The 55,861-nt window shown below is 55.0% G+C and carries 62 protein-coding genes and 1 tRNA gene (1 of these 63 only partly in view); 37 read left to right on the top strand and 26 right to left on the bottom strand.

The genetic code is table 11. The features are described 5' to 3' along the window. Positions 1–9: 9 nt before the first annotated feature. Entirely contained in the window at positions 10–783 is a 774-nt protein-coding gene (locus Q371_RS25045) for a GNAT family N-acetyltransferase (RefSeq protein WP_051963061.1), read from the bottom strand. A 70-nt stretch (positions 784–853) separates the two neighbouring features. Here Q371_RS25045 and Q371_RS01330 point away from each other — a divergent pair, with 70 nt between their 5' ends. Together Q371_RS01330 and Q371_RS26730 are read left to right on the top strand one after the other, a co-directional pair. Further along, a complete protein-coding gene (locus Q371_RS01330) occupies positions 854–1,750 on the top strand; it encodes a transglutaminase-like domain-containing protein (RefSeq protein WP_051963060.1) in 897 nt (298 codons plus the stop codon). Then, positions 1,739–1,845, top strand: a tRNA-OTHER gene (locus tag Q371_RS26730). The genes Q371_RS01330 and Q371_RS26730 overlap by 12 nt, the downstream gene beginning before the upstream one ends. Before the next feature lie 80 nt (positions 1,846–1,925). Here the strand turns inward: Q371_RS26730 and Q371_RS01325 are convergent. The 11 genes from Q371_RS01325 to Q371_RS01275 form a co-directional block, all read right to left on the bottom strand. Next, on the bottom strand, positions 1,926–2,120 hold the full coding sequence (locus Q371_RS01325; RefSeq protein WP_034335026.1) for a hypothetical protein: 195 nt from the start codon (positions 2,118–2,120) through the stop codon (positions 1,926–1,928). Positions 2,121–2,492: 372 nt separating this feature from the next. Then, entirely contained in the window at positions 2,493–2,690 is a 198-nt protein-coding gene (locus Q371_RS01320) for a hypothetical protein (protein WP_157442433.1), read from the bottom strand. A gap of 170 nt (positions 2,691–2,860) precedes the next feature. After that, on the bottom strand, positions 2,861–3,943 hold the full coding sequence (locus tag Q371_RS25040; RefSeq protein ID WP_084571153.1) for a tetratricopeptide repeat protein: 1,083 nt from the start codon (positions 3,941–3,943) through the stop codon (positions 2,861–2,863). A gap of 99 nt (positions 3,944–4,042) precedes the next feature. Next, a complete protein-coding gene (purF, locus tag Q371_RS01310) occupies positions 4,043–5,458 on the bottom strand; it encodes an amidophosphoribosyltransferase (RefSeq protein ID WP_034335022.1) in 1,416 nt (471 codons plus the stop codon). A 200-nt stretch (positions 5,459–5,658) separates the two neighbouring features. Then, the gene (gene purL, locus Q371_RS01305; RefSeq protein ID WP_034335019.1) at positions 5,659–7,887 is read right to left on the bottom strand and encodes a phosphoribosylformylglycinamidine synthase subunit PurL; all 2,229 of its coding nucleotides are present in this window, start codon (positions 7,885–7,887) and stop codon (positions 5,659–5,661) included. Then, the gene (gene purQ / locus Q371_RS01300; protein ID WP_034335015.1) at positions 7,884–8,585 is read right to left on the bottom strand and encodes a phosphoribosylformylglycinamidine synthase subunit PurQ; all 702 of its coding nucleotides are present in this window, start codon (positions 8,583–8,585) and stop codon (positions 7,884–7,886) included. The genes purL and purQ overlap by 4 nt, the downstream gene beginning before the upstream one ends. Before the next feature lies 1 nt (position 8,586). Next, positions 8,587–8,838: a phosphoribosylformylglycinamidine synthase subunit PurS gene (purS, locus tag Q371_RS01295; protein ID WP_034335013.1), complete on the bottom strand. Its 252-nt coding sequence runs from the start codon at positions 8,836–8,838 to the stop codon at positions 8,587–8,589. Continuing rightward, positions 8,835–9,545, bottom strand: a complete 711-nt coding sequence (gene purC, locus Q371_RS01290; RefSeq protein WP_034335011.1) for a phosphoribosylaminoimidazolesuccinocarboxamide synthase — start codon at positions 9,543–9,545, stop codon at positions 8,835–8,837. Before purC ends, purS begins: the two co-directional genes overlap by 4 nt. A 225-nt stretch (positions 9,546–9,770) precedes the next feature. After that, a complete protein-coding gene (locus Q371_RS01285) occupies positions 9,771–10,433 on the bottom strand; it encodes a site-2 protease family protein (RefSeq protein WP_051963058.1) in 663 nt (220 codons plus the stop codon). Positions 10,434–10,511: 78 nt separating this feature from the next. Further along, positions 10,512–11,144 carry a zinc metalloprotease gene (locus Q371_RS01280; RefSeq protein ID WP_034335010.1) on the bottom strand — a complete coding sequence of 211 codons (633 nt, stop codon included), beginning with the start codon at positions 11,142–11,144 and terminating at the stop codon, positions 10,512–10,514. A 120-nt stretch (positions 11,145–11,264) separates the two neighbouring features. Further along, on the bottom strand, positions 11,265–12,515 hold the full coding sequence (locus tag Q371_RS01275; protein ID WP_034335358.1) for a S1C family serine protease: 1,251 nt from the start codon (positions 12,513–12,515) through the stop codon (positions 11,265–11,267). A 355-nt stretch (positions 12,516–12,870) separates the two neighbouring features. Here Q371_RS01275 and Q371_RS01270 point away from each other — a divergent pair, with 355 nt between their 5' ends. Beyond that, positions 12,871–14,037 (top strand): MFS transporter, encoded by a 1,167-nt coding sequence (locus Q371_RS01270; RefSeq protein ID WP_034335355.1) that lies wholly within the window; start codon positions 12,871–12,873, stop codon positions 14,035–14,037. A 74-nt stretch (positions 14,038–14,111) separates the two neighbouring features. Here the strand turns inward: Q371_RS01270 and Q371_RS26725 are convergent, their stop codons facing one another. Then, on the bottom strand, positions 14,112–14,357 hold the full coding sequence (locus Q371_RS26725; RefSeq protein WP_157442432.1) for a hypothetical protein: 246 nt from the start codon (positions 14,355–14,357) through the stop codon (positions 14,112–14,114). On the opposite strand from Q371_RS26725, the gene Q371_RS26720 reads away from it, so the two are divergent. The 9 genes from Q371_RS26720 to Q371_RS01225 all read left to right on the top strand — a co-directional run bounded on the left by Q371_RS26720 (position 14,358) and on the right by Q371_RS01225 (position 22,835). Beyond that, entirely contained in the window at positions 14,358–14,666 is a 309-nt protein-coding gene (locus tag Q371_RS26720; RefSeq protein WP_157442431.1) for a hypothetical protein, read from the top strand. Between the two features lie 266 nt (positions 14,667–14,932). Beyond that, positions 14,933–15,973: a rod shape-determining protein gene (gene mreB / locus Q371_RS01260; RefSeq protein WP_034335005.1), complete on the top strand. Its 1,041-nt coding sequence runs from the start codon at positions 14,933–14,935 to the stop codon at positions 15,971–15,973. Positions 15,974–16,061: 88 nt separating this feature from the next. Continuing rightward, positions 16,062–16,481, top strand: a complete 420-nt coding sequence (gene fabZ, locus Q371_RS01255; RefSeq protein WP_034335002.1) for a 3-hydroxyacyl-ACP dehydratase FabZ — start codon at positions 16,062–16,064, stop codon at positions 16,479–16,481. Positions 16,482–16,490: 9 nt separating this feature from the next. Beyond that, positions 16,491–17,747, top strand: a complete 1,257-nt coding sequence (locus Q371_RS01250) for an MFS transporter (protein WP_034335001.1) — start codon at positions 16,491–16,493, stop codon at positions 17,745–17,747. After that, a complete protein-coding gene (locus Q371_RS01245) occupies positions 17,737–18,921 on the top strand; it encodes an O-antigen ligase family protein (RefSeq protein ID WP_034334999.1) in 1,185 nt (394 codons plus the stop codon). Before Q371_RS01250 ends, Q371_RS01245 begins: the two co-directional genes overlap by 11 nt. 89 nt (positions 18,922–19,010) lie before the next feature. Beyond that, positions 19,011–19,673, top strand: a complete 663-nt coding sequence (locus Q371_RS01240) for a glycosyltransferase family 2 protein (protein ID WP_034334996.1) — start codon at positions 19,011–19,013, stop codon at positions 19,671–19,673. Positions 19,674–19,684: 11 nt separating this feature from the next. After that, a complete protein-coding gene (locus tag Q371_RS01235) occupies positions 19,685–20,839 on the top strand; it encodes an LptF/LptG family permease (protein WP_034334993.1) in 1,155 nt (384 codons plus the stop codon). Beyond that, positions 20,836–22,086: a polysaccharide deacetylase family protein gene (locus Q371_RS01230; RefSeq protein ID WP_051963056.1), complete on the top strand. Its 1,251-nt coding sequence runs from the start codon at positions 20,836–20,838 to the stop codon at positions 22,084–22,086. Before Q371_RS01235 ends, Q371_RS01230 begins: the two co-directional genes overlap by 4 nt. Positions 22,087–22,100: 14 nt before the next feature. Further along, on the top strand, positions 22,101–22,835 hold the full coding sequence (locus tag Q371_RS01225; RefSeq protein WP_034334991.1) for a class I SAM-dependent methyltransferase: 735 nt from the start codon (positions 22,101–22,103) through the stop codon (positions 22,833–22,835). Here Q371_RS01225 and Q371_RS01220 read toward each other — a convergent pair. From Q371_RS01220 to Q371_RS01205, 4 genes are read right to left on the bottom strand one after another with little or no spacing between them, the layout of a single operon-like run. Beyond that, positions 22,789–23,208, bottom strand: coding sequence for a hypothetical protein (locus tag Q371_RS01220; protein WP_051963055.1), 420 nt, complete (start codon positions 23,206–23,208; stop codon positions 22,789–22,791). The two genes, Q371_RS01225 and Q371_RS01220, sit on opposite strands and share 47 nt — an antisense overlap. Beyond that, entirely contained in the window at positions 23,192–23,638 is a 447-nt protein-coding gene (locus Q371_RS01215) for a hypothetical protein (RefSeq protein WP_034334989.1), read from the bottom strand. Before Q371_RS01215 ends, Q371_RS01220 begins: the two co-directional genes overlap by 17 nt. Position 23,639: 1 nt before the next feature. Beyond that, entirely contained in the window at positions 23,640–24,338 is a 699-nt protein-coding gene (locus Q371_RS01210) for a 16S rRNA (uracil(1498)-N(3))-methyltransferase (RefSeq protein ID WP_034334987.1), read from the bottom strand. Next, positions 24,335–25,111: a 50S ribosomal protein L11 methyltransferase gene (locus tag Q371_RS01205; protein WP_034335346.1), complete on the bottom strand. Its 777-nt coding sequence runs from the start codon at positions 25,109–25,111 to the stop codon at positions 24,335–24,337. The genes Q371_RS01210 and Q371_RS01205 overlap by 4 nt, the downstream gene beginning before the upstream one ends. A 476-nt stretch (positions 25,112–25,587) precedes the next feature. Between Q371_RS01205 and urtA the strand changes: the two genes are divergently transcribed. The 13 genes from urtA (at position 25,588) to Q371_RS01135 (ending at position 36,444) form a co-directional block, all read left to right on the top strand. After that, complete coding sequence (urtA, locus tag Q371_RS01200; protein ID WP_245618177.1) at positions 25,588–26,730, top strand: urea ABC transporter substrate-binding protein; 1,143 nt, start codon at positions 25,588–25,590, stop codon at positions 26,728–26,730. A gap of 106 nt (positions 26,731–26,836) precedes the next feature. After that, on the top strand, positions 26,837–27,745 hold the full coding sequence (gene urtB / locus Q371_RS01195) for an urea ABC transporter permease subunit UrtB (RefSeq protein WP_034334985.1): 909 nt from the start codon (positions 26,837–26,839) through the stop codon (positions 27,743–27,745). Position 27,746: 1 nt separating this feature from the next. Continuing rightward, on the top strand, positions 27,747–28,793 hold the full coding sequence (urtC, locus tag Q371_RS01190) for an urea ABC transporter permease subunit UrtC (RefSeq protein ID WP_157442430.1): 1,047 nt from the start codon (positions 27,747–27,749) through the stop codon (positions 28,791–28,793). Further along, positions 28,786–29,550, top strand: coding sequence for an urea ABC transporter ATP-binding protein UrtD (gene urtD, locus Q371_RS01185; protein ID WP_034334982.1), 765 nt, complete (start codon positions 28,786–28,788; stop codon positions 29,548–29,550). The genes urtC and urtD overlap by 8 nt, the downstream gene beginning before the upstream one ends. After that, positions 29,543–30,232 carry an urea ABC transporter ATP-binding subunit UrtE gene (urtE, locus tag Q371_RS01180; RefSeq protein ID WP_034334979.1) on the top strand — a complete coding sequence of 230 codons (690 nt, stop codon included), beginning with the start codon at positions 29,543–29,545 and terminating at the stop codon, positions 30,230–30,232. The genes urtD and urtE overlap by 8 nt, the downstream gene beginning before the upstream one ends. A 155-nt stretch (positions 30,233–30,387) precedes the next feature. Continuing rightward, positions 30,388–30,690, top strand: a complete 303-nt coding sequence (locus Q371_RS01175; RefSeq protein ID WP_034334976.1) for an urease subunit gamma — start codon at positions 30,388–30,390, stop codon at positions 30,688–30,690. Positions 30,691–30,950: 260 nt separating this feature from the next. After that, on the top strand, positions 30,951–31,301 hold the full coding sequence (locus Q371_RS01165) for an urease subunit beta (protein ID WP_034334970.1): 351 nt from the start codon (positions 30,951–30,953) through the stop codon (positions 31,299–31,301). Then, positions 31,292–32,998: an urease subunit alpha gene (locus tag Q371_RS01160; RefSeq protein WP_034334967.1), complete on the top strand. Its 1,707-nt coding sequence runs from the start codon at positions 31,292–31,294 to the stop codon at positions 32,996–32,998. The genes Q371_RS01165 and Q371_RS01160 overlap by 10 nt, the downstream gene beginning before the upstream one ends. 148 nt (positions 32,999–33,146) lie before the next feature. Beyond that, a complete protein-coding gene (locus Q371_RS01155) occupies positions 33,147–33,602 on the top strand; it encodes an urease accessory protein UreE (RefSeq protein ID WP_051963053.1) in 456 nt (151 codons plus the stop codon). Further along, entirely contained in the window at positions 33,595–34,233 is a 639-nt protein-coding gene (locus tag Q371_RS01150; RefSeq protein WP_169743762.1) for an urease accessory protein UreF, read from the top strand. The genes Q371_RS01155 and Q371_RS01150 overlap by 8 nt, the downstream gene beginning before the upstream one ends. A 165-nt stretch (positions 34,234–34,398) precedes the next feature. Next, on the top strand, positions 34,399–35,019 hold the full coding sequence (ureG, locus tag Q371_RS01145) for an urease accessory protein UreG (RefSeq protein WP_034334964.1): 621 nt from the start codon (positions 34,399–34,401) through the stop codon (positions 35,017–35,019). After that, positions 35,013–35,666, top strand: coding sequence for a hypothetical protein (locus tag Q371_RS01140; protein WP_034334962.1), 654 nt, complete (start codon positions 35,013–35,015; stop codon positions 35,664–35,666). Before ureG ends, Q371_RS01140 begins: the two co-directional genes overlap by 7 nt. Continuing rightward, positions 35,659–36,444: an urease accessory protein UreD gene (locus Q371_RS01135; protein WP_034334955.1), complete on the top strand. Its 786-nt coding sequence runs from the start codon at positions 35,659–35,661 to the stop codon at positions 36,442–36,444. The genes Q371_RS01140 and Q371_RS01135 overlap by 8 nt, the downstream gene beginning before the upstream one ends. Positions 36,445–36,589: 145 nt before the next feature. Here Q371_RS01135 and Q371_RS01130 read toward each other — a convergent pair whose 3' ends face one another. After that, entirely contained in the window at positions 36,590–37,090 is a 501-nt protein-coding gene (locus Q371_RS01130; RefSeq protein ID WP_034334954.1) for a hypothetical protein, read from the bottom strand. Between the two features lie 469 nt (positions 37,091–37,559). On the opposite strand from Q371_RS01130, the gene Q371_RS01125 reads away from it, so the two are divergent. The 6 genes from Q371_RS01125 (at position 37,560) to Q371_RS01100 (ending at position 40,886) form a co-directional block, all read left to right on the top strand. Further along, positions 37,560–37,943, top strand: a complete 384-nt coding sequence (locus tag Q371_RS01125) for a hypothetical protein (RefSeq protein ID WP_034334953.1) — start codon at positions 37,560–37,562, stop codon at positions 37,941–37,943. A 9-nt stretch (positions 37,944–37,952) separates the two neighbouring features. Then, positions 37,953–38,351, top strand: coding sequence for a hypothetical protein (locus Q371_RS01120; RefSeq protein WP_034334950.1), 399 nt, complete (start codon positions 37,953–37,955; stop codon positions 38,349–38,351). Further along, positions 38,348–38,542 (top strand): helix-turn-helix transcriptional regulator, encoded by a 195-nt coding sequence (locus tag Q371_RS01115; protein WP_034334949.1) that lies wholly within the window; start codon positions 38,348–38,350, stop codon positions 38,540–38,542. The genes Q371_RS01120 and Q371_RS01115 overlap by 4 nt, the downstream gene beginning before the upstream one ends. Positions 38,543–38,675: 133 nt before the next feature. Beyond that, on the top strand, positions 38,676–38,987 hold the full coding sequence (locus tag Q371_RS01110; protein ID WP_034334948.1) for a hypothetical protein: 312 nt from the start codon (positions 38,676–38,678) through the stop codon (positions 38,985–38,987). A gap of 70 nt (positions 38,988–39,057) precedes the next feature. Continuing rightward, a complete protein-coding gene (locus Q371_RS01105) occupies positions 39,058–40,206 on the top strand; it encodes an alkaline phosphatase family protein (protein WP_169743761.1) in 1,149 nt (382 codons plus the stop codon). A gap of 47 nt (positions 40,207–40,253) precedes the next feature. Next, on the top strand, positions 40,254–40,886 hold the full coding sequence (locus Q371_RS01100; protein WP_034334944.1) for a LysE family translocator: 633 nt from the start codon (positions 40,254–40,256) through the stop codon (positions 40,884–40,886). Positions 40,887–40,903: 17 nt separating this feature from the next. Here the strand turns inward: Q371_RS01100 and Q371_RS01095 are convergent, their stop codons facing one another. Genes Q371_RS01095 through Q371_RS01085 form a run of 3 tightly spaced genes read right to left on the bottom strand, consistent with a single transcriptional unit; the run spans position 40,904 to position 45,081 of the window. Further along, positions 40,904–41,191: a hypothetical protein gene (locus tag Q371_RS01095; protein WP_034334943.1), complete on the bottom strand. Its 288-nt coding sequence runs from the start codon at positions 41,189–41,191 to the stop codon at positions 40,904–40,906. 30 nt (positions 41,192–41,221) lie between these two features. Then, a complete protein-coding gene (locus tag Q371_RS01090) occupies positions 41,222–43,717 on the bottom strand; it encodes a polynucleotide kinase-phosphatase (protein WP_034334940.1) in 2,496 nt (831 codons plus the stop codon). After that, complete coding sequence (locus Q371_RS01085) at positions 43,714–45,081, bottom strand: 3' terminal RNA ribose 2'-O-methyltransferase Hen1 (protein ID WP_034334937.1); 1,368 nt, start codon at positions 45,079–45,081, stop codon at positions 43,714–43,716. Before Q371_RS01085 ends, Q371_RS01090 begins: the two co-directional genes overlap by 4 nt. A gap of 370 nt (positions 45,082–45,451) precedes the next feature. On the opposite strand from Q371_RS01085, the gene Q371_RS01080 reads away from it, so the two are divergent. The 3 genes from Q371_RS01080 (at position 45,452) to Q371_RS01070 (ending at position 48,125) form a co-directional block, all read left to right on the top strand. Continuing rightward, on the top strand, positions 45,452–45,991 hold the full coding sequence (locus Q371_RS01080; RefSeq protein WP_034334935.1) for a phosphoribosyltransferase family protein: 540 nt from the start codon (positions 45,452–45,454) through the stop codon (positions 45,989–45,991). Positions 45,992–46,337: 346 nt separating this feature from the next. Further along, on the top strand, positions 46,338–46,547 hold the full coding sequence (locus tag Q371_RS01075; protein WP_034334934.1) for a hypothetical protein: 210 nt from the start codon (positions 46,338–46,340) through the stop codon (positions 46,545–46,547). Between the two features lie 297 nt (positions 46,548–46,844). Continuing rightward, on the top strand, positions 46,845–48,125 hold the full coding sequence (locus tag Q371_RS01070) for a replication-associated recombination protein A (protein ID WP_034334932.1): 1,281 nt from the start codon (positions 46,845–46,847) through the stop codon (positions 48,123–48,125). Between the two features lie 39 nt (positions 48,126–48,164). Here the strand turns inward: Q371_RS01070 and Q371_RS01065 are convergent, their stop codons facing one another. The 5 genes from Q371_RS01065 to Q371_RS01045 all read right to left on the bottom strand — a co-directional run bounded on the left by Q371_RS01065 (position 48,165) and on the right by Q371_RS01045 (position 52,622). Continuing rightward, on the bottom strand, positions 48,165–48,899 hold the full coding sequence (locus Q371_RS01065; protein WP_034334930.1) for a TerC family protein: 735 nt from the start codon (positions 48,897–48,899) through the stop codon (positions 48,165–48,167). Positions 48,900–49,026: 127 nt separating this feature from the next. Next, entirely contained in the window at positions 49,027–49,977 is a 951-nt protein-coding gene (locus tag Q371_RS01060; RefSeq protein WP_034334927.1) for a GlxA family transcriptional regulator, read from the bottom strand. A gap of 13 nt (positions 49,978–49,990) precedes the next feature. Beyond that, positions 49,991–50,572, bottom strand: coding sequence for a cysteine hydrolase family protein (locus tag Q371_RS01055; RefSeq protein ID WP_034334926.1), 582 nt, complete (start codon positions 50,570–50,572; stop codon positions 49,991–49,993). A gap of 251 nt (positions 50,573–50,823) precedes the next feature. Beyond that, positions 50,824–51,909 (bottom strand): mandelate racemase/muconate lactonizing enzyme family protein, encoded by a 1,086-nt coding sequence (locus Q371_RS01050; RefSeq protein WP_245618174.1) that lies wholly within the window; start codon positions 51,907–51,909, stop codon positions 50,824–50,826. Next, positions 51,906–52,622 carry an AAA family ATPase gene (locus Q371_RS01045; RefSeq protein ID WP_051963052.1) on the bottom strand — a complete coding sequence of 239 codons (717 nt, stop codon included), beginning with the start codon at positions 52,620–52,622 and terminating at the stop codon, positions 51,906–51,908. The genes Q371_RS01050 and Q371_RS01045 overlap by 4 nt, the downstream gene beginning before the upstream one ends. A gap of 431 nt (positions 52,623–53,053) precedes the next feature. Here Q371_RS01045 and glmM point away from each other — a divergent pair, with 431 nt between their 5' ends. The 3 genes from glmM to Q371_RS01030 all read left to right on the top strand — a co-directional run. After that, positions 53,054–54,376: a phosphoglucosamine mutase gene (gene glmM, locus Q371_RS01040; protein WP_034334922.1), complete on the top strand. Its 1,323-nt coding sequence runs from the start codon at positions 53,054–53,056 to the stop codon at positions 54,374–54,376. Positions 54,377–54,640: 264 nt separating this feature from the next. After that, a complete protein-coding gene (locus tag Q371_RS01035) occupies positions 54,641–55,030 on the top strand; it encodes an acyl-CoA thioesterase (RefSeq protein ID WP_034334920.1) in 390 nt (129 codons plus the stop codon). Positions 55,031–55,039: 9 nt separating this feature from the next. Continuing rightward, positions 55,040–55,861: the 5' portion of a Gfo/Idh/MocA family protein gene (locus Q371_RS01030; RefSeq protein ID WP_034334918.1), read on the top strand. 126 nt of this gene lie beyond the right edge of the window; the window shows 822 of its 948 coding nt (coding positions 1–822); the start codon lies at positions 55,040–55,042; its stop codon lies off the right edge, out of view.

Here is a 55,861-nt window from a genome sequence, read left to right as displayed (position 1 = left end):
CTGGACGCTTCAACCTTTGATGTACACCTGAAATGTCCCCACGTGCTCAAAGCCCAGACGCTGGTACACCTGAAAGCCTTCAGCCGTGGACATCAGCACCCCCACCCTGTGCCCGAGGTCAAAAGCATCCTGCAAAGATTTGAGGGTGATCTGCTGTCCGTAACCTTTGCGGGTGTGCTCTGGAACGGTGCCCACAAAATACACCCCTGCACTGTTGGGGGTCAGGCGCAAACCACTTCCGCACACGGCTTCTGTGCCACAGAACCCCACATACAGCTTGACCGGCCACAGTCCGCCTTCCAGCAAACGCTCAAACTGCCGGATGCGAAGCTGCACCGCCTGCGCAGGCAAATGGAAACTGGCCTGCCCCACCCTGGCCCACGCTTCCAGCAAACCATCAGAAGTCACCTCAGAAATGGTGAAACCCTCAGGAAGGTCCAGAGCAGGCAAACCTTCCAGCGTTCGACCCATCGCCAGCAAATCCGAGCTGTGCTTCAGACCCCTTTGCTGCAAAAGTTCGGCAAGGTTCTCTGGCTTGCTCTCAGGGGTGATGACCCAATTGAAGGGCAATCCCCGTTTTTTGAAGATTTCAATGACCTCATCCACCTGCTTCTCGGGGTCGGTGGTCAAAATGGAACGCACCACCGAGTTCAGGTTGGCAATGGGAAATCCGCCAATGCGGTAAGCCAGTTCAGGCCCCTCATGAACGGTGAGCCCTGCGTACATGCTGGTGGGAAACATCTGGATGTAATTTTCGATGCACAGAGACAAAAACGGATGCATGTTTCATGGTACAGGCTGAAGGGTCAAAATCCCTTGACTCTGTCCTCAGGTCAGGGTTTAGGCTCAGGGCATGAAACCCTCGCCTGAACTTCTGAATTTCTACCGCTCACACAGCCCTTTTTCACGGTCCGAACGCTTGCAGATTGCACCAGACCAGAGCCTTGCCGATCTGGTGCAGGTGGTCCAGAACCACTTGCTGCACTACGCTTGGCCCAGAGCTTACGGCCTTGAAATTCCTGAAGACCAGTACCAGCAAATCAACACCCGTTTTGTGGACCGCTTTCTGGAAGCCAGAGCCCAGTCGGGTTGTGCTTTGCAGAACCGCACCCTGCCAGAACAGAGGCACCTCGGGTGTTGCCGCGATTTTTCCCTGTTCCTGACGGCCATGTTGCGTGAAAAGGGCATTCCTGCCCGCAACCGTGTGGGTTTTGCAGGGTATTTCCAGAAAGGCCACTGGCACGACCATGTGATCACCGAATTCTGGAACGGTGAACGCTGGGTTCGGGTGGATGCTCAATTGGACGAATTGCAACGTCAAGCAGTGGGCATCTCCTTTGATCCTCTGGACCTGCCTGACGATCAGGAGGTTTACGTCACAGCAGCAGAAGCATGGCAACTGTACCGCTCTGGCCAAATCGACCCGCAACATTACGCAGTGTTCCCCGGCTCGCCTTTTCAAGGCCCCAACTTCATTCGCTTGAACCTTCTGCATGAATTGTGGGCCTTGAACAAGCGGGAACTCCTGCTCTGGGAAGGACCAGAGCTGTTTCACCAGCACATCCATGACCTTTCAGAAGCAGACCTTGTGAAACTGGATGAACTGGCAGCAGACCTGACCACCAGACCAGAGTCTCTTGAGACCCTTCAGAAGTGGCTGAATGCCCCCGAGCCTCTGGAAATCCGCTGCATTGCTCCCAACGGTTTTCAGGAGGTCTGGAATTGGAATACACTCCAGTCAGGTGCTTGACAGAGTGGCCGAATGTGGGGAGCCGCCTTCAGTGGATCGTCCTCAGGGTTGCTGTACAAAGCGCCCTCGGGGGTTCAAATCCCCCCCCACCTGAACACCCCAAACGGGGTGTTTTTTGATGCCAAAACCGGCCCTTGAAACAAGGACCGGCCAGAGGATGTGTCAATGGGAGGTGTCAGGAGGCGTGATGCCCTTTGCGTGGCGTTTCCATGTGCTGAAGGTGGTCGAGGTGGTCGGCCAGATGGCGCAGGGATTCTGCGAATTGATGCACCAGAGGGGTTCTGGGCACCTGATGCAGCAGGTGGAGGTGTTCGGCTTCGTGCTGGAAATCCTGGAAGCGAAGGCGGGCTTCGGTTTCGATATATGACATGGCCTTCTCCTTTCAAGGTGGGCCACTCTGGAAAACCAGAGGCGATTGACAGATCCTGAACCTTGCATACCTGATCTGAAACGATTCATGGTTTGGGGTCAGAATCTCAATGGATTTTCTTTACATCCCCAAGATAACACTTTGTTTTGGGAATTGGCATGCAATTTCTCTGGTTTTTCCAAAGGGTCAAAATGCGTGGTATTCAAAAACTGTTTGCAGCATCTGCAATTTTGTGGGTCAGATTTTCTCTGATGGGCTGTAAAGGCTTATTTTGTTAATTGCATAGACAATTTGGGCATAAAGATTTGCAAATCTCTCTTTTGAATCATTCAGGACATTTGTCCTGAAATTGGAGTGACCTGACGTGTAAAATCAAATTTCATTTGCGCATCGCTGTGTTGTTTCCCCAGCATGCAAAGCTTTTGCAGATGCAGCCTGCTTTCCATCCAGCGCCTCTGCCCATTGAATCAACATTTTGACCAGACCTGCCCGCAACGAAACCTTTGGAACCTGCCTCAATTGCTGCAAATGCTCTGCTTCCTGCTGAAACATCTGCTGTTTGAATTTCATTTCCACTTCCAGAGGATTCATGGCACCACACCCTTTCTGGACTCAGGGTAAAGGCAAACAGGCAGAGATACCATCCGAAAAACCATCGGGTTGGGTGTGCAACATCGGACAGCCCGATCCAAAGCAAAAACGGCCATTCCATGCAGAATGGCCATTTGAAAGCAAGGGCTTTACTCTGGCAGCAACGTCAAAAAGGCTGCAATCACCTGATAAGTGTCGGTGGGAGCCCCCCCAATTTCCAGACGGTATTCCTCTGCATCCTCTGGCAAAGGAATGCTCAGGGTGAACAGCGAAACCCGGCCCGAGAGGTCCATGCTGGGTTCGGCCTCGACTTCATCTCCATTGACCAGCACAAAAGGCACAAAGCCTGTGACAGGACTGGACAGGCGCACCGTCACCACAACGGTTTTACCCCTGACTTTGCTGCCCTCTCTGGGACCCACCACCTGCACCTCCACTTCCTCAAACAGGGTGTCTGGTGCGGTCTCGGGTTGTTCCTGTGCTTTTTTCAACTGGTCCAATTGCACCTGAGCAGCTTTGTTGCCTGCTCTGGCGGATTTTTCAAACCAGTTCTGGGCCTCCGTCAGATTCTTTTCCACGCCCCGACCATTCAGGTACATGTTGCCCAGATTGAGCATGGCGGTGGTGTTGCCCTGATCGGCAGCTTTGCGGTACCAGAAAATGGCTTCGGTGTCGCTCATCTTGATGCCCCGACCATAAAAATACATGTCACCCAACAGGTTCTGTGCCCGACTGTTGTTTTTCATGGCTGCCTGCAAAAACAACTGCACCGCTTTCTGATCGTCCTGGGGACCTCCCTGACCCTTCATGTACAGGGTGCCCAGATTGATCATGCCATTGACATTGCCCTGATCTGCAGCCTTCTGGAACCAGAAACGGGCTTTCTCAAGGTCCCGGGTGGTGCCCCTGCCCTCCTGATACATCAGGCCCAGATTGTTTTGGGATGAGGGTTCGCCTTGTTCAGCAGCTTTGGAATACCAGCCAAAAGCTGCTGCCAGATCCTTGCTGGTTCCCAGACCATTTTCCAGACTGTAAGCCAAAAGGAACTGGGCCACCCGATCCCCGCTCTGGGCAGGTTCCTGACAGATCTGGAATGCCTGCGTGTAATCTTTGGCGGCATAGGTGCTCTGGCATTCCTTGGCCCCTGCAAGGGCAGGTGTGAAGCCCAGAGCCAGCATCAGAAATAAAGCTTTTTTGACCATGGATATTTTTAAAGCAGGATTGAGGTTCATGGTCTGAGTTTAAAGCTCTGGGGGTAGGGTGTGGAAGGGCTATCTGGGTGTCCAACAAAAAAGAGGAAGCAGTCGCTTCCTCTTGAGGTTCAGAAAAGATCACACTTCCAGAGCGTGTTTGTTCACATCGTTCTCCAGCGGAACCCCCGCTGGATATTTCCCGTTGAAGCAGGCGAGGCACAGGCCCGGACCGCCCACAGCGCTCTTGATGCCGTCTTCGGAGATGAAGGCGAGGGTGTCTGCGCCGATCATCTGGCGGATCTCCTCAATGCTGTGGGTGCTGGCCACCAGTTCTTTGCGGGCAGCGGTGTCGATGCCGTAAAAGCAAGGGTGGGTGATGGGTGGGCTGGACACCCGGAAGTGCACTTCGGTGGCTCCAGCGTCCCGCAGGAGTTGCACGATCTGGCGGCTGGTGGTGCCCCGCACGATGCTGTCATCGATCAGGACCACCCGTTTGCCTTTCACGGCAGCGGTGGGGGAGAGCTTCATTTTCACTTTCAGTTCGCGGGCTTCCTGCGTGGGGGCAATGAAGCTGCGTCCTGCGTAAGGGTTTTTGTACAGGCCGTAATCGAAGGGGATTTTGCTGGCTCTGGAGTAACCGATGGCTGCACCAATGCCAGAGTCTGGCACCGGAACCACGATGTCGGCTTCCACGGGTTGCTCTTTGGCCAGTTCTTCACCCATGCGAACGCGGGCTTCGTGGGTGCTGACCCCGTCCACGCTGGCATCTGCCCGGGCGAAGTAAATCCACTCGAAGGCGCAGGGGGTGGGCACGGAGGGAATAACCTCCAGAGAGTGCAGGCCGTTTTCGTCGGCCCAGACCAGTTCTCCGGGTTTCACGTCACGGATGAAAGTGGCGTTCACAGCATACAGGGCCACCGTTTCGCTGGCGAACACGTAAGCACCGTCTTCACGCTGACCGATGCAGAGGGGACGCACACCGTTGGGGTCGCGCAGACCAATCAGCATCTTGCGGTTCATGATCACCACGGCAAAACCGCCACGCATTTCCTGCATCACTCTGGCGGTGGCATCCACCAGATCGAGGTTGGCGTATTTGGCGATGCGGTTGATCATCACCTCGGTGTCGTTGGTGGTCTGGAAGATCACCCCTTCGTTGAGCATCAGTTGCCGGATTTCTCTGGCATTCACAAAGTTGCCGTTGTGGGCGATGCCCAGAATGCCTTTGTTGGAACGCACGGTGAGGGGCTGGGCATTGAAGCGCAGGTTCGATCCGGTGGTGGAGTAACGCACGTGCCCGATGGCGATGTTGGCCCCTTCCAGATCCATCTTCTGGAGGCGGGTCTCATCGAAAACCTGGGTCACCAGACCAAGGTCTTTTTCCACGAGGAAGTCTTCACCGTTGGAGACGCACATTCCTGCGGCCTCCTGTCCACGGTGTTGCAGGGCAAACATTCCGAGGTAAGAGAGCCAGGCAACGTTGAGCGGTCTGGGAGAGTAAATCCCAAAAACGCCGCATTCCTCTCTGGGTTTATCGAATTCATCGAATAGCATGGTGTCACCTGAAGTGTACCCCCATCCCCCTGTCCATTTTCTTATGGGGGTTTGAAGGGGATGGTTCCCCCCTCAGAAGAGGGGGAGAGCGAAGCGAGGGGGGTGGAGGGTTGGGTGCTGAGGTTTCGGGTTCTTTTTGCTCTCCTCGCCCTGTATCCCCCCCTGTTAGGGGGGAAAGCGAGTGGACGAGCGAGGGGGGTTTAACCCAGAACAGCCCGGATGGGATCTTCAAACGCTCTGGTCAGCGTGGGGATGTCCAGCGACAGGTGCTGCCCGTGTTGGGACAGACTGATCGCCAGTTTATCACCGCCCACAAAGCCAATTCGGGTGAAGGGAACATTCAAGTCCTTAAGGAGTTTCTCAGCAGCTTCCTCTTTGCCCACAGGGACAGCGGTGACGATGCGGCTCTGGGCTTCGCCAAACAGGATGGCATCTGCACGCAGGTCGCTGTCGATCTGGATGGTGGCACCCACCTGACCCGCGATCACCATTTCTGCCAGAGCGATGGCCAGTCCACCTTCGGAGGTGTCGTGGGCGGTGCGGGTCAGGTCATTGCGGATCAATTCGATGATGCCCTGCTGCACACGGCTTTCCAGATCGAGGTCCAGCACAGGCACCTGTCCGGCTTCCAGTCCGTAGATGGTTTCCAGGTACTGGCTGGCCCCAATTTCATCGGTCAGGTTCCCGAGCAGGTAAACGCTCTGGGCCTGGCTCTGGAACTTCATGGTGGCGTTTTTGGTCACGTCAGGCAGCACACCGACCAGTCCGATGGTGGGGGTGGGGTGGATGGCCACGGTGCGGCCTTCCTCGTTGTACTGGTTGTACAAACTGACGTTTCCGCCGGTCACAGGGGTGTTCAGGGCACGGCAGGCATCGGCAATGCCCTTGGTGGCCTGCACCAGCTGGAAGTACACCTCTGGACGGTGGGGGTTTCCGAAGTTCAGGTTGTCGGTGATCGCCAGAGGGGTTGCCCCCACACAGGCCACGTTGCGGGCAGCTTCAGCGACGGCGCTGGCAGCTCCAACGTATGGATCGAGGTACACAAAGCGAGGGTTGCAATCCGAGCTGGCAGCCACCCCTTTGGAGGTGCCTTTGATGCGCATCACGGCAGCATCGGCAGCACCGGGAACCACCACGGTGTTGGTCATCACCTGATGGTCGTAACGCTCAAAGATGGCCCGTTTGGAAGCAATGCTGGGGTGAGACAGCAGTTTCAGCAGCACTTCTTCAAGGTTCTCTGGGACAGCCACGCCAGAGAGGTCTTTTTCGCGCTTGGCTTTGATCTCTTCGGATTCAATGCCTTCGCGGGTGTAGGTGGGGGCCTCGTTGAGCAGGTCCACAGGCAGGTCGCAGACCACTTCGCCGTGCCAGTACAGGCGGTAGGTGTCGTGTTCGGCCACTTCGCCAATTTCCACCACGTCCAGCTCCCATTTGGAGAGCAGGTCAAAGAGTTCTTGCTCTTTGCCGGGAACGGGCACCAGCACCATGCGCTCCTGAGATTCAGAGAGCACCAGTTCCATGGGAACCATGCCTTCTTCTCGGGTGGGCACCTTATCAAGGTAGATGTTCACCCCGAGTTTGGCGCGGTAGGCCATTTCGCAGGTGGAGGAGACCAGACCGGCTGCGCCCATGTCTTGCACCCCTGCCACCAGACCGGCATGAATGGCTTCGATGGTGGCTTCCAGCAGGAGTTTTTCCATGAAGGGATCGCCCACCTGAACGGCGGGACGGTCTTCACTGGAAGCGTCAGAGAGGTCGGCGGAAGCGAAAACGGCTCCGCCCAGACCGTCCCGTCCGGTTTTGGAACCGACGTAAATGATCTTGTTGCCCACTGCGCCCATGGTGCCCTTGGCGAGGTCCTCGTGCTTCATCAGGCCGAGGGCCATCACGTTCACCAGAGGGTTTTCCTGATAGGAAGGGTGGAAGGTGACTTCGCCGCCCACCGTGGGCACGCCAATGGCGTTTCCGTAGTGGGAGATGCCCTCAACAACCCCGTGCACCAGAAACTGGGTGCGCTTGCTGTCCAGATCCCCGAAACGCAGGGAGTCCAGCACCGCGAAAGGACGGGCACCCATGGCGAAGATGTCGCGCAGAATGCCGCCCACACCGGTGGCAGCACCTTGCACAGGTTCCACGGCAGAGGGGTGGTTGTGGGATTCCATCTTGAACGCCACAGCGTAGCCTTCGCCGATGTCCACGACACCAGCGTTTTCGCCGGGGCCTTGCAGCACCTGAGGGCCGGTGGTCGGGAACACCTTGAAGAGGGGGCGGCTGTTCTTGTAACCGCAGTGCTCGGACCACATGGCACCCACAATGGCGGCTTCCAGAGCGTTCACGGGGCGCTTGGTGCGGGACTCCAGGTTGTCAAATTCTTCCACGGTCAGGCCAAAAGTGGCGGCCTGATCGCGCAGGTCTTTTACGGGGGTCATTTCACACCTCCTGCCACGTGTTCCAGCAGGCTTTCAAAGACACCCAGACCGTCGGTGCTGCCCAGCAAGGCTTCCACGGAGCGCTCGGGGTGGGGCATCATGCCCAGCACATTGCGTTTTTCGTTCAGGATGCCAGCGATGTTGTTGAGGGCACCGTTGGGGTTGCCTTCCAGCACTTCATGGCCATCTCGGGTCACATAACGGAAGGCCACCAGACCTTCGCCTTCCAGACGGCTCAGGGTTTCTGCGTCGGCGTAAAAACTGCCTTCGTTGTGGGCAATGGGGATCTGGATGATCTGCCCTTGCTGGTACTGGTTGGTGAAAGGGGAGTGGGTGGTTTCCACGCGCAGGTGCACATCGTGGCACAGGAAGTGCAGGCTGTTGTTGCGTCCCAGAGCACCGGGCAGGAGCCCCGCCTCGGTGAGGATCTGGAATCCATTGCAAATGCCAATCACAGGAACGCCCTTGTCGGCAAGGCGTTTGACTTCCTTCATGACCGGGCTGTGGGCGGCAATGGCACCACTGCGCAGGTGGTCGCCGTAAGAGAAGCCGCCGGGCACCAGAATGGCATCGAAGCCCTCAAGGTGGGTTTCGGTGTGCCAGACGGGAATGGCCTGCTGACCAATCACGGCTCCGGCAGCATGAACGGCGTCCATGTCGCAGTTGGAACCGGGGAATTGAATCACAGCTGTTTTCATTTTAGTGAACCTGCTCGAGATCCCAGTGCACGCTTTCCATCACAGGGTTGGAGAGGATGTTCTCTGCAATGTCTTTCAGCTCGGTTTCGATTTTGGCTTTGTCCCCTTCGAAGGTCAGCTCGATGTACTTGCCGACCCGGGCGCTTTGCACGCTGGCGTAACCCTGATTGTGCAGGGAACGCTCCACAGTGCGGCCTTGAGGGTCAAGGATGGATTTTTTGAGGGTCACATAAACTTTTGCGAGGTACTTCATTGGGCCTCCACACGGCGCAGCATTTCAAGGTAAGCTTCTTCGACATTGCCAAGGTCACGGCGGAAACGGTCTTTGTCCAGTTTCTCGCCGGTGTTGGCATCCCAGAAACGGCAGGTGTCCGGGGAGATCTCATCTGCCAGCACGATTTCACCACTGGAAAGCTTGCCGAATTCCAGTTTGAAATCCACCAGTTTGATTCCGCGCTTCAGGAAGAATTCCTTCAGGAAAAGGTTCACTTTCAGGGCGTAATCTTTGATGGTGCTCAGGTCGTCCAGAGAGGCCCAGCCCAGAGCAACAGCGGTGTCCGTGTTGATCAGGGGGTCGCCCAGCGCATCAGACTTGTAGCAGTATTCCACCACAGGCTGACTCAGGGGGGTGCCTTCATCGACGCCCAGTCTCTTGGAGAAGCTTCCTGCTGCCACGTTGCGCACCACGATCTCTACGGGCACGATGGTGACGGCCTTGACCAGTTGCTCCCGGTCAGAAAGTTTCTCTACGAAGTGCGTGGGCACCCCGTAGGCAGCGATTTGGGGGAACAAAATGGCGGTGATGGCGTTGTTGACCACACCTTTTTGACCAATGGTTCCACGTTTTTGTGCGTTGAAAGCGGTGGCATCGTCCTTGTACTCGACCACAAAGAGGTCTTTGTCTTCGGTGGCGTAGACGCGTTTGGCTTTCCCTTCGTACCTCATGTCCAGTTTCTGCATGGCTCTCCTCACGACAAAGCGAGGCACTCACGTGTGCCTCGCAATCACTGTATTTGTGTGATGTGCCGGAAATGTAATGCCTCAGGCTTGGGGTAGTCTTCACCCCTTTGGTGTAAACCAGTCGGGGAAGCTTGAGACTCACTGCCTCAGATTAACATGTCCGGTGTGCCTGTTGGCAAGAGGGGTATGAACAACCCCGAGGGGACAATCCTGTTGAACGCTTCCTCAGAACCCCACCAATCGGGCCAGCCCTCCATAGGTGGCAAAAATCAGTTTGCCCAGAGGATTCCCCAGCACGTAATAGTTCAGCAACAAAGCACCAAACAGCAAGAAAGTGTTGTTGGGAGAGTACATCGCCTGACGCCACTGGAATTGCATGTGTTTGGGGAGCAAATTCAGCAAAATGTGGCTGCCGTCCAGAGGGGGAATGGGAATGGCATTGAAAATGGCCAGACCCACATTGGTGATGGCCACAATTTGCAACACCTGCTGTGCCATCCCCACCACAGCAGCATCGTCAGACAGGTTGAACACCAACCTCAAGAGGCCCAGAGACAGGATCGCCAGCAGCAGGTTCATGATGATGCCTGCACTGGAGACCAGCAAATCGCCCCACTTGTGCCTGTAACGGCTCGGGTTGGTCATGACCGGTTTGGCCCAGCCAAAGCCCACCAGCAAAATCAACACGAAACCGATGGGGTCAATGTGTTTGGCCGGATTGAGGGTCAAACGGCCATCGAAACGGGGGGTGTCGTCTCCCATCAAGACCGCAGCATAAGCATGTCCCCATTCGTGAATGATAAAAGACAGGGCAATTGCAGCCACTGCAATGATGAAGGCGATGATCTGCCCTTCGGCCAGCAAAGTCAAAAGTCCACCACTGAACATGCTGTGTATTGTACAGGGGCCAAACATGAAGAATGACAGTGAAGGTGTGTCCTCTGTGCTCTGGCTTGCAAGTGAATTTCAGAACGGCAGCAAATTGACCCAACCCCGGAGCACCCCATAAATGGGTGCAGCCATCTGGTTGGTGGCTCCAAAATACACAAACAAAAAGAACACCATGTAGGTGAAAAGCACCCCGAGCCGGTACATCCGAATCAAAAGTGCTCTGAATTTCCCTTTGCTGACTGCAAAAAGGGCACGTCCCCCATCCAGCTCTGGGAGGGGAAGCAAAAAGATCACCGCATGCACCACCAAACCGAGGCTGGCCAGTGAAAGCCCATGACCTGCCACATCCAATGCAGGAAAAAACACCTGTTGCAACCGAATCAAAACCAGCAGAAAAAGCGCCACACCGATCAGGACCACCGGTCCAGTCAGCCAGATCCAGACTTCGTGTCTGGGTTTCTCCATGCCTTTGCCCAGCGGAACCTGCCTCGGGGTGCACAGGCCCAAGAGCAGGTACAGCACCAGAGAAAAACCATTCAGGTGCACAAAAGGATCAAACGTCAAAAAGGGTTTGGGGGTGTGGTTGCCCAGTTGCACGGCCATTTTGGCCTGCACGAAATTGTGGGTCACCAGTCCCAGACAGATGCCCAACACGAGCATCACGAACTGGAGGGCGTCGGTGACCAGAAGGCTGAGGGGTCCAAACATGCTCTTTCACTATAGGGTCTGGGCGTGAGGTTGGGTTCAGGTTTCGGATCCTCTTCAAGGAAAAAGCCACCCTCTGGTCCAAAGGGTGGCACTCTGTGTTACAAGGGGTTGCAAGGGTTTTTATTCGCTGGCGAATTCTGCGAGGCTCACATTGACATTGATGGTTTTGCCATCCCTGACCACATCCAGTTTGATTTGATCGCCGGTTTTCTTGCTGAACAGTTCGCTGGCAATGTCCACGGTGGATTGGACTTTCTTGCCGTTCACGGCCGTGATCACGTCGCCGCCCAGCACGATGCTCGGGATCTGGGCCATGCCTGTGCGGAAATTGCGGGTGCCCGCTTTGATGCCTGCTTTTTCGGCAGGGGAACCTTTGCTGACTTCCTGCACCAACACCCCTTCTTTGGGCAGTTTGTACTGTGTGCGCAGGTCTTCGCGCAGGGCAGACAGGGGGTAGGTGTTGAGGGGAAGCCCACCCACCCCGATGCGCGGTCCACTGACGGTTTTGCCTGCTTTCAGGCCGGGCAGGATGTTTTTGGCCACATTGATGGGAATGGCAAACCCAATTCCAGCGTTCTGGCCTCCAGAGGGAGAAAGGATCTGGGTGTTGATGCCAATCACCTCACCACTGGAATTCAGCAAAGGGCCCCCAGAGTTGCCGGGGTTGATGGCTGCATCGGTCTGGAGGGCTTTCTGTGCGATCCCCCGATTGCCTGTGGGAATCACGCGGCCCACATTGGAAATGATCCCTTCTGTGACGGTGAAATCCAGATCAAAAGGGGCTCCCATCGCAATGGCTTTCTGCCCCACTTGCAGACCGTCACTGTTGCCAAGTTTCATGGGCACAAAAAGGTTCTTGTCCACCTTGTCCACTTTCAACAATGCCAGATCGTAATCTGGAGCGGTGCCCACGATGGTGGCATCGTATTCTTTGTCGCTGCGGTGGAGGCGCACCCGGATCTTGTTGGACCCTTCAATCACATGGTTGTTGGTCAGGATGTAGCCCTGAGCGTCAATGAAAAACCCGCTTCCCACTCCGGTTTGAACAGGTTCTTCGCTCTGGTTTTGACGTGGAGCGTTTTGCTGGGGATTTCCAAAGAAATATTCAAAAGGATCCCCCGAGAAGGGGCTTCCTGACAGGGCGTTTTCTTCGGATTCTGCGTACACCGAAACGTAGACCACACCGTCTTGGTAGGTTTTGACGATGTCCATGGTGTTCTGTTCGTTTTGCAGTCGGGCTTGACCTTCATTGAGGGTCAGGGGGGTGGAGCTCTGGGCTTGCACCGTGCTGGTGGGCAGGTTGTCCCTGAGCAGGGTGGAGCCCAGCACCAGTCCGGTCACCAGAGAGAGAATGGCAATGTTTCGTTTCACACGGGCCTCCTTGTGTCCTTCTGCTCTCATGATGAAGGATGATTCTAATGTCTTCTTGAAGAACAAATGAAAATTCTAAGCTGAATTGTGGCAGGTCACTTTCTCTGAAGACACGCAAAACACCTGCTCCCAGAAATTCACCCCTTTGTTTTTTGGGCGCACAGTGCTGCACGTGCTGCGTTTTGCTCACGAATTGGGACAAAATGGAGGGTTCCGGCGTGAGAAAATCCCTGCACATCTGAGGGGAAACAGTGTAACAGCGCTTGCCATTTCGCCTGAAAAAACCAATATCAATTTCCAGCACCTAGGAAATTTTGCTTACGGTGCTGTTTTGCTGCAGGGTTATGATGCCCCTATGCGCACCGCCCCCCCTCTGCTTGCCCCGAGTGCCGTCATGATCGCTGTGGCTGCCACAGTGGGTCATTTCTTCACCGATGCTTTCACCACCATCCTTGGACCTCTGGGGCCAGACCTGCAGAAGATGTTCAGCCTGTCCCTCACCCAGGTGGCTTTTCTGTCCAGTGTGATGTCCCTGACCAGCAGTGTCCTGCAACCTGTTCTGGGGGTCCTGACCGAACGTTTTGACCGCCGTTTGATGCTGGCCCTCGGACCAACCATGGCTGGCGTGGGTCTGTGCCTGATGCCCTACATGCCCAGTTTTGCCCTGTTGGTGGTGCTGGTGGCGGTTGCAGGCGTTGGCAGCGGAATTTTGCACCCCTCGGGTTCGGCATACGTGTCTGATTACAGTCCTTCCCACCAGAGGGGTCTGTGGGCCAGCCTGTTCAGTGCTGGAGGAACCGCTGGAATGGCCCTTGGTCCTGTGCTGGTGGTGGTTCTGGGGGTGCAGGGCTTGCCTTACCTGATCCCGGTCATTTTGCTGATCGGGGTGGGCATCTACTTCAGTGTGCCTTCCATCCACACCCAGAAGAAAAAAGCCACCCTGCAAGAGTACCTGAACGTGTTCAAAGGACCCATCCAGAAACTCTGGGGCATGGCGGTGTTGCGCTCACTGACTTCCATTGGTTACAACGGCCTGTTGCCATTTTTGCTGGCCAGCAGAGGATTTGGCAAGAACGAAGTGGCCCTTTCTCTGGGCATTTACGCCATTGCCAGTGCCATTGGAGGCATTGTGGGAGGCAGGCTTTCAGACAAGTATGGCAGGGTCAAAGTGTTGCGCAGCAGTTTGCTGGGACTGATCCCCCTGTACATCCTGTTGTTCTACAGCTCTCCAGCCAACCTCTGGTATTACCCGCTGACCTTTCTGGTGGGTGGCCTCACCAATGCCACCATTCCAGTGGGGGTGGTGGCTGCTCAGGAGTATGCCCCCAACCATGTGGCCCTTGCCAGCAGCATCATGATGGGTTTTTCGTGGGGCGTCTCGGGTTTGCTGTTCACCCTGATCGGAGGCATTGCAGATCATTTCGGCATCATGCCTGCGTTGTGGGTCAGCGTGTTCATGCTGATTCCCTCCATGTTTCTGGTCTATAACCTGCCAGAGCCCCAAAAACCCCTCCAGAAATGATCCAACAGCAGAGGTGCTGCATCACCCGGTTTGATGGGGGAATGCAGCACCTTCTTTTTGAATTTGGATTTGCTTCAAAGCTGCTGGATCAGCTCTTCCTCAATGCCCTTTTTTTGCCAAGTGGTGCTCACAAAAGCCTCTGGAGGATGGGATACCGCGAATCCGATGACCTGTCCACCTGCAGAGGCCACGCTGCCCTGCACATCTGGAATTCTTTGCAACTCATCGGCGCGTGGGCTGAGCTGTCTCAAAAGCCTGAGAACACTGTCGCTCGGGCAGTTTTTCAGTTTGCTGACCCTCACTCGGGCGGGAAGTGGCACATGGACCTCCTGTTCATTTTCTCTGAATACCATACAATGGGTCGCGTGGTTTTCTTTGCTTACCTTTTCACGGTCCTGTTTTCAGTGCTGGCCATCGCCACCCTTCCCCTCAGCCTGGCTGCATTTGCAAGCCTGAATCCGGGTGCGCCGGGCATGGTGCTCCTGCTGGAGGTTGCAGAGGGACAGGTGGCCCGTCTTGCAGGACTGGCAGATCTGGGGGCATTCACCAGAGGCATCCTTTATGTGGGCCTCGGGGTGCTGTGCACGGCTCTGGCTGCATGGATCAAGCCCAGAAAGGCAGAAGGCTGAGGGAAGAGCCAAAGGTTTGCCAAAGCCATAAGGCAAACCGGCATGGCTCAGGCTTGAGCCGTTTGAAAAGCCTTCTGCTTTCTGCCTTCTGGCACAACAAGATAGATCGGGTTTTCTTAAACCCTCATCTTTTTGCGTATGATGGTAGACAGTGCGTTTCACAGCCTCAGGCTGAAAAAGCGTGGACAGGGTGCTTAAAAACAAGCACGGACAGGCAACTTTTCATGGGCCACCAGAGCCCCTGAAAGGTTACAAGGGGGAATGAGTTGAGGTTTTCAGAAGACATCGGAATTGACCTGGGTACAGCCACATTCCTGATCTACACCAAATCCAGAGGACTGGTGTTGCAGGAACCCAGCGTGATTGCCATGGCCCGCGACACCAAAGAAGTGATGGCCGTTGGAGAAGAGGCGTACCGCATGCTGGGACGCACTCCGGGCAACATTGTGGCCGTCCGTCCGATCAAAGACGGTGTGATTGCAGACGATGCACTCACCGAAAAAATGATTTCCATGTTCTTGCGCAAAGTGAACGGTGGGCGCAAGTTTCTCAATATTTTCAGCCCCCAACTGATGGTTGGGATTCCTTCCGGAGTGACCGAAGTTGAAAAACGAGCTGTGTTGCGTGCTGCCCACAACTCGGGTGCCAGAAGGGCCTACCTCATCGAAGAACCTCTGGCTGCTGCCATTGGTGCAGGTCTGCAAATTGCAGAGCCCATCGGAAACATGGTCGTGGACATCGGGGGTGGATCTTCTGACGTGGCTGTGATTTCTCTGGGGGGCATCGTGGTCTCAGAATCCTTGCGGGTGGCCGGAAACGAGTTTGATGAATCCATCATGCGTTATGTGCGCCGCAAAGAGAACCTGATGATTGGTGACCGCACCGCAGAAGCCATCAAAGTCAAAATTGGTGCGGCCATGGTCGTCAACAAGTCCGATGTGCTGACCGCTGAAGTGCGGGGCCGTGACCTGATCAACGGTCTGCCCAAGACCATCAAACTCAACACCGAAGACATCGTGGAAGCCTTGCAGGAACCCATCGTCAAAATCGTTGAAGGGGTCAAGCGGGTCCTTGAAAACACCCCGCCAGAGCTGGTTTCTGACATCATCGACCGTGGAATCGTGATCACAGGTGGAGGGGGTCTCCTGCGCAACTTCGATGAGTTGCTCCGTCAGGCCACCGGCATTCCTGTGGCAGTTGCAGAAAACGCCACCCAGTGTGTGGCCATCGGCACCGGGCAAGCCCTTGAGATGATTCCGGTGCTCAGGCATGCTCTGGTGTCCAGCGACACCTACCTGAAGCGCTGAACCCAAATCCGAATCGGGGTGCACTGCACCCCCCTTTTTGTGCCTTGACGGGCATGTCTCCTTCATTTCTCTTGTAGCGAGGTTTCCTATGAAAACCATTCAGGACATCATGCAGGCCCTTCCTCACCGTTATCCTTTTCTGCTGGTGGACCGTGTGCTGGAACACGGCAACGGCAAAGTGCACGCCCTGAAAAACGTCACCATCAACGAGCCCTTTTTCAATGGTCACTTTCCTGGTTATCCAGTGATGCCGGGTGTGCTCCTGATTGAAGCCATGGCACAGGCCGGGGTTTTCCTGCTGGAAGAGGGCCGTGAACCCGGCCAGATTGCTTTCCTTGCAGGTGTAGATGAATGTCGCTTCAAGCGTCAAGTTGTGCCCGGAGACCAGTTGCACATCCATGCAGAACTGGAGTTCTTCCGTCGCGGCATCGGCAAAATGAAAGCCGAAATCCGCGTGGACAACGAATTGGCCGCCAGTGCAGTCATCACTTTTGCGCTGGCCAGGTAAGATGTGCTGATGCCATGGCAGCGCCCCTCGCGCATTTTGCCCCTGATTCTGGCTCTGGGATTCAGTGAACTGGTGCGCTCAGGGTTTTTCATTGCTTACTATCCCTACGCTGCTGCCCAACAAGGACTGACGGCTGCACAGATCGGATTGGTGATCTCTGCCCATTATCTGATGGATGCTGCAGCGAAAGTGTTTGTGCTGAAATACTACGGTAAGTTTGGCATCGGTCCGATGTTGGGCCTTGCTGCCCTGGTGGGTGCCCTCAACGTGTGGTTTTTGCCAGAGATGGGGTTTTTTGAAGGGATGCTCCTGACTGCCCTCTGGGGATTGCTGGTGGCTCCCATGTGGCCACTGGTCATGACAACCAGCAGTTTGGAGGCCAAAGTGGGCTCCGAAAATCTGGCAGCGAACTATGGCAACCTGATGATTGGAATGGGCACGGCTCTGGGCATGTTGGGTGGAGGTTTTCTGGTTCAGACCCGTGTGGAGTGGTTGTTTCCAGCTTTGATGGTCACCCAGGCATTGTTTTTGATCAGTGCCCTTCTGAATTGGAATTTTCGCACAGAAGGCCTGCAAAAAGTCATTCAGGAGCGTTCCTACCTGCGCCGGGTCACTTCCAGCACCATGCAATTCTGGAAACGGACAGAGCAACAGGATGCTTTTCCTTATGCGGCCTTGAGGCAGCTCATTCCAGCAGCTTTCTTGCAAATGCTGATTCCTGCCCTGTTTTCAGGGGTCTGGCAAAAATTTGTGGACATGACTGGAGTGAAAAGCTGGTCTCCAGCCTTGCTGCTGGTGGTGATTGTGGTGGCAGTCCTGATGTTTGCTGCAGGCATGTATGGAACAGCTTCAGCCACCCGTAAAAAGTCCCGTCTGGTGCCTGCTTTGCTGCTGGGATTGGGCCTGATGTGTGCTTCTTTTGTGGCTTTGCCATTGCTCATCCATCAGGCATACCTGTGGTTTGTGCTTGCTGTGGCTGCCCTGTCGGCAGGCTATGGCACTTACCTTTCCAGCTGGAATGGTGTGGTGATTCTCTTGCTTGCCCCAGAGCACCGTGCTGTAGGTTGGTCTGTGCTCATGACCTTTGAAGCCCTGGGTTTTGCCGTGGGACCCTTTCTCGGAGGGGTGGCATGGACGCTCATGCCCGGATCAGGAACCTTCTTTCTGGCAGGTCTTTTTCTGGCCCTGACCATGGTGTACTATCGCCTCGTGCTGCATGGACAAGCCCTTGCCTCCACAGAATCCAGAGGACCCCATGCTGGATAGTCCTCAAGACCGCCGCCTTCGCACCCTCATTGCTCTGGTGCCCATCGTCATTCCGCTGTATGCTGCAGCCCTGCATGGTCTGAAGTACCTTTCAGGCCTGGACCGCTCTGCCCGGTGGTTGATGGGCATTTTTGTGGGCACCCAGCTTGTGGCGGCCTTTTTTGCACCCCATCCCTGGTTGTCTGCTGTGCTGGCTGCCTTCAGGGCCGTTTGGATCACAGCTTTTTTTGTTTCTGGCTACACCCTGAAAGGCAGCCGTTACCTCAAACCCTTGTTGTTTGGCGAACTGCTTACGGTGCTGGTGGCTTTCGTCACCACCTGGATCCGTCACCCACATGATTTTCTGAACACCCGTCTGGAACACCCTGTTTATTACTCGGTGTCTCTGGGCATCGTGGCCATGATTGGCATTTTGATCGTGCTGAGCATGCGCAAAATGCTGTACATCAGGCTGGGCTTGCTGTTGGTTTTGGGCACCGGTTTGATTGCCACAGGCAGTCGAGGGGCCATCGCAGCCACTGTGGTGGGCATGGTGGTGATGGGGCTGCGCAACCTGAAAGGCCGTGCCCTTCGCTGTACAGAAATCACCGGAATTGTGGTGGGTTTGCTGGTATTCTTGTTGCCTTTGACCCGATTTGCCAGCATCTTTGAACGTGTGGATTTCACCACAGGCCGGATGGACATCTGGAGGGATGCCTGGAGCACGTTTCTCAACCATTTCTGGGGTGGGGTGGGACCCTACCAGCTCGGGCCGTACATTCAGGCCAGTCTCACTGAAAACTGGTCCAAAGAGTGCAAACTGCTCCCACCTGTCGAGCCTTTTGGGCCTTGCCCTTCATGGATGGAGCCCCTCTGGAGCGCAGGCTTCATTGCCCACAATCTGGTTCTGCATTGGCTGGGTGAAGCCGGTTTCATCGGAACTGTGGGGATCCTCATTTTCACTGCATATACTGCGTATGCCAGCTGGAAAAGCAAGGACAGCCTGTTGGCAGGTTTGTGTGCAGCTTACCTGACCATGAGCCTGGTGGATTTGCCCACCGGGGTTCCCGGACCTCATTTTGGAGAGGTGTACTATTTTGCGATGGGCATTGCTGTGCGCAAAATGCAACTGCGTTTTCTGCGAGAACGTGCATCTCAAGGGGCACAGGATCTCTCTGATGAGCGTGAACTTTGATACAGTAGATGCATTTGTCTCTGCGGTACAGAGATGGGCGCTATGTATACTAGCTAGATGGAAGGAATGAGGACCCCGTCACACCACCAATGAAAATCAGTGTCATCGTACCCGCTTACAACGAAGAAAAATTGCTGGGAAATCTGCTGACGGCTCTGGGTCAACAAACACATGAGCCTGATGAAATCATCATCGTGGACAACAACAGCACCGACCATACTGCAGCCATCGCCAGAAGTTTTGGGGTCCGGGTGGTGCGATGTGTGAGGGCTGGGGTTGGCAGTGCCAGACAGGCTGGATTGGAGGCTGCCACCGGGGATGTGATCCTCACCACCGATGCAGATTGTCTTCCCCAGAGCACGTGGGTGCAGCACATGTACACAGGACTTCAGGAGTCCATTGCTGTGTATGGTCCCTTGCGGTTTTATGGGGTTCCTGAAGCCGATGCGTGGTTCAGCGAATACGGATATAAATTCTTCTTGCGTGCAGCCCGCCTTGCAGGCAGACCCAATCTGGCAGGCAGCAACATGGGATTTCACCGCAAACCTGCTCTGGAAGTCGGTGGATATCCCCTCAGTTACACCCGTGAAGATGTGATTCTCGGGTACAAACTCATGCGACGTGGACAGGTCAAATATGTCTCCGAAGCCCTCATGCACACTTCGGGTCGCCGTTTGCAAGATGGCTGGTCACGTCTGCTGTTCAAAAACTTCAGCGACCTCTTCAACAAAAACCCCAAAGCTTACAGGTAGGTACAACAAACATGCGTCTCAGGAAATACATCTATGCAGAGATTCTGCCCCCCCTTTTGCTGGGGATCGTGCTTTACACCGCAGTGATCCTGTTCGGTTACTTTTTCGTGGGCTCCCAGTACCTGGATGGGGTTGGGCTGGTCAAAATCCTCAAGTGGCTGGGAATCCAGATTCCAGACAGCTTTGTGAAAGTCGCTCCCATGGCGGTGGTGCTCATGACGGTGCTGGCCTTTGGACGCATGAACACCGAACGTGAAATCATCGCCATGCAAAGCGGAGGCATTTCCTTCAGCTGGATCTCCAAGCCTGTGGTGCTGGTGGCGACCCTTGTGTCTCTCACCAGTCTGGTGGTCAGTGAATATGTCACCCCCAGAGCCAATCTGGAAGCACGCACCATGTGGTATGAGGATTTGCCCTCCACCCCTCAAGGGCTCAGCCGTCTGAAAGGAACCACCCTGACCCTTGGAAATGGATTGGAGGTGTATTTCCAGAATTACGACCCCAACACCGACACCATGAAAGACATCCGTCTGGTGTCATGGGCAGACAAACAAGCCCGGGTTTACTTTGCAGAAACCGGTCAATTTGATGGTTTCAATCTGGCTTTGACGGGCTTTGAAGGTTATGCCGTGGATTTTCCTGCCATCAAACAGATCCAGAGTGCAGGTCTCGACGACCTTTCTGAAACCGTGCAGAATGTGTTCAGCAGCAACATTCCCGATCAGAAAGATGCCGTACTGACCATCAAAACCGGCATTTCCCGCAACGAAGCCATCGCGCGTTTTGCAGATGGCTTTGCTGCCGAAACCACCTCCATCAGTGAATTGTGGAACACCGCCTATGGTGCCCATGTGCCTGGTGAAAAAGGCAGGGTCATCACTGCAGCAGACCAGTACAGTGCCCGCATGGAATTGCATGGCAAACTGGCCATTCCGTTTGCCAATCTGGTGCTGGCCCTGATCAGCATGCCTCTGGCCATCCGCTATGGTCGGGGTACGGGGGTGTCCCTAGGGGTTTCTGTGTTGATCGTGGTAGTGTACTACTTAACATTACTGCTCGGGCGGGCGTTTGCAAGTGCTGGCATTTTACCTCCCGAGGTTGGCCTGTGGTTTGCGAATGTCTTTTTCACCCTCATTGGGTGGCGTCTGATCAGGAGAGTCTCGTGAAAAACAAAAAACCTCTTCTCGCTTCATTGTTGTTTCTGGCGGTGTATTACGGGGTTCCCATGCTCATCAAGCGCACGTTCAACCACAATGTGCTGCGTGAAGGAGACAGTGCTGCGCCAGAGGTCGCCCTGACCTTTGACGATGGTCCCGATCCAGAAACCACACCCAGAGTGCTGGACATTTTGCGCGAACGCGGGGTCAAAGCCACGTTTTTCATGCTGGGTCAGCAAATGGAAAAGCACCCGGAATTGGCCCGCAGGGTGCTTGAAGAGGGACACGAGATCGCCATTCACGGATACCGCCACATCAACCACATGTTGCTGCTGCCCTGGCAGGTCAAGCAGGATTTGACCCGGGCCGTCAAGGCTTATGAGAAAGTGCTCGGGCAAAAACCAGAGTATTTCAGACCTCCGCATGGGGTGTTCACATGGGGCACCATCTGGGCCGAAAAACACCTTGGGCTGAAACCTGTACACTGGACCATTGCAGCAGGCGAATGGGTGGATTCGGTCAGCAGTGAAGAGGTTCGTGAACGCATTCTCACCGAACTGGACCTCGGGGCTGTGGTGCTGTTGCACGATGCCCGTTTTGGAGCGAACAAGGTCATCGAGATGCTCCCTCAACTGCTGCAGGACTTCAAAACCTACGGCTACCAGTGCAAACCTTTCAGCCAATTGCAGGGGCTCCGGACCGGAACCATCAAAAGCACCTGGGAGCGTTTGCTGGCCTGGTATGACCGCCAGTATGACCGCTCCAACAACATTGATCCCCTGACCCGTCCGGCACACGGTCTGTACCGCATTGGTCTGGCCCCTTTTCCTGGAGAAAGCGTGATGCTGTCCAATGGGGAAATTGTGGAGAACCATTCGATGCAGGGAGAGTTGCACCTCCACAACCGCCGCATGGTGAAAGTGGCACGCCACAACAAATTTTCTGCCTTGAAAATGGTGCGCCGTTCCATGCAGGATCTGGCCCGCGAAATCGAAAACAACCCCAAATACCGGGACATTCAGGTGTTTTTCGGTCTCAGCCTGATGGACAAAATTGGAGAAGAACTCGGTTTTCAGTACGCTGAAATGCCCCAGAGCAAAGGGAACCCATTTTTGTACTTTGGTTTCAACCTGATCCGCTTTGTGTACACAGGCCAGTGGAAAAACAACACTGCTCGTCTGATCTACATTGACCGGGACACCCTGCTGGAACGTTACGGCAAAAAGCAAAAAAAACGTGAGCAGCAAACCGTCTGAGCGTGGATTGAGGCATGGATTACACCGGAATCGCTGACCTTTACCAGCAGCAGTACGCGGGTTATTACGACGACATCCACTTTTATGGACGCCTTGCAGATCGCATTGCAGGCAGGGTGCTGGAACTCGGGGCGGGCAGTGGCCGGGTGACCATTCCCCTGGCACGCCGTGGCCATCAGGTCACGGCTCTGGAACTCAGTTCTGGAATGCTTGAATACGCCAGAGCCTACAGCCAGCAAGAAGGCGTGGATGTGAACTGGGTGCAGGGCGACATGCGGGACTTTGACTTCCCTGCAACCTACGACCTGATTGTGGCCCCTTTCAATGCCCTGATGCACCTGTACACCTCTCAGGACCAACGCAGGGCTCTGGAAGCCATCTCCAAACACCTGTCTCCTGAAGGCACGTTTGTGTTTGACGTGTACGTTCCCCGTTTTGGGCTGGAAGGGGTCCTCAGGCATGAAGGGGAAACTTTCATCACGCCAGAGTTCAGGCGCGATGTGTTTGTGATGCAGCGCATTGACCGACTCAAACAGCTGGCCACCACCCAGTATTTTGTGGACACCACCTTTGCAGATGGGCAATTGAAAAGAGAGCACCACACCCTGACCCAACGGTATTTCACCCGTTATGAGCTGGAGTGGATGCTCTCTTCTGTGGGTTTGCAGGCCCAGTTTTGGGGCTCTTTCTCAGGAGACCCACTCAGCGCAGAGAGCCATGTGATGGTGGTTCAAGCCACAAGGACCTGAGCCAGTCCAGAGCGGCCTGTGCAGGCAGAACTCTGGCCCCTCTTTCAGGGGGAAACCAGTCCAGCACAGGCTGAATGTTTTTCAGGTCTCCGGTCAGCACCTTGTGGTCCTGATCTTCAAGATGCAGCAGACCCGAGATCTGGATCGGTCCGGTCCAGCCCACAGGCAAAGGGCCATCCAGCCAGATCACATCCACCTCGGCGGTGTCTGCTGGATTGAAGACTGCTGGAATGCAGCCGTAATTGCAAGGTGCAGGACGGGAATCCTCACGGTAAAACACCACCTGACCGTTTTCAAAACGGTAACGGGTGGTGCTGCCTTTTTCCCACTCCACCAGAGCGGTCCACTTCATCTGCTCAGGGAGTGGGGTCATTGTTGTCCTCGGGTGGAACAGCAGGTTTGGGTGCCTCGGGGTTTTCTTCTGAGGGTGGGGTTTCGGGCTTGGGGGCCGGAGGTGGAGTGTACTCGTATTGCCGGATGATTTTCTGCTGGTACAGCAAAATGGCCCGGTATGAAAGCTTGGGATCAACGGTTTTTTTGAAGGTCACCTCTGGCACCTGTGCATCGATGTAGACGCTTTCACGGCCCAGTTCTTTGTCCTGCTGGTACCAGATCACCCCCAGATACCCTTCGCCAGAGGGAATGCTGACTTTCAGGAACAGGGTGGTGTCTTGCAGCACCAGTCCATCGGTTTTGGGCAGAACCGGAAAAGTGGCCTGCACAGGGTCTGGAACGATGGGAAACGAGATAAACGTGCACCCAGAGAGCAGCAAGGGCAACATCAAGACGGCCAGTTTTCGCATGTCACACCCCCGAAGATGCAATGGCCCCGAGCAAGGCCACAGGTGCGGTTTCTGCCCTCAGGATGCGTTTCCCGAGCGTAATGGGCAGAAAGTTTTTCTGTTTCAGCAGTTCGATTTCTGGACCACTGAAGCCGCCCTCTGGGCCGGTGGCAAACCAGACTTCGTGCTCCCACTTCAGGTGGCCCAGCAAGGTGTCTGTGGTGCCGGGATGGGCCACAAAGCCTTGCTGAACGCTGGGCAATTGCTTGATGGAAATGGGGGAGAGCACCTCTGGCACCACGGCCCGTCTGGACTGTTTGCTGGCCTCTTCGGCAATGCGTCTGAGGCGCACCAGCTTGTTGTCCCCGAGGTCTGGCACATCCGCGTACTGGGTTTTGATCAACTGGAAACGGCTGATGCCCAGTTCGGTGCAGGCCCGGACCACATCGGCGAGTTTGTCTCCCTTGAGCAGGGCCAGAGCGAGCGTGGTGGATGTGGGCAACTCCAGATCGTTCTGAAATTTTTCCATCACGGTCAGGGTGGCGGTGAAATTGTCAAGGTGCTCCACTCTGGCTTTCGCTTCCCAGCCTGAGCCATCAAACAGGTGGACTTCATCGCCGGGCTTCAGGCGCAACACCCGCATGTGCTGGACCTCGGGGCCGTCCAATTCAATGGTGTCTGACAGGACCTCGACTTTGAAACGCTTTTCGTGGACTTTCATAGGGGGCTTTTGGCCAGAATCAGCGCCCACTCGCCTTCGGTTTCGGTGCTGACCAGAGAGAATCCTTCCCGTTCAAGGGCTTCAGTGACCAGATGCATCCGGTCGATCAGGATGCCGGTCATGATCAGGTCACCGCCGGGAATCAGGGCCTCTGCGTATTCTCCCATCAGGGCATCGTGAAGTTCTGCAAACAGGTTGCACACCAGCACATCCCACGGTCCCTGCTCCAGGATGTCTGAAAGCACCCCTTGATGGAAAGGCACGTTCAGGCCGTTGATCTCAGCGTTTTCTCTGGCGATGGGTACGGTGATGGGGTCGAGGTCCACGCCCATGGCATGACCGCCCAGTTTGCCTGCCACCAGAGCAAGCAGTCCGGTGCCTGCGCCCACATCCAGCACCCTTTTTCCGGGCAGATCCAGACGCTGAAGGGCGTCCATGGCGAACTGGGTGGTGGTGTGGTGTCCGGTGCCGAACGCCATGCCCGGATCGATGATCAGGGTGATGCCGTGCTCTGGGGCTTCATTTTGCAGCCAGGTGGGAACCACCGTGATTTTGCCCACAGTGACTGGCTTCAGGTCGGCTTTCCATTTTTCGAGCCAGTCGGTGTCATCGGCGACCACCCATTCTCCGACCAGAGGGACCTCCACACGCTGGTCAAAGTAGGCGTGTACGGTGCCACTCACTTCTTGCATTCCGGTGCATCCAGCGTCCCAGAGGGCAGGAAGTTGTGCATCGAGTTCATCCAAAGTGCCTTGAATCTGGTAAATCAGCATGAGGAACATTCTATAAGAGGTTGGGATAAGAAAGCTGTCTTTGCAGAGCAATCCAAAACGGGCCTTTGATTTGAGCTGCTTTTGAGCCCTCTTCAGCCTTTTTCAGGCCACAACCACCCGGAAGAGGATATGCATTTTTTGTCAATTCGCTGATGGGGTAATCATCCAAGATACATTTAAGCATAGTTTTTAGAGAATGGCAAATTTATGACCTGTAAAATCAATGTTTATCCTGTATAGATTTAGATATATGTTGTGTGATACGATAAATTAACGGATGGTATACAAAACAATCAACCAAAAATTTATCTTTCAGAAAAAATTTGTTGACAAAAATAAAGGGTTCTCCCTATACTGCATGCGTAGACGGAAGTCTGCATAATAACGCACTAGGGGGTTGGTACATGCATTTTTTCGCAAACAAACGTCCGGGTTTTCTGCATAAAGTTGCTGGTTCTGCTGTTTTGAGTGTCAGCATGGGGTTGCTCGCAGGAGCCCAGGCCCAGGAAGTGAAAGTCGGTGTGCTGCACTCCCTCACCGGAACCATGGCGATCAGCGAGATCACCGTCAAAAACTCCACCATGCTGGCCATTGAAGAGATCAACAAAAAAGGTGGCGTGATGGGCAAGAAAGTGGCTGCAGTCATTGAAGACGGTGCCAGTGAACCTGCCACCTTTGCCCAGAAAGCCCAGAAATTGATCGAGCAGGACAAAGTTTCCACCGTCTTTGGTGGCTGGACCAGCGCATCCAGAAAAGCCATGCTGCCTGTCTTCGAGCGCCTCGACAACCTGCTCTGGTACCCTGTGCAATTCGAAGGCAACGAGTGCAGCCCCAACATCATGTACTCGGGCGCACAACCCAACCAGCAAATCCTGCCTGCCTTCGAATGGGCCGTTGAAAAAGGCTACAAGAAGTACTTCCTGGTCGGATCGGATTACGTGTTCCCCAGAACCGCCAACCTGATCGTGAAAAAGCACATTGAAAACGAAAAACTCACCGTGACCGGTGAAGAGTATGTGCCTCTGGGTGGAACCGACTTCTCCAGCGTGATCAACAAGATCAAAGCGGGCGGACCTGCCATCATCTTCAACACCATCAACGGTGACTCCAACGTGGCCTTCTTCAAACAGATGGCCGCAGCTGGACTGACCGCCAAAGACTACCCCGTGATGAGCTTCTCCATCGCTGAGCAGGAAGCCAAAGCCATTGGGCCCAAACTCCTCGAAGGTTCTTATGCTGCATGGAACTACTTCATGAGCCTGCCGAACGCCAGCAACAAAGCTTTCATCAAGGCCTATCAGGCCAAATACGGCAAAGGTGAACTGATCACCGACCCCATGATTCACGGCTACGTGGACGTGTACATCTGGAAAGCCGCCGTCGAGAAAGCCAAATCCTTCGAGCCTGACAAAGTCCGCAAGGCTGCTGTCACCCTCAAAGAAATCAACACCCCCATGGGCAAAGTCAAGTTCGATGCCAACCAGAGCCTGTACCAAACCGCGTACGTCGGTCAACTGACTGCAGAAGGCCAATTCAAGATCCTCTGGGACAGCAAGAAGAACATCAAGCCCGAGCCTTACGACGCTCTGGCCTTCCCTGGCAAGACCTGCAAGCCCTGAACCGAGCGTTTAACGATTAGACCGTTTTTCCCCGTCCAGGTGCAAATTTGCACCGGACGGGTTTAGCGCTAGAGGCCCCTGGCGACTGAACACTGAAGGAGGACGTATGGGAGACACCGCTTTGTTTTTAGGCCAACTGTTCAACGGCGTGAGTGTGGGTTCAATCCTGCTGATCGCCGCTCTGGGACTGGCCCTGAGTTTTGGTTTGATGCGGGTCATCAACATGGCCCACGGGGAATTCATCATGATTGGTGGCTATCTGGCGTTTCTGGCCCACCAGATTTTGCCCTCGGGCGCGTCCATCTGGCTGGCTTTGCCTCTGGCTTTTGTGGGCACCTTCATTCTGGGTGCTTTGCTGGAAACCACCCTGATCCGCAGGCTGTATGGAAGGCCGCTGGACACCTTGCTGGCGACCTGGGGCCTCAGCCTGATTTTGCAGCAAGCCGCCCGCCAGATTTTTGGACCCACCGGCGTGGAAGTGACCGCCCCAGAGTGGCTGAGCGGAGCCATCAATTTTTCAGGTGCCCTCTCTGGACTCACCATTCCCCACGTGCGCATTTTTGTGATTGTGCTGGCCCTTGTGGTGCTGGGCGGCCTGATTTTGCTGATCAACAAAACCAAACTGGGCATGCTGGTGCGTGCCGTCAACCAGAACCGTGAAGTGGCCTCCACCCTCGGGGTGAACACCCGCCTGATCGACATGACGGTGTTCGCCATTGGGGCGGGACTGGCCGGTCTGGGCGGAGCAGCCCTCGCCCTGATTTCTCCTGTGACCCCCACCGTCGGACAGAGCTACATCGTAGACGCCTTCCTGGTGGTCATTCTGGGTGGTCTGGGCAGTCTGGCGGGAACCACCATCGCTTCTTTTGTGGTGGGCCTGTTCTCGGCCAGTTTGCAAACTTTCACCAGTGTGTCATTTGCCAAAGTGCTGCTGCTGGTCGCAGTGGTGGCTTTCTTGCAGTGGAAACCCAAAGGCATCGTGGTCATGAAATCCCGTGCCCTCGAGGAGGCGTAACATGAAAAAACTCGCACTTCCATTCATGGCCGTGCTGTTTGCAGTGCTGGCCTTCGCCCCGTCCTTGCTGGATGGGTACAACCTGTCCCTGCTGGGACGATTTCTGGCCCTCGCACTGGTGACCCTCGGGTTGGTGTGGTGCTGGGGCAAAGGTGGAGTTTTGTCTCTGGGACAGGGGGTGTTCTTCGGACTGGGCGGATATGCCCTCGCCATGCACCTCAAACTGGTGGGCCTCCCTGCCGGTGAAATCCCCGACTTCATGATGTGGAACGGCATGACCACGCTGCCTGCATGGTGGGAACCCTTCAAAAACCCCTTCTTTGCAGTTGCCATGGTTTTTGTGGTTCCGGGGATTGCCAGTTTCATCATGGCGAACCTGCTGTTCCGTCGCCGGATCACCGGGGTTTACGTGTCCCTGATCACCCAGGCGGTCGCTCTGGCTTTTGCCACCCTGCTGACCAGTCAGCAAGGTGTGACCGGAGGGTTCAACGGCCTGACCAACTTCAGCACCCTGTTTGGCTTCAACTACGGTACCCCCGAGATGCAGAAAGTGCTGTACTGGATCACTCTGGGCTTCGTGGTCCTGACTTTCGTGGTGGGCGTGGTGCTGGAGCGCACTTATTTTGGCAAAACATTGCTCGCCATCCGGGACGGTGAAAACCGTTCCCGTTACCTCGGGTACGATCCTGTGCCTTACAAAGTGTTCGCCTTCACTCTGGCTGGAATCCTTGCTGGTGTGGCAGGTGCCCTGTTCACCTTGCATGTCGGTGTGATCAGTCCCGCCATGGTGGGTGTGGTGCCCAGCATCGAAATGGTGGTGTGGGCCGCCATCGGAGGCCGTGAAAGCCTGATGGGGGCCATCATTGGGACGGTGTTCATCAACTTTGCCAAAGACCGCATTTCCACCGCCTTGCCAGATGCGTGGCTGTACATCATGGGGGTGCTGTTCATGCTGGTGGTGCTGTTCCCCCCACAAAGCTGGAAACTGCCCAAAATCTTTCGTGCCGCTGCAAAAAAGCCAGCCTTGAAGGAGGTTCACGGTGACTGAAGTCAAGCCGCTTCTGGAAATCAAAGGGGTGACCGTCTCGTTTGATGGTTTTGTGGCCCTCAGCAACGTGGACTTTTTGGTGAAGCCCGGCGAAGTGCGCATCCTGATGGGACCCAACGGAGCAGGCAAAAGCACCCTGATGGACACGGTCATTGGCAAAGTGCGAGCAGATTCGGGTCAGATTTTCTTTCAGGGAAAAGACATCTCCCGAACCCCCGAGTACCTGATCAATGCCCTTGGCATTTGCCGCAAATTCCAGACCCCCGGCGTGCTGGAAAACCTGACCGTCAAGGAAAACCTTGAACTGGCTGCACGCAAAAACAAGGGATTCTGGGGCAGCCTGAAAAGCAAACTGGTCCCAGAGGAACAAAAACGTGTTGAGGACATCCTCAGGAAAATCCGTCTGCAAGACCGTGCAGACATGCAGGCCCGCCACCTCGCCCACGGTGAGAAACAGTGGCTGGAAATCGGCATGGTGCTCAGTGCCAATCCGCCCCTGATCATGCTGGATGAACCTACCGCCGGAATGACCGTGCAGGAAACCGCCCTCACCGCCGAACTGATCAAAGAGCTGGCCAGAGACCACACCATCATCGTGATTGACCACGACATGACCTTCATCGAACTGCTCAAAGCCGATGTGAGCGTGCTGCACATGGGCAAAATGCTCTGTGAAGGGGATCTGGAAACCATCCGCAACAACGCAGAAGTGCAGTCGGTCTATCTGGGCCGCCACAAGGAGGAAGCCCATGCTTGAAGTGAAAGGACTGAATGCCAGTTACGGCGAATCCCGCGTGCTCTGGAACGTGGACCTCTCGGTGGGACCCGGCGAAGGGGTGGCCTTGCTCGGGCGCAATGGGGTGGGCAAAACCACCATGCTGCGCGTGCTGGCTGGACTGCACGGGGTTCAGGAAGGTGCCCTCAAATTTGACGGCTCAGACATGACCCGGCTTCCTGCACACACCAGAGCCCGCAATGGTCTGGCCTATGTGCCCCAAGGACGCGGAATTCTGCCTCACCTGACGGTGGAAGAGAACCTCCTGATGGGCCTCAATGCCACCAAAGAAAAACAGATTCCAGAATTCATTTATGATCTGTTTCCAGTTTTAAAAGAGATGCTGGCCCGCAAAGGGGGCAACCTCTCTGGAGGACAGCAACAGCAACTTGCCATTGGACGTGCCCTGACCATGCGCCCCAAAATGCTCTTGCTGGACGAGCCCACTGAAGGCATCCAGCCCAATGTGGTGCAGCAAATTGGTGAGGCCCTCAAAGTGGTGCGCAACGAACTGAAAGTCTCGGTGTTGCTGGTCGAGCAGTATCTGGATTTCGCATGGAACTTTGCCGAGCGTTATTACGTGCTGCAACGCGGGGTGATCACCCACTCGGGCGATACCCGCACCGATGATGTGGACACGGTCAGCCGATTCATTACTGTATAAATTGCAAATTGTGCTTTAAAAATCGAACATCCTGAAAATCTTATGGGAATTTCAGGATGTTTTTCAATTGATTTATGCAACTTGTACCAAAAATATGGAACACATTGTAAGATTTAAGCCAGAGCTGGCCCATTCACCCACCCAAGGAGCAAATTGTGCGACTGACCGAACGCGAATCCGAAAAACTCCTGATTTTTCTGGCCGCAGAACTGGCCCGCAAACGTCAGGCCAGAGGGCTGAAACTCAATTTCCCCGAAGCCAGTGCCATCATCACCGCTGAAATCCTCGAATGGATCCGCGACGGCAAAACCGTGGCCGAAATCATGACCCTCGGGACCACTGTTTTGACACGGGCAGATGTGATGGAAGGCATTCCCGAAATGCTCCACGAAATTCAGGTGGAGGGCACTTTTCCAGATGGCACCAAGCTGGTGACGGTGCATGATCCGATCAGGTGAGGGGAGCTTTGCTCTGCCGAGAGCCAAGTGCCTAGGGCCGAGAGCGAAAAGAAAAGCCAAGGCAGAAGGCAGAAGGCAGAAGGCAGAAGGCAGAAGGGTATATGCCGAGGGCTTGAAAAGCTTTGGCTCAAGCTTTCAGGGCGAGGCGCGCCTCGCCCCTACAGATCCCCTTGACCATTTTATTGACGTACAGCACGATGCTCTCGGCTCTCGGCTCTCGGCTCTCGGCTCTCGGCCCTAAGCATCACCGGAGGTACCCCATGATCCCAGGCGAATATTTCCTGCAAGACGATGACATCGAACTCAATGCTGGCAAAGAAGTGACGGTCCTCAGGGTGTCCCACACCGGAGACCGTCCGGTGCAGGTGGGCAGTCACACGCATTTTTTTGAAGTGAACCGTGCCCTGAAATTTGACCGTGAAGCTGCGTATGGCAAACGCCTGAATTTGCCTGCTGGAACGGCTGTGCGTTTTGAGCCCGGTATCAGCACTGAGGTGGCTCTGGTGCCTTATGGCGGTAAACGGGTGGTTCACAGCATGAATGGTCTGGTGGCTGGACCTCTGGAAGAAAACCAAGCCGCCGCCCTGAAAAAATTGGAGGAATGGCAGTGAAACTGAAGCGCTCAGATTACGCCAAGCTGTACGGTCCCACCACCGGAGACCGCATTCGCCTTGCCGATACCGACCTCCTCCTCAAAATTGAAAAAGATTACACCACCTACGGTGAAGAAGTGGTGTTTGGCGGAGGAAAAGTCATCCGGGATGGCCTTGGACAGGGACAGAACACCAGAGCCTCGGGCAGCCCTGATCTGGTGATCACCAACGCGATTGTGCTGGACTGGTGGGGCATCGTCAAAGCCGATGTGGGGGTCAGGGATGGCCGGATTGTGGCGATTGGCAAAGCCGGAAACCCTGACATTCAGGACGGTGTGACTCCGGGTCTGGAAATCGGACCGGGCACCGAAATCATCGCAGGTGAACGGAAAATCCTGACGGCTGGAGGGATCGATTCCCACATCCACTTCATTGCACCTCAACAAGCGTGGGAGGCCCTGTACTCTGGCGTGACCACCATGATTGGTGGTGGCACCGGACCTGCCGAGGGCACCAAAGCCACCACCTGCACGCCCGGCGCTTGGAACCTGCACCGCATGTTTGAAGCTCTGGAGGCCTTCCCGCTGAATTTTGGCTTGCTCGGGAAAGGCAACGCCAGTTTGCCCGAGGCCCTTGAAGAACAGATTCTGGTCGGGGCGATGGGTCTGAAACTCCACGAGGACTGGGGAACCACCCCCTCTGCCATAGACACCTGCCTGAGTGTTGCAGACAAATACGACGTGCAGGTGGCCATCCACACCGATACCCTGAATGAAAGCGGTTATGTGGAAGACACCCTGAATGCTTTCAAAGACCGGGTGATCCACACCTACCACTCCGAAGGGGCCGGAGGAGGTCACGCCCCGGACATCCTGCGCGTGGTGGGCTTTGACAACGTGCTTCCGAGCAGCACCAACCCCACCATGCCGTACACCATCAACACCCTTGAGGAGCACCTCGACATGCTGATGGTCTGTCACCACCTGTCCCCACAGGTGCCAGAGGATGTGGCTTTTGCAGAATCCCGCATCCGCCCGGAAACCATGGGAGCAGAGGATGTGCTGCACGACCTCGGGGCGATCAGCATGATGTCCAGCGATTCTCAGGCGATGGGACGGGTCGGAGAGGTGGTTTTGCGCACCTGGCAAACCGCCCACAAAATGAAACTGGAACGCGGTCCTCTGGAAGGAGACACCGACGCAGACAACCACCGTCTGAAACGTTATGTCGCCAAATACACCATCAATCCGGCCCTTTCGCACGGCATTGCAGACCATGTGGGCAGCATCGAGGTGGGCAAACTGGCCGATCTGGTGCTGTGGAATCCAGCCTTTTTTGGCATCAAACCTGAGCTGGTCATCAAAGGAGGCTTCATTGCAGCTTCCCTGATGGGCGATCCCAACGCCAGCATCCCCACCCCAGAGCCTGTCCGTTACCGCCCCATGTTTGGATCATTTGGAAATGCAGTGTCCAAGACCAGCGTGCATTTTGTGTCTCAGGTGTCTCTGGATCAGGGCAACCTTCCCGAGCTTTCCCGCACCTGCCTGCCTGTCAAAGGGTGCCGCACCGTCAAAAAATCGGACCTCAAACACAACAACCTGCTTCCCAACATCCACGTCAACCCCGAGACCTACGAGGTCACCATCGACGGTGAGCCGATCTCCTCTGGGCCAGCCAAAACCCTCCCAATGACCCAGCGGTATTTCTTGTTTTAGAGGGTGATTTTGGAAAGGCTGGAGGGGAGGTGTTGGCTTGGAGAAGTTGACAGTCAACAGTTCACAGCAAGCATCACAAATCAGTGAGGGAAACATCCCCCTTCGTGAAGGGGGAAAGCTTCAAACGAAGTGAGAAGCAGGGGGATCCATGTTCAGCATCAAACCCACACCCCAGATCAAAGCCCTGCCAGAGCAGCAACACGCAGCAGGTCGGCAGGTCATTGAAATTCCCATGACCTGCTGGGAACGGCAAAAAGTGCGTCGCAGGCTGAAAGCTTCAGATGGCACTGAACTGTTGTTGGCTCTGCCCACTGGAACTGTTTTGCAGCCGGGTACGGTGCTGGACATCCGCGAAAATCGGGTGTATCAGGTGGTGGCTGCTCTGGAAGAGGTGCTGGTCTACCATCCATCCAGCATTCAGGAGGCCATGCGGTTTGCCCATTTCATCGGAAACCAGCACCGTGACATCGACTTTTCTGAAAACGGGGTTCTGGTTCTTGCAGAATTGGGGTTGCAGGTCAGATTGGAAAAGCTGGGCTTTCAGGTGACCCTTGAACACCGTCCTTACCACGCCAGACCCATCAGTGAGTATGCCCATGTCTGAGAACCTCAAACACCGTTTGATTTTGCAGCAAATCTTCGATTCGCAGTTTCCACTGGGCGGATTTGCCCACTCTGGAGGTCTGGAATCCTACACCTCAAACCCTCCCACCCCAGAGCAACTGCGCAACCTTCTGAAAAACCACATTCAGCGTGGAGGTCTGCGTCTGGAAATGTCTGCGATGGTCTTGATCCATCAGGGACACCCTCCAGAGGAGGTGGCTCTGGAACTTACCGCATGGAAGGCCACCCCCACCAGTTTGCATGCCAGTACTGCCTTGGGAAAACGTCTGGTGAAACTGGCCCAGCGTCTCTGGGGCATCGAATTGCCAAAATTGCCAGAGGCCCACTTTGCAGTGCTCTGTGCGGTGCTGGGGCAAAAGTTGAAGCTTCCTCTGGCAGACCTGTGTCTGGCATATGGTCAGGCCCAGATCACCAGCATGCTCTCGGCATGCACACGCTGCATGCCTTTCAGCCCCGAGCAGGCACAAGAAATCCTGATCTCTTTGCAAGATGTCCTGCTGGAAGAAGTGTCCAGAAACATCGAACATCCGCAGCTCTGCAACGCCATGCCATCTCTGGAATTGCGCTCCCATCAGCAGGCATATCTGTACACACGGCTGTTTCAGTCGTGAAGTTTCCCACAAGGGCGAGGCATGCCTCGCCCCTACAAATTCCCTTGAAGATTTTATCTACGTGTCGCACGATGCTCTCTGCTCTCTGCTCTCTGCTCTCTGCTCTCGGCTCTCGGCAAAAAGGCAAGCCCCTACAAAAATCCTCAAACCCCATAAGGAGCAACAATGACCGTCAAAATCGGCGTAGGTGGACCCGTCGGCAGCGGCAAGACCGCTTTGCTGGAAAAGCTCTGCAAGAAAATGCGCGATGAATACAGCATCGGCGTGATCACCAACGACATTTACTGCTACGAAGACGCAGAAATTCTCGCCCGAGCAGAGGCCCTGCCCCTCAACCGGATTAAAGGGGTCCAGACCGGAGGATGCCCCCACACCGCCATCCGTGAAGACCCGAGCATCAATCAGGAGGCCGTAGACGAAATGCTCGAAGCCCTGCCTGATCTGGACATCCTGTTCATCGAATCAGGCGGGGACAACCTCGCATCTTCCTTCAGTCCAGAGCTGGTCGATGTGTTCATCTTCGTGCTGGACGTGAGTGGGGGAGAGAAGGTGCCCAGAAAAGGGGGACCTGGCATCGTGCGTTCAGATTTGCTGGTCATCAACAAGATTGACCTTGCTCCTCTGGTGGGTGCCAATCTGGAGGTCATGGACCGGGACACCCGGATCCAGCGCAAGGACCGTCCTTATGTGTTCACCAGCCTGAAAAACGAGGATGGCCTGAACCGCATCATCGGGTGGATCAAGCAGGATGTGCTCTTTGAGGCCAAAGAGGAAAACCTGTGCTGACCCTCTTGGCCCTCGGGGTGTTGCTGGGCATGAAGCACGCCCTCGAACCGGACCATCTGGTGGCGGTCAGCACCATGCTGCACAAAGAAAGGCGCTTGTTGCCTGCCCTGAAAGTGGGGGCCACATGGGGACTTGGGCACACCACCACGCTGGCCCTCGGGGTGCTGTTTCTGTTTCTCCTCAAACTGCCGTTGCAGGAAGACAAGCTGATTTACTTTGAGGCTCCAGTGGCGGTGATGCTGCTTCTTCTGGGTGGCAAGGCCATTTATGACCTGTTCACCGCAGGAAAAGAGCTGTATTTCCATTCCCACGATGGCCTGACCCATGCCCACACCTTCAAACTGTTTGATCCTGAGAAGCGCCATTTCAGGAGTTATTTTGTGGGTCTGGTGCATGGTCTGGCAGGCAGTGGCGCCATGATGCTCTTTCTGGCAGGTGAATTTCCCACACCTCTGGAAGCCCTGCTTTATACCGTGCTGTTTGGGGTGGGAAGCATGGTGGGGATGGCTCTGGTGTCTTGCGGAATCGCCATTCCTTTCGTGGCCAGCCGGAACAAACCCATGCTCTATCAGGGTTTGACCCTTGTGGCAGGCGCAACCAGCCTGTTTCTGGGAGGCCAGATCATCTGGGAGATTGCCCATGCATAGTGTTCTGGAATTGACCTTTGGCGTTGAGCAGGGAAAAACCGTTCTGAAAAGCCAGTATGCCTTTGGTGCCATGAAAGTGGTGCGTCCCTTTGAAGTGTCGGATTACGCTTTGTTGCAGATTGCCAGCGTGACCCCCGGCATCCACAACGGCGACCATTACCAGCTTTCCGTAAAACTGGAAGCAGGGGCCAGAGTGATTTTGCTGAACCAGTCTGCAACCAAGTTGCATGGCAAGAAAGCAGGGGTTGCCCTGCATGACATCCAGCTTCAGGTGGCTTCTGATGCCCATCTGGAATATTATCCGGGCCTCACCATTCCTTTTCGGGATGCCCATTACCAGCAAAACACCCATGTTCAACTTGAAGCAGGTGCCCGGTTTGGCATCATGGAAAGCTGGAGTGCAGGGCGAATTGAACGCGGTGAACTCTGGCAATTTGAAGCTTTAAAAAGCACCGTCAAAATCGATCTGGATGGGACGCCCCTGTACCGCGATGCCTTCGAGGTGGGAGGAGCACCTCTGGAGGGGCTTACGGATGGTTTTCCTTTGTGGGCCTCTGGATTCTGGCATGGCCTGCCCGCCTTGGAATCCTGTTTGCAAGAAGGTCAAAGTTTGATGGGGTGTGGAACCACCAGAGCAGGAGGGCAATACTTCCGGTTGCTGGGTCACGACACCCTCGAATTCCAGCGCCAGATGACCGATTTTGTGCATGAGCGCTGGGAGCGCACCGCAGGGATCAGGGTGCCTTTTGCCCGGTTTTCCAGCGGGGTGTTTTTGTAAAAGAAGTGGACAGTTTACAGTAGACCGTTCACAGCGAACCCGTGCGAAAAATCTCCTTGTACAGCTCCAAAAATCAGGCTGCCTGATTTTTCATGCAATTTGGAATCCATTCCTGCTGTCAACTGTTCACTGTGAACTCTGTGGCTCAGATCTTTTTCCAGGGCAAAGCCTTCAAATACTGCTGCAAGCTGCTCCCATTCCCCTGAAGGGCCAGAGCCAGCAGTTTTGCGGTGGGTCTGGCCTCAACAATGTAACGGGTGCCGTCGGGTTCCACTTTGCCGAGGCGCAGCACGGTGCCGTTGCGGGGCTTGAGTTTCTCGGGGTCCATGTATTGCACTTTGGCCCCAATCACGATGGCTTGCGCGGGCAGTTCTCGGGTCAGTTCACTGGTGAAGGGTTTTCCGGTCTGGCTGTGAAACTCGATGGCGTAACGGGTGTAACGTCCAGAGCTTCCGGCCCCTTCGAACAGCACGGTGTCCAGCAGGCAGCCTTCGCGCAGGTGCACATTCAGGCCGGGAATGGGCAGGTGGTTCAGCTCTGGGGCTGGGGTTTCTTGGCGTTTGGGCAGAACAGGTTGATTGAGCAGGTTTTGCAGGTGTTGCAAAAAGCGATTTTGGGTTGGGGGTTGGGCAGGCAGGTCCATCATGTTTTCATCTCTCCTGTACGTCAGATAATACGTATGACGTGACTCTAAAGAGCATTATGGGTTTTTGTGTCAGCTTTGCGTGTGCCCATTTCCTCTTGACAAAATCCTTCTGCTGATTGCAATTTGGCGTATCGGTGATGCTTATGGAAGGGTGCTCGAATGGCCTATAGAGCCTCGCTCTGGTTGTGAAATGGTCTTCTGAAACGGTGAGGTCTTCTTGTGTGTTGCTACCTGTCAGACAGAGACACCCGATGTCAGCGAAAGAACAAGTTTTTTGAACCGTTGGCAAACGCAAAAACCCCAGAGTGTGCTTCCTGGTGATGGCTGTTCGCTGAAAGCGGTCAGCTTTCTCAAATGATGTGCCAGAGGTCGGTCTTTGCGACTGACCTGCATCAGAAGTGTAAAGGACGCTTGACATCTGACCAGAAACCTCTAAGATAAAGTCAAGTAAACTTGACAGGGGGCAGGCATGAATCGAGAAAAAAGGATCCTGAACACCATGAAAAATGGAGTCACTGCTGCCATCATCATTGGGATTCTGGCCATTGCAGCCTTGCTGCTGGCTCCACACCTGAAATCCAGTGACCTGCTGACAGGGGTGGGGACTGGCTTGCTGGTGATGTTGCCCGTTTCCTTGATTCTCATGACCTTGCGGGGTTACCGCAAAATGGATGAATTCGGGCAACTGATCACCCTGAAAGCTTGCTCGGTGGCCCTGATGGTGGTGATGGGCCTGTGCATGGTGTATTTCCCCCTCCAGATGGTTTTGCACCTTCCGGCTTTGCCACTGTGGATCATCTGGGTGGTGGGAAGTGTGACCTATGGAATTGCCATGGCTGTTCTGTCACGATAGGAGGGTTTAATGAACCGGGACCAACGCCTCAAAAAAGTTTTCCAGAGCATGACCCTCACCGGGGTTCTCATTTCCCTCCTGACCGTCCTGACCTCCATGGTGCAAGACCAATTTCCTCCCAACAGTGAAGCCAGCGATTTCTGGCATGGGGTGGTGGTGGGCATCCGCACTGCTTTTCCTTTTGCTTTTCTGTTTCTGGTGGTGCGGGCTTATTTCACCATGGATGAATATGGTCGCCTTCAGATGGTCAAAGCTGCTGCTGTGGGTTTTCTGGTGACCATGGTGTTCAGCATGGGGTATTATCCCCTGCAAGAGGCCGGAAAAATCCCTGCATTGCCTGTGTACACCCAGTGGCTTCTGGGCTTGATTGCCTTCATGGTCAGCATGGGGGTGCAGTCCAGATCATGAAAAACCGCATCAAGGTTCTCAGGGCAGAACGCAACCTCACACAGGCGGATCTGGCCGTGATGCTGGACACCTCCCGCCAGACCATCAACGCGCTGGAAACTGGGAAATACGATCCCAGTTTGCCTCTGGCCTTCAAGATTGCCAAAGTGTTCAGTTTGAGCATTGAAGACATTTTTCAATACGAAGAATAGCCTTCTGAAAGGTCAAAAAGTTTAAGCCAGAGTGCAGCTGTGTGAACCAGACCTCTGGCTTAAACTTGTGGTCATGAAACGGATTTTTTATCCCGAGGAGCCCTCTGATTAGGACGACAGGGAGCGTCCTGACATGGCTTACAAGAACTTCAAGAAACACCGGGACCGGCACAAAATCATCCTCAGACGGCTTCGATATGCTGGATTTTGCAGAGGAGAATTCGAAGAAGAATATGCTCTGATGCGCCACAAACTGTTCTTCAGAAGTGGATCAAGGTGGTATGCAGACCATCAGGGTTACCGTTTCATCAAAGACCAGTACCAGAGGTTCTGGCGCAGACAGGGCAAACGCATGTGTCGTTATGCACTTCTGGACATGGAAAAACACTTTGAATCTGAAAATCCACATGCCAGAAAAGGTGAAATCTGGTGGATCATCCGCTGAAAAAGAGCCCGAACAGGGCTCTTTCTTTTTTGAAGGCCCATAAGAGCACAAGGCAAGTAAAATGACCAAGATGCAGCATTTGTCTCACTTTCAAAAACCAGAGTATTTTGGCGGAAGCATTTTGAACCTGATCAGCAGCATCCAGAGCCATTTTGGCCTGATCCCTCAGCATGCTCCTTTGCGAGATGGGGTGCATTTTCAAAAGAAAATTGTGCTTTTGGTGATCGATGGTCTTGGAAAACAGCAACTCGGCAGGCATCAAGAGGCAGGGGATTTGTCTGTTCTGAGCAGCTTCGATGAAATCCGAACCCTCAGCAGTGTCTTCCCCAGTTCCACCATGGCGGCCATGACCACCCTGCACATGGGGGCACCTCCTGCACAGACCGGATGGCTGAGTGGATGCCTCTGGTTGGAAGAACTCGGGCAGATTGTGAACACTGTGCATTCCAGAGATGAACATTCCAGAGCGTGGGTCAATCTGGACTTCATGCGAACCACCCGTTCGGTGTACCAGCAACTCTCTGAAATCCATGTCAAAAGCACCGTGATTTATCCAGCCGCTTTTTCGGGGTCATTCCTCAGCAACTGGCACCATGAGGGGGCTTCAGAAGTGGGGTATTTTTTCACCCCCAACAGCATTCCCACGCTGGTCAAAGACGCCTTGACCAGTTCAGATTACGTGGTGGTCTATTACCCCCACTACGACGACATATGCCACCGTTACAGCCCTGAAAGCCCTGAAGCCACCGATGAAATTCAGGGCATCAACAACCTCTTGGAAAGGATTTTGCAGAGGCTCCCAGAGCAAGTCACTGTGCTCTTGACTGCCGATCATGGTCACAAATCCATCCACGCAGGCATCTGGGTGGACCAGCATCCAGAGGTGCATGAACACCTTTTGCTGCCAATCTCTGGAGAGAAAGTCGCACGTTATTTGCATGTCAAACCGGGACACCTTGAAGCAGTGCAGGAGATTTTTGCACAGTGGGCCGATGTGGTCCCCTCAGAGCAACTCTGGGAAGAAGGTTATTTTGGCGGAGATCCAGCACACCAGACTTTTCTTTCTCGCACAGGTGATCTGGTGGCCCTGACCAGAGGTTTCACCGACCTCCACTGGGAATACCATCCAGAGGTGCGCAACATCAAAGGCTGGAAAGGCAACCATGGTGGTCTCTCTGAAACCGAAATGCTGGTGCCTCTGGGGATTTTAAACACCTGACTTGACTTCACCGTTCCAAATGTGGATTGCTGAATCAAGGAGATCCCATGCCAGAGACATCCACCCTGCTGATTTTCATGCTTTCAAGCCTCGCTTTGCTGGTGATTCCGGGTCCAGCGGTGCTCTACATCGTGACCCGCAGTGTCCAGCAAGGCCGAACCGCAGGTCTGGTGTCTGCTCTGGGTGTGGGTCTGGGAAGCATGGTGCACATTCTGGCAGCAGCAGCAGGGCTTTCGGCGCTTTTGCTGTCATCGGCTTTGGCTTTCACGGTGGTCAAGGTGCTGGGTGCAGGGTACTTGCTTTACATTGGCATTCGGACCTTGCTGGACCGTACCCCTCTAACCACTGAAGAAGACATTCCAGCTCTGCCTCTGGGCAAGATTTTCGCTCAGGGGGTGGTGGTGAACATCCTCAACCCCAAAACCGCCCTGTTTTTTCTGGCGTTTTTGCCCCAGTTTGTGCACCCTGAAACCGGCTCGCCCCTGATCCAGATCCTGATCCTCGGGTCCTGTTTTGTGGTGCTGGGCGTCTTCAGCGACAGCATGTACGCGTTGCTGGCAGGCTGGCTGGGAAAACGCCTGAGGAAAAACCAGACGTTCCTCAGGCGACAGAAGTATTTTGCAGGGAGCATTTACATGGCTCTGGGTGTGGTGGCCGTGGGACTCAAGGAGAGCCATTAAGCTTTCAGATGAAAAACCTATTTCATGGTTTCCAAACTGAATTCAAGGCGTTCAAGATATGCACTGGGAACCTCTGGACGGGTGCTTAAAATGTGAAGGTGTTTCTCCCACAAGTCCACAAAATCCCTCAGGTCACTCTGATGGAGTTGATCCAGTGTCAGGTAGCCCACTTCATGGGCGATTCTCAATTGCTCTGTTAAGGTCGGTGAAGTGGATTTTTGGATCATGAATTCCAGAATGTTCTGGAAAGCCATGTTTGAAATGGCAAATCCTTCTCCATCTTCCTGAAACTCAATCACTGCCATGCTCTCCTCCAAAGACAAACCTTGAATTCCTCACAACCTCGGGTCAATCCCCTCAGATTCCAGAGCCAGAATCCCCAGCACGCATTCGTGCACCTTCCAGAGTGGCTCATGGTGTACAAAGCGCCTTAAAGCCTCGATGCCCAGATGGAATTCACGGGTGGCCCGTTCCCGCTTGGCTCCCAGTGCCCGTTTGCGTAAACGGTCCAGATGGGCGGTGTATTCGGGACCGTAAATGATCCGCAGGTATTCCCGACCACGGATTTTGAGGGTGGGCTGGACTTTGCGCTCGGGGACAAAGTCCATGGGTTTGACCACCATGCCTTCTTTGCTTTGCTCGGTCAGGGTTTCCCACCACCTGATGGCCTGCTGGATGCTTTCTTCGTGGTTCAGATCCACCACCTGATAAGGGGTGGACAAAAGCAGCACATCTGCTTCACAGAGCTTTTCGAGGGTTTCCATGTGCCAGAGGTGGGTTTTGTCGGTGTACACATGCCCTTCGGTGGCCAGCAGATGGAAAGGTGCAAAACGCAGGTCTTCAAGGCTGTTCACCGCCTGGCAGTAATTGCGGTAGGCCTGCATGTAGTGCTGCAGGTTGTCCAGTCGAGCTTTTGCCTGTGCCAGATGTTCTTTTGCCTGTGGGTGCTTCTCCAGCAGCGCAACAGCGGTGCTCAGGGCATGGGTGCCAGAGGTTCCGGTGGCTGCGTACTGCTCTTTCAAAAGGGAGGTGGCTTTGAAGGACCACGGCAGCAATTCCCCATCCAGACACACCCAGTCGGTCTGGAAGGTGTCCCAGAAACCGGATTTTTTCAGTGCCTGCTGCATGCGTTCCAGAAAGGCCTGTTCCAGTGCAGCATCATTGAAGAAGGTCCGTCCAGTGCGGGAGTACATCACACCTGCTCTGGGTTCAGACAGGCCGAAACGGCTTTGGGCCACTTCAGGGGTGCTGCACACGATCACCACTGCCCGAGAGCCCATGTGTTTTTCTTCGCAGACCACATGGGTGAGGCCCTGCTTCTGGTAGTACTTGAACGCATCTTCAGGGTGTTCCAGCACATCTTCCCGCTCACTGGTGTGGGCAGGGGAGACGGTGGGAGGAAGGAACACCAGCCACCTCGGGTCCAGAGCAAAACGGCTGGCGGTTTCCAGTGCAGCAATGTTGTTGGCTTCAGGGATTCGCACCGTTCCAACTGCAGTCTCGATGAATTTCTCACGGGCGAAGTCCTGCCAGCGCAAGGACTGGTCTGCTGCCTGCTGGGCGTTCAGCAGGGCTTTCAGTTGTTTGCCCGGCTCGTGGTAGACCTGCCTGGCCTGCACGCTGTGGGTGGTCAACTCTGGGTATCGCAGGGCAGTCAGTTTGCCACCAAACACGCATCCTGTATCAATGTCGATGGTGTTGTTGACCCACTGCGCTTCTTTGACGGCAACGTGTCCATAAACGACTCTGGCTTTGCCCCGGTAATCTTTGGACCAGTCCAGACGGACAGGGAAGCCCTCGGGGTCGGTTTCGCCAGTGGTGTCTCCATACAGGCAGAATTCCCGGACCCGCCCAGAGGTGCGTCCGTGGTATTTTTCGATCAGTCCGGCGTGGGCCACCACCACCTGTCCGTCGTCCAGCAGGCAATGGCTGACGAGTTTCTCCAGAAACAGCCGCACTTCTTTTTTGAAGTCCTCGGAGGTGTGTTCCAGTTGCTCTGCGGTTTTTTCCAGACCGTGGCGCAAGGTGACCCGTTTCCCCAGCAGGTAACGCTTCAGTTTTTCATCGTGGTTGCCGGGAACACACAGGGCATGCCCAGCGTTCATCATGTTCATGACCAGTCTGAGCACACCGACGCTGTCTGGGCCACGGTCCACAAGGTCGCCCACAAAGACCGCCATACGGCCCTCGGGGTGATGGGCTTGCAGGTCATCGGTCACGGTGTAACCCAATTCCAGCAGTAACTCGCGCAACTCTTCGAAACAGCCGTGCACGTCTCCGATGAAGTCAAAAGGACCATGCAGGTGTTTGAGGTTGTTGTACAGCGGTTTGCGCTCGATGACCAGAGTGTCCAGATCTTCAGGTTTCAGCACATGCACCTGACGGAAACCTTCTTTTTCAAGGTTCCGGATGCTGTTTTTCAGCTGATAAGCATGCTTGCGAATCACAGAGGCTGGAAAATGCCGGTCAGGCCGGGCTTCGTGGCGCTCCAGCAGGGTGGCCTCTGGAATGTCCAGCACCAGAGCCACCGTCAGCACATCGTTGGCTCTGGCGGTTTTGAGGATCTGGGCTCTGGCGTCTTTTTGCAAGCTGGTGGCATCAATCACCGTGAGTTTGCCCAGTCCCAGACGCTTGGCAGCCACATGGTGCAGCAGCTCAAAGGCTTCTCTGGTGATCTCCAGATTGTTTTCGTCGTCGGTCAGCAGGCCCCGGAAATAATCGCTGGACAGCACTTCCGTGGCCTTGAAGTGCTTGCGTGCAAAAGTGCTTTTTCCGCTGCTGGATGCCCCGATCAGGGCCACCAGACACAACTCAGGAATCTGCAAAATCATGGGTTCCTCTTTTCAATGGGTGTAAACGTGAAAATGGCCATCTGGGTCGGAGGGCCGTACTGCTCGTGCACATCTCCCACCATGCGGAATTCTGCGGTATAGCCGTAAGTGCTGCACACCTGCTTGGCCCAACTCTGAAACTCTGCCCGGCTCCATTCAAAGCGGTGGTCATGGTGCCTGAGGCCCTGCATCCCTTCAAACAGCACGTTGTATTCCACGTTGGGGGTGGTGACCACCACGGTTCGGGGTTTCATGTGCCCGAAAACGCTGCGTTCCATGGCCTGCAAGCGGTCTGGGTCAAGGTGCTCGATCACCTCTACCAGAGCTGCCCCCTCAAATCCAGTCAGGCGGTCATCCAGATAGGTGATGGAGGAGTGCAGGAATTCCACAGGTTTGCCCTCGTATTTTTCGCGGGCCAGCATGAGGGGCCGGATGGAGGCATCCACAGCCACAATCCGCTGAAAGGGATGCTTCAAAAGGTGACGCAGCAGGTTTCCTTCTCCACACCCGAGGTCCAGCACCGTTTTGGCTCCACTGGCAACCAGAGCTTCACACACGGCAGTCAGACGCTGTCGGTTCAGGGAAATCCGAACTTCTTTTTCCTCTGGGGTTTCCTGCTCCGGCTTTTCTTCCTCCTCTGGCTCAAATCGCTCTGCAGCCTGACGGATCAGCCTCTGGCGGTATTTGAGGTATCTTTTGAGAATCAATTCACGATCAGGGTGTTGTTCAAGCCACCCCTCCCCATTTCGCAACAATTTTTCAATTTCAGAGGCATCGATGAAATAGTGCTTGGCATTGTCCAGCACCGGAAGCAGCACATAAAAATGCTTCAGGACCTCCTGCACCATCCGTTGCACTTTGAACTTCACATGGAAATACGGGCCAGAGCCCCACTCTGGAAACTGTTCATCCAGCATGAGGGGCTGAACCTCCAGCACATATCCCAGAGGTTCAAACATTTTGCGGATCAGGTCTTCGCCTCCGTGGCAGCGCAACACCGGAATTTCAATTTCAAGATTCAAAGCCTGCTGGACCAATTCAGGGCGCCCCTGACTTTTGCCGTTCATGGCGGTGCGGAAAGCATCCCCCAGAACCACACTCAGGAAACTGTTGGCGGTGTAGGGCCGGTCATTCACATAAGGTTCCAGTGGACGGCTTTCATTTCCAGCACTCCAGCGGGACAATTCGATGGGATCGACGTGAACCATCAAGCAAAGGGTGGCATGGGATTCGGCGACTTCTGGATAGAAGATCGTGCTGCGGCCAAAGGGCAAGTTGAAATCCTGCACTCTGTCAGGATGCTTGTGCAGCAGGTATCCCAGATCGCTGGCCGGGGTGTGATTTAAACGCAATAAAAACAACATACGCAGTCCATTGTTTCATGGGCTGCGCATGTTGAAATGGGCAAAAACACCTGCTTCTGGCACACCGGGGGTCAGCAACATCAAATATATGAAGATCGCTTGAATTCCTCGGGTAGGCTTCCCTTTCCACCGTCCGTCCTGTCACTTGCGAGAGGGCTTGACTTTGAGTCACGGTATTTTCTGGCTCAGGGTGTGTCGTCTGCAGGTATGCCTTACTGTACTGCTCGGGTGTGGGTGACATTCAAGCCCATGAAGAATGTCCCGAGGTTTTTGGTGTTCAAGGTGTCTGATGGGGTCTTTGTCGGATTCAAGGTGTTTGGAAAACGTTCCACATGCATGAAGGCCCCAAAAAGGATTACAATGGCAGTTTGTGAGAACCTATTCTGTGAACATTGGTGGCGTGGCCCGTGAGCTTCCCATCGTGGAACTTGCTCCGGGCCTGAGTGTGGCCCTTTTCAACATGCTGGGCGACACTGAAGTGACCGAATCAGCAGGCAAAGCCCTGGCAGACCTGATGCCTTCTGAAGTGGATGTGCTGGTCACCCCCGAGGTCAAAGCCCTGACCCTTGCCCATGTGGTGAGCCGTGAAAGTGGCAAGCCTTACGTGGTGGTGCGCAAAACCCAGAAACCTTACATGGTCAATCCGGTGGTCCGTGAAGTGCTGTCCATCACCACGGGCAAACCCCAGACCCTTGTCCTGGACGGCATGGATGTCGAAAACCTGAAAGGCAAAAAAATTGCCATCATCGACGATGTGGTGTCCACCGGTGGAACCCTCAAAAGCCTTTCCAAAATCATCTCAGAGGTGGGCGGAGAAGTGGTGGCTGTGCTGACGGTCTTCACCGAAGGCGATGAGCGCGACGATGTGATTGCTCTGGGACACTTGCCCCTCTTCAAAGTGGAAAACTGAATCGAGCAAAGTTCACCATCTTGCTGGTGATCTCTTGAAGCCAAACTGAATCCACCTCTCTCAATTTTGCACAGATCCTCCAAAAAGGGTCTGTGCGTTTTTTGGCGTATTCAGCGCAATTTCAGCGGATTTGTCATCAAAACATCAGAGGAAATTTAGAATTTATGAACCTTTAGAGCCCCATTCACAATGGTATCGGTTCCAGATTTGACAGCGTGCAAAGTTCAACTTATGATCAATATTAAGTTAGACAACTGACTTGTCCCTTTCCCATTCCCTGTAAAACCCGATTCCCAAAACAGCACCTTGCAGGGTGCATCGCCCTTTTTTTGATCAGGAGGATCTTATGAAAAGAACCAGTACTTCGAAGTGCAGTGCCCGCTGGGTTCCCGGAACCTCCAACCGACTGTTCGTTGAAACCCCCGAGGGCAGCAGCGAAGTCAGTCTGGAGCGCTTTGTGGAGGTGTGTGGTCGCCAGGCCACCCACGACCTGTACCTGCGTGGCACCATCACCGTCGAGCTCCCCGAGAACCTGATCCGTACCCTTGTCGCCTGACCCAAGGTTCACAATGTTGCCGCTCTGGATTTTGTCTGGGGCGGTTTTGCTTTTGCCGAGGGTTTGAAAAGCAGAAGGACGAAAGCAGAAGGCAGAAGGCAAAAAAGGCTGATGCAACACAGGGCGAGGCATGCCTCGCCCCTCCGGTTCAGCTTGAGCATTTCTACCAAGAATTGCAGGATGCTCTCGGCTCTCGGCTCTCGGCTCTCGGCGGGTCGCAGACCCTTCTGCCTTCTGCCTTCTGCCTTCTGTAAGCAAAATGCTTTATTCCCCCAACCTCACACTTAAAATGAAACCGTGACCCTCTTTGAACCCCCACCTCCACTTGCTGAACGCCTGAGACCCACAAATCTGGATGAGGTGTACGGCCAGAGGCATCTGCTTGCCCCCGGCAAACCCCTCAGGCGCATGCTGGAAGGTGGTTTCCTGAGTTCCTTGATCCTCTGGGGGCCTCCGGGGGTCGGGAAGACCACGCTGGCCCGTCTGATCTCCCGGACTGCCAAAGCACATTTCATTCAGCTTTCGGCGGTGACAGCAGGCATCAAAGATGTGCGAGAGGCCGTCGAGGTGGCACAGAGGAACCGCACAAAAGGTGAGCGCACCGTGCTGTTTCTGGATGAAATTCACCGCTTCAACAAGGCACAGCAAGACGCTCTGCTTCCCCATGTGGAAAGCGGTCTCCTCACCCTGATTGGGGCCACCACCGAAAACCCCAGTTTTGAAGTGAACCCGGCGTTGCGTTCCAGAGCCCGCACTCTGGTTTTGAAACCCCTGACCGATGAGGACATCTCGGGCCTGCTGGACCGTGCCCTCTCTGACCCCAGAGGTTTGCCGGGGGTGACCTTTTCGCCAGAAGCCAGAGAACTGCTGATTCAACTGGCCGATGGGGACGCCAGAAGGTCGCTGGGGGCTCTGGAAGTGGCTTCCACCATTTCCAATCCCATCACTCCGGAGGCGGTCAAAGAGGCGTTTGGCACCCATGTTCCCAGCATGGACAAACAGGGTGAGGATTTCTACAACCTGATTTCTGCGCTTCACAAGAGCGTCCGGGCTTCCCATGTGGATGGTGCCCTGTACTGGTTGGCTCGGATGGTGGCTGGTGGGGCGGACCCCATCTACATTGCTCGCAGGATTGTTCGGATGGCGGCAGAAGACATCGGCCTTGCAGATCCCAACGCCCTGAAACTGGCCATGAGCGCCCAGCAAGCCATGCACCTGCTGGGAAGCCCAGAGGGAGAACTGGCTCTGGCACAGGTGGTGGTTTATCTGGCTCTGGCCCCCAAATCGAACAGCGTCTACAAAGCGTGGGGTGAAGTCCTGCGCATGGCTGAAGAAGACCGCCAGCATCCCATCCCCATGCACCTGCGCAATGCCGTCACAGGCTTGATGAAATCCCAGGGATATGGCAAAAGCTATGCTTATTATTTTGATGATCCAGAGGGGTCTTTTGCGCAAAGGTATTTGCCAGATGAACTGCTGGATGCTTCCTTTTATGCGCCCACAGGGGAGGGCTGGGAGTCTCGGGTCAGGGAGCGCTGGTCGGCTCTGCAACAGAAACACCACAAAGAAAAACCCTGACTTTGAACGGTCAGGGTTTTTCTTGAGTGAGCAGAAAACTCAGGTTTTGGGCTGGTTGAATTCCACTTTTTTCCCTTTGCGGGTGCGGATGTTGAGCATCTCGACCAGCACAGCAAAGCCCATGGCGAAGTAAATGTAGCCTTTGGGCACATGGAAGTTCAGACCTTCTGCCACCAAGGTCATTCCAATCAGCAGCAAGAAAGACAGGGCCAGCATTTTCACTGTGGGGTGTCGGTTCACAAAGGCGCTGATGGGACCTGCTGCGAACAGCATGATGATCACGGTGACCACCACCGAAGAAATCATCACGTAGATGTTGTCCACCATGCCCACAGCGGTGATTACACTGTCCAGAGAGAACACGATGTCCACCAATAGGATCTGTCCGATCACGGCAGAGAAGGTGGGCGCGGCTTTGGTGACCCCTTCATGGTCCTGACCTTCCAGCTTTTCGTGGATTTCCCGGGTGGCTTTGTACAGCAAAAAGAGACCCCCGGCAATCAGGATCAGGTCGCGTCCGCTGATTTCCTGTCCCAGCACTGTGAACAGTGGGGCCGTCAACCGAATGATCCATGCCAGAGAGAGGAGCAGCAGCAGGCGGGTTCCCATCGCCAGCAGCAGACCCAGTGTTCTGGCCCTTGCTTGTTGTTCTGCAGGGAGTTTTCCGCTCAGAATCGAGATGAAAATGATGTTGTCGATCCCGAGCACAATCTCCAGCAGCGTGAGTGTCGCAAATGCGATCCATGCTTCTGAACTGGTCATCCATTCAAACATTCCAAACCCTCCAATAGACAAGCCTGAGTGGGACTTGCTGATCTAGCTTGTAGGGTGTGAGGGCTTTATGAATGCAACACAGATCACATTTCGGGGAAAGCCCGGGACAGGTGGCCTTGTCTTTTTCTTAAAGCAGGATGGATCTGGCTTCACGGGGGCTCACCCCGAGCAGTTCTTTGTACAGCCTGCGAAAATGCCGGGCATCTTCAAAACCACACATTTCTGCAACCCGCTCCAAGGTCAGGTTGCGGTTTTGCATGAGTTGTCGGGCTTTTTCCAGCCTGAGGCGTTGCTGGTACTGCAAAGGGGTCAGACCAGTGTGAGCCTTGAATGCCCGGGTCAGGTGTCTGGGACTCAGGTGCGCCAGTTTGGAGAGCTCTTCCAGAGGCACCTGTTCGTGGGCATGTTCGATCAGGTGGTCCTGAACCCGGTGCACGCCGGAGTGCAGGTGTGCCCGGTATTGCAAATACAGGCTGTCCTGCACATCGCTGCCCTGCCTGCGGTGGTAAACCACCATCCCCCTGGCCAGTTTGGCGGCAAAGAGTGCCCCATGTTGTTCCTCGATCAGGTGCAAGGCCATGTCCATTCCAGAGGCAATTCCAGCACTGGTGGTGATGTTCCCATCGGTCACAAACAGACGGTTTTCCTGCACTCTGGCCTCTGGAAACAGTTGTTGCAACTGGGGGGTGAGCAGGTGATGGGTGGTGCATTTTCGGCCTTTCAAAAGCCCTGCATGGCCCAGAACGCCCGCCCCAGAGCACACCGAAGCAATCCCCACCCCTTTCTGGTGATGGTGCTGCAACCACTTCACCACTTCCGGGTCAGGAACAGCCAGATTTCTCAGGTCTCCATGGACCCGGCACCCGGCCACCACGATCAGATCACCCAACTGCAACTCTGGCAACGGCAGGAGTTCGCTGAGGGTCAAACCCTGCGCACTTTTCACCACAGGATTCACCGAGCAGTGCAGGAGCTCGTAATCTGCACCCAGTTCATGGGCCTCTGAAAACACCTGCACTGGCCCAGCCAGATCCAGCAAGTGCACCCCATCCAGAATCAAGAAAGCCACTTTTGGCATGCTGGTCTCCAGTTTAGTACAACACAGGAACCCTCTGGCTCTTGAGTTGTTCCAGCACGCTTTCCACGGTGTGGATGGTGGCAAAACGCCCGGCCAGATGGTATTCGGTGGCCTTCACGATTTCTTCCGTAGAAATGAATTCGTCTTTGGCCCAGTGCTTGATGGGGAAAGTCAGGGTGGCCTCGGTGACATAAGAAACCCCGTAGCCCAGATCTCCAGCCACTCTGGTGGTGGTTTCACAGCACTGCTCGGTCTGGATGCCTGTGACGATCAGGTGCTGGATGCCCCTCTGGGTCAGGTGTTGCTGCAAACCCGTAGAAGTAAAAGAATTGCGGGTGGTTTTCTCAAACAGCACTTCTTCAGGCTTGCGGTCCAGAAAATCCATCAAATGGTAAGCAGGATGCTCTGGGTGAAAAGGATTTTGCAGGTCATCAAATTCCTGATGCATGATCCAGATGATTTCATGTCCCAGAGCCCGACATTCCGCGATGAGTTTTGACAGGTTCGCTTCAAACGCAGGGTTGTTGCGTTTTTCCCAGCGGGGGAGGGCTTTGAAGGAATCCTGCACATCAATGACCAGCAGAGCGGTTTTCATGGATTCAGAATATCTTGTGTGGATCGGGTTTTTCAGAGGGAATCTGGTCGAAAACCGGACAGAAATGGACAGGGTATTGCTGAGGTGGCAGGACAGAAGATGGGCTGCATTTTGTCCTCCACCCGGCAAAGTCTACAGTTTACAGTGAACAGTTCACAGCAAGAAGATCTCCTGTGGAACACCCCCAATCCACCAGAGTGCGTTCAGGAAACCTTCTCGCTGTCCACTGTCTACGGTGAACTGTAAACCCTTCAGAACAACGTGGCTTTGTACAGCTCCAATTTTTCTGGATCCGGCCTCAGGTTCTGCAGGTCAGACAGCTGCAAATGTCCATCTGACAGCACAGGATTTGGCCCAGAGATGTCTCCGCCCAGTTTCAGGAAAAAGGTCAGTTCGCTGGGTTTGTCCACGCCTTCCATGCTGGCGATCAGGGCACTGTGACGCATGCTGGTCAGGTTTCCGGCCTGTGACCCGATCATCACGCTTTTTCCGGCAGTTTTTGCCATCTCCAGCATTTTCAGGCTTCCGGTGATGCCACTTCTGGGGGGTTTGATGTTCAGGATGTCGAAAGTGTCCAGGTCCAGTTCGCGTTCCAGTTGGCCGAGCGTGAAACAGGAATCGTCTGCAATGATCGGCAAAACCCCGAGTTTCTTCAGTTCCATGCGTGCGCGGGTTTGATGCACCGGGAGGGGTTCCTCCACCCACAAAAGCCCGGCCTCGCGCATGGCGGTCAGGATGTCTGGGGCCACCTCTGGAGTGAGGGTTTCGTTGCTGTCTGCGTACAGTTCCATGTCCGGGAGTTCGCTTTTCAATGCATGGATCACTTGCAGGTCTTTCTGGTAATCCCGACCCACTTTCACTTTCAGGACCCGCACCCCAGAGGCATGCACTTCTCTGGCCTCTTTGAGCATGCCCTCCAGATCTGTGATCCCCAGAATGAAACTGACCTTCAGGGACGTGTGCGGGCCTTGCAAAGCTGCAAACAGGTCCTGCCCTTTTGCTCGAAAACGGGCTTCCCAGAGGGCAGAATCAATGGCCCCTTTGATGGTGTGGTTGTTCGCCACCCCTTGCAGGGTTTTCCAGAGTCCGGCCTCATCTTCGATGTCCATGCCCACCAGACGGGGTCTCAGAAGGTCCACGATGCCCTGAAAGCTGTGCAGGGTTTCTCCGTAAATGGTGGGACGGGCCAGCGCTTCACCCTCGCCGGAAGTGCCATCCTGCAGTGTTACGCGCACCAGAGCCGCATCTGCCGTGCTCATCGCAGAAACTGCGCCCCACTTCAGGGCACTTTTCATGGGCAGGCGGTACAAAAACAGTTCGATGCTCTGGATCTTCACAGCCAGTCCCTCACCAGTGCAGCCACCTGTGCAGGGTTGTGAACGGTGGTGTCCACATAGAGCACCCGTTCGCTGTCATGAAGGCCCGTCAGGTAAGCATTGGCTTCTTTGGGATCGTAATTTTGCCGTTCATCCACCACGATTTTGACTTTGGCGAGGATGTCCTCTGGTCTGGCGTCCAGTTGGGACAGGGCCAGAATGTCCTCCTCAGAAAACACCTGATCGATGCCCTTCAGGTTTTTCAGGGAAGACAGGGTGTCTCCAGAGGCTTGCACATTCACCTGATCGAAACCGTCCCCACGGCCCAGCAAACGGCCAGCCCGCACCAGATCTGGAGCGTCCAGCACAATGAAACGGCTTTTTGAATGTTCTGCTGCATATTGCACCTCTTCGAGGCCACGCAAACCATCAAAAATCAGGGTGTGCTCTGGGGCTTCTTGCAGGTGAAGCTCGGTCAAAAGCTGTCCCATGCCTCCGGGATGGGTTTCACGAAAAAGGGCTGTGCGCTTGAAACGCTCGGTGCGGTCCTTGATCACCTCGCCATTGAAAATGAAATCGTCGGTGACTTCCCGGCGGTTGGGCAGCAAGGTGAATTTCACCCCGAGGGCCTGCAGCTCGTCCAGGGTGGTGCTTTTGCCCACCCCGGTCACGCCCACCACAATCAGGATGGGCTGGTCTTTTAACGGGTAAGGAGTGGCTTCACGGCTCAACATTTGGCCTGATTGTATTGCAGGAGGGAGGAAAGAGGGGAGGTGTTGCTTAGCCGTCAGGGGGCCGAGAGCACAGGGCTGAGGGCAAAAAATGCTTTGGCTTAAGCTTTTGGAGTAACCAATTCCCTTGACCATTTTCTGAACGTATCGCACAATGCTCTCGGCTCTGTCTTGGCCCCACTACGCGCTCACGTGGCGGCACGTTTCTTGCCTCTGACTACGTGCCGTCTTGACCCGACTGCGCCGATCAAAGCGGTTTGATCGGCTGGGTCGCTCGGGGGCGGCCCCGTCGGCACTGAGGCGCTTCGCGCTGGGCCGCTCGGCTCTCGGCTCTCGGCAAAGGGCGACGCACGCGTAGCCCCTACAAGGCTCTCTGCACTTGTGTGTCCCAACCTCAGGCATTCCTCAAAAATTTCCGTACAATGAAAGCCGTTATGACTGAACGCAAGTTTTTTGGAACCGATGGCGTCCGGGGCGTCGCCGGTCAACCTCCCCTCACGGCAGGCTGGGTGCTGGAGCTTGGACAGGCTGCCGCCGAAGTTTTGAAGCGCAATTTTGACCGTCCCAGCGTGGTGATTGGCAAAGACACCCGTTACTCTGGGGACATGCTGGAAGCCGCCCTTGCTGCGGGCCTCACCGCCAGAGGGGTCAATGTGATCCATGTGGGGGTCATGCCCACCCCCGGTGTGAGTTTCCTGACACGTCACCTGAAAGCCAGTGCAGGTGTGGTGATCAGTGCCAGCCACAACCCTTATGACGACAACGGCATCAAGTTTTTCGGTTCCAACGGAGAGAAGCTTTCCGATTCTCTGGAACTGGAAATCGAGTCCCTGATTGGCGAACAACCCGACCTTTCCAGCGTGACCGGAGCCCAGATGGGTACCGTCACCAACTACCGTGAGGCCGAGCGTCTGTACACCGATTACCTCGCCAGCCTTGCCCCCCGTCTGGACGGCCTGAGGATTGCTCTGGACTGTGCCAACGGTGCTGCATACCGCATTGCCCCCAAAGTGTTCCAACGGGCCGGAGCAGATGTGTTCGCGGTTTACACCACTCCCGATGGACTGAACATCAACCGCAACTGCGGATCCACCCACATGGAACACCTGCGTTTGCTGGTCCGCGAAGGGGATTTCGACCTCGGGATCGCCTTTGATGGAGATGCAGACCGTGCCCTTCTGGTGGATTCCAGAGGCAACATCGTGCAGGGAGACCACATCCTCTACCTGACCGCCAGAGCCCGCAACGAGAAGCGCGTGGTGACCACCATCATGGCCAACATGGGTCTGGAAGTGAAGCTCAAGCAGGAAGGCATCCATCTGGAACGCACCGCTGTCGGTGACCGTTACGTGCACGAACGCATGGTGGAAAAAGCCCTGACCCTTGGCGGAGAGCAGTCCGGCCACATCCTGTTCACGGACATCAGCCCCACCGGAGACGGCATCCTGACCGCTTTGCAGGTCCTGAAGGCCAGCAAGCAGCAAGGCATGACCCTGGACCAGCTTCACGACACCCTCGTGATGTTCCCCCAGACCCTCCTGAACGTGCGCTGCGCAGACAAGCATGGCATCGCCAAACGCCCAGAGGTGCAAGCTGCTGTCAAAGTTGCCGAAGAAAAACTCTCGGGCAGAGGCCGCATCAACCTGCGTCCCAGTGGCACCGAACCCATCGTGCGTGTGATGGTGGAAGGCCCCGATCAATCCGAAATCGAAGAGATCGCCGAAGAAGTGGCTGCTGTGATCCGTTCACTCCAGTAAAGGCTCTGGTTTCTGGCCCCTCCTGTTTCTCTGGGAGGGGTTTTTTATGGAAGTTCACAGTTCACAGAGGACAGTTCACAGAGGACAGTTCACAGAGGACAGTTCACAGAGGACAGTTCACAGAGGACAGTTCACAGTGGGCTTCCCTCGGCCTTCTGCTTTCTGCAACGGGCGAGGCATGCCTCGCCCCTACATGCTCATTGTCCCTTGGCTCTCGGCCCTCAGCACTTGGCCCTCGGCCCTCCACTTGTTACAATCCCCTGCATGGAATACACCACCCACATCCGCGTCCGCTACGCCGAAACCGACCAGATGGGCGTCGCCCACCACAGCAATTACGCGGTCTGGATGGAGCTCTCCCGGGTGGAATTCATGCGTGAATTGGGCATGGATTACAAAACCGTTGAAGAGAACGGCGTTTACCTGATGCTGACCCGTCTGGACGTGCAGTACCGCAAAGCCGCCCGTTTTGATGACCTGATCCAGATCCATGTGAAAGTTGCAGAGGTGAAATCCCGCACCATGGCCTTCACGTACACCCTGACCAACGAGAAAGGGGAGACGGTGGCTCTGGCCCGCACCGAGCACGTTGCAACCGACAAAACCTACCGTTTGGTAAGAATTCCTGAAAACTTGCTTTCCAAGATGACCTAAACTGCCCCCATGAAATGGGGAATTCTTGGAGCTGCACGCATTGCCAGAGACCATCTGGTGCATGCCATCCGTGAAGCTGGAGGCACCGTGGAAATGGTGGCCGCCAGAGATCCAGAAAAGGCCCGTCAATTCGCTCAGGACATGGACATTGAACACGCTGGATCTTATGCCGCGTTGCTTGAGCATCCTGATCTGGAAGTGGTTTATGTGCCTCTGCCCAACTCAGAGCACCTGGAATGGACCGTCAAGGCCCTTGAAGCAGGCAAGCATGTGCTGTGTGAAAAGCCTCTGACTTTGAATGTTCAGCAGGCCCAGCAGATGCTCGAAGCCCAGAAAGGCTCTGGAAAGCTGGTTCTGGAGGCGTTTTCTTACCGTTACCATCCACAGATCACCGAGATGCTGGAGGTGCTCCAGTCCGGTGAAATCGGAGACATCCGGGCGATGCGTTCGGTGTTCGCTTTCAATCTGGACCGTCCCGACGACATCCGCTGGGATCCCAAACTGGGCGGAGGTGCCCTCTACGATGTGGGTTCTTACTGCATCGACCTGATGCGTCTAACCACCGGCGAGCTCCCCAAAAACGTGCAGGCCATGGCCCACATGACCGACAGGCAAGTGGACACCACCACATCTGCATTGCTGGAGTTTTCTGGATGCATCGGACAACTGGTGACCTCTTTTGAGTTGCCGTTCCAGCAGGGTTTTGAGGTGCTTGGCACCAAGGGAAGCCTGCAACTGGACGCCCCTTTTGCCAACGACGACTACGAGGCAACGCTGACCGTGAACGGCAAAGCCCGCAAGTTTGACAAGGTCAATGTGTACGCCGAAATG

It is taken from the genome of Deinococcus misasensis DSM 22328, from assembly GCF_000745915.1.
Classification (GTDB): domain Bacteria; phylum Deinococcota; class Deinococci; order Deinococcales; family Deinococcaceae; genus Deinococcus_C; species Deinococcus_C misasensis.
The sequence above is the reverse complement of the archived record's forward strand: the minus strand, read 5'-3'. Positions and strand labels throughout refer to the sequence as shown.

Coding starts and splice junctions, on each gene's coding strand:
- Q371_RS25045 (WP_051963061.1), bottom strand. CDS start 783: ATGCATCCGTTTTTGTCTCTGTGCATCGAAAATTACATCCAGATGTTT.
- Q371_RS01330 (WP_051963060.1), top strand. CDS start 854: ATGAAACCCTCGCCTGAACTTCTGAATTTCTACCGCTCACACAGCCCT.
- Q371_RS01325 (WP_034335026.1), bottom strand. CDS start 2,120: ATGTCATATATCGAAACCGAAGCCCGCCTTCGCTTCCAGGATTTCCAG.
- Q371_RS01320 (WP_157442433.1), bottom strand. CDS start 2,690: ATGAAATTCAAACAGCAGATGTTTCAGCAGGAAGCAGAGCATTTGCAG.
- Q371_RS25040 (WP_084571153.1), bottom strand. CDS start 3,943: ATGAACCTCAATCCTGCTTTAAAAATATCCATGGTCAAAAAAGCTTTA.
- purF (WP_034335022.1), bottom strand. CDS start 5,458: ATGCTATTCGATGAATTCGATAAACCCAGAGAGGAATGCGGCGTTTTT.
- purL (WP_034335019.1), bottom strand. CDS start 7,887: ATGACCCCCGTAAAAGACCTGCGCGATCAGGCCGCCACTTTTGGCCTG.
- purQ (WP_034335015.1), bottom strand. CDS start 8,585: ATGAAAACAGCTGTGATTCAATTCCCCGGTTCCAACTGCGACATGGAC.
- purS (WP_034335013.1), bottom strand. CDS start 8,838: ATGAAGTACCTCGCAAAAGTTTATGTGACCCTCAAAAAATCCATCCTT.
- purC (WP_034335011.1), bottom strand. CDS start 9,545: ATGCAGAAACTGGACATGAGGTACGAAGGGAAAGCCAAACGCGTCTAC.
- Q371_RS01285 (WP_051963058.1), bottom strand. CDS start 10,433: ATGTTCAGTGGTGGACTTTTGACTTTGCTGGCCGAAGGGCAGATCATC.
- Q371_RS01280 (WP_034335010.1), bottom strand. CDS start 11,144: ATGTTTGGACCCCTCAGCCTTCTGGTCACCGACGCCCTCCAGTTCGTG.
- Q371_RS01270 (WP_034335355.1), top strand. CDS start 12,871: ATGCGCACCGCCCCCCCTCTGCTTGCCCCGAGTGCCGTCATGATCGCT.
- Q371_RS26720 (WP_157442431.1), top strand. CDS start 14,358: ATGGACCTCCTGTTCATTTTCTCTGAATACCATACAATGGGTCGCGTG.
- fabZ (WP_034335002.1), top strand. CDS start 16,062: ATGAAAACCATTCAGGACATCATGCAGGCCCTTCCTCACCGTTATCCT.
- Q371_RS01250 (WP_034335001.1), top strand. CDS start 16,491: ATGCCATGGCAGCGCCCCTCGCGCATTTTGCCCCTGATTCTGGCTCTG.
- Q371_RS01245 (WP_034334999.1), top strand. CDS start 17,737: ATGCTGGATAGTCCTCAAGACCGCCGCCTTCGCACCCTCATTGCTCTG.
- Q371_RS01240 (WP_034334996.1), top strand. CDS start 19,011: ATGAAAATCAGTGTCATCGTACCCGCTTACAACGAAGAAAAATTGCTG.
- Q371_RS01235 (WP_034334993.1), top strand. CDS start 19,685: ATGCGTCTCAGGAAATACATCTATGCAGAGATTCTGCCCCCCCTTTTG.
- Q371_RS01225 (WP_034334991.1), top strand. CDS start 22,101: ATGGATTACACCGGAATCGCTGACCTTTACCAGCAGCAGTACGCGGGT.
- Q371_RS01220 (WP_051963055.1), bottom strand. CDS start 23,208: ATGACCCCACTCCCTGAGCAGATGAAGTGGACCGCTCTGGTGGAGTGG.
- Q371_RS01215 (WP_034334989.1), bottom strand. CDS start 23,638: ATGCGAAAACTGGCCGTCTTGATGTTGCCCTTGCTGCTCTCTGGGTGC.
- Q371_RS01210 (WP_034334987.1), bottom strand. CDS start 24,338: ATGAAAGTCCACGAAAAGCGTTTCAAAGTCGAGGTCCTGTCAGACACC.
- Q371_RS01205 (WP_034335346.1), bottom strand. CDS start 25,111: ATGCTGATTTACCAGATTCAAGGCACTTTGGATGAACTCGATGCACAA.
- urtA (WP_245618177.1), top strand. CDS start 25,588: ATGGGGTTGCTCGCAGGAGCCCAGGCCCAGGAAGTGAAAGTCGGTGTG.
- urtB (WP_034334985.1), top strand. CDS start 26,837: ATGGGAGACACCGCTTTGTTTTTAGGCCAACTGTTCAACGGCGTGAGT.
- urtC (WP_157442430.1), top strand. CDS start 27,747: ATGAAAAAACTCGCACTTCCATTCATGGCCGTGCTGTTTGCAGTGCTG.
- urtE (WP_034334979.1), top strand. CDS start 29,543: ATGCTTGAAGTGAAAGGACTGAATGCCAGTTACGGCGAATCCCGCGTG.
- Q371_RS01165 (WP_034334970.1), top strand. CDS start 30,951: ATGATCCCAGGCGAATATTTCCTGCAAGACGATGACATCGAACTCAAT.
- Q371_RS01160 (WP_034334967.1), top strand. CDS start 31,292: ATGGCAGTGAAACTGAAGCGCTCAGATTACGCCAAGCTGTACGGTCCC.
- Q371_RS01155 (WP_051963053.1), top strand. CDS start 33,147: ATGTTCAGCATCAAACCCACACCCCAGATCAAAGCCCTGCCAGAGCAG.
- Q371_RS01150 (WP_169743762.1), top strand. CDS start 33,595: ATGTCTGAGAACCTCAAACACCGTTTGATTTTGCAGCAAATCTTCGAT.
- ureG (WP_034334964.1), top strand. CDS start 34,399: ATGACCGTCAAAATCGGCGTAGGTGGACCCGTCGGCAGCGGCAAGACC.
- Q371_RS01135 (WP_034334955.1), top strand. CDS start 35,659: ATGCATAGTGTTCTGGAATTGACCTTTGGCGTTGAGCAGGGAAAAACC.
- Q371_RS01130 (WP_034334954.1), bottom strand. CDS start 37,090: ATGATGGACCTGCCTGCCCAACCCCCAACCCAAAATCGCTTTTTGCAA.
- Q371_RS01125 (WP_034334953.1), top strand. CDS start 37,560: ATGAATCGAGAAAAAAGGATCCTGAACACCATGAAAAATGGAGTCACT.
- Q371_RS01120 (WP_034334950.1), top strand. CDS start 37,953: ATGAACCGGGACCAACGCCTCAAAAAAGTTTTCCAGAGCATGACCCTC.
- Q371_RS01115 (WP_034334949.1), top strand. CDS start 38,348: ATGAAAAACCGCATCAAGGTTCTCAGGGCAGAACGCAACCTCACACAG.
- Q371_RS01110 (WP_034334948.1), top strand. CDS start 38,676: ATGGCTTACAAGAACTTCAAGAAACACCGGGACCGGCACAAAATCATC.
- Q371_RS01105 (WP_169743761.1), top strand. CDS start 39,058: ATGCAGCATTTGTCTCACTTTCAAAAACCAGAGTATTTTGGCGGAAGC.
- Q371_RS01100 (WP_034334944.1), top strand. CDS start 40,254: ATGCCAGAGACATCCACCCTGCTGATTTTCATGCTTTCAAGCCTCGCT.
- Q371_RS01095 (WP_034334943.1), bottom strand. CDS start 41,191: ATGGCAGTGATTGAGTTTCAGGAAGATGGAGAAGGATTTGCCATTTCA.
- Q371_RS01090 (WP_034334940.1), bottom strand. CDS start 43,717: ATGATTTTGCAGATTCCTGAGTTGTGTCTGGTGGCCCTGATCGGGGCA.
- Q371_RS01085 (WP_034334937.1), bottom strand. CDS start 45,081: ATGTTGTTTTTATTGCGTTTAAATCACACCCCGGCCAGCGATCTGGGA.
- Q371_RS01075 (WP_034334934.1), top strand. CDS start 46,338: ATGAAAAGAACCAGTACTTCGAAGTGCAGTGCCCGCTGGGTTCCCGGA.
- Q371_RS01065 (WP_034334930.1), bottom strand. CDS start 48,899: ATGTTTGAATGGATGACCAGTTCAGAAGCATGGATCGCATTTGCGACA.
- Q371_RS01060 (WP_034334927.1), bottom strand. CDS start 49,977: ATGCCAAAAGTGGCTTTCTTGATTCTGGATGGGGTGCACTTGCTGGAT.
- Q371_RS01055 (WP_034334926.1), bottom strand. CDS start 50,572: ATGAAAACCGCTCTGCTGGTCATTGATGTGCAGGATTCCTTCAAAGCC.
- Q371_RS01045 (WP_051963052.1), bottom strand. CDS start 52,622: ATGTTGAGCCGTGAAGCCACTCCTTACCCGTTAAAAGACCAGCCCATC.
- glmM (WP_034334922.1), top strand. CDS start 53,054: ATGACTGAACGCAAGTTTTTTGGAACCGATGGCGTCCGGGGCGTCGCC.
- Q371_RS01035 (WP_034334920.1), top strand. CDS start 54,641: ATGGAATACACCACCCACATCCGCGTCCGCTACGCCGAAACCGACCAG.